Annotated in this window: 43 protein-coding genes and 2 pseudogenes; 26 read left to right on the top strand and 19 right to left on the bottom strand. The window is 56.7% G+C overall.

From position 1 onward, the window contains the following. Positions 1-491 precede the first annotated feature (491 nt). The 4 genes and pseudogenes from KGB03_RS31090 to KGB03_RS08420 form a co-directional block, all read left to right on the top strand. Positions 492-617: pseudogene (locus KGB03_RS31090) on the top strand (magnesium chelatase); the annotation flags it as partial. Between the two features lie 29 nt (positions 618-646). Beyond that, positions 647-3,118 carry an AAA family ATPase gene (locus KGB03_RS08430; RefSeq protein WP_223526798.1) on the top strand — a complete coding sequence of 824 codons (2,472 nt, stop codon included), beginning with the start codon at positions 647-649 and terminating at the stop codon, positions 3,116-3,118. A gap of 267 nt (positions 3,119-3,385) precedes the next feature. Beyond that, positions 3,386-4,138 (top strand): hypothetical protein, encoded by a 753-nt coding sequence (locus KGB03_RS08425; RefSeq protein WP_223526795.1) that lies wholly within the window; start codon positions 3,386-3,388, stop codon positions 4,136-4,138. A gap of 4 nt (positions 4,139-4,142) precedes the next feature. Further along, positions 4,143-5,669 carry a relaxase/mobilization nuclease domain-containing protein gene (locus KGB03_RS08420; protein WP_223526794.1) on the top strand — a complete coding sequence of 509 codons (1,527 nt, stop codon included), beginning with the start codon at positions 4,143-4,145 and terminating at the stop codon, positions 5,667-5,669. Positions 5,670-5,672: 3 nt separating this feature from the next. Here KGB03_RS08420 and KGB03_RS08415 read toward each other — a convergent pair whose 3' ends face one another. The 3 genes from KGB03_RS08415 to KGB03_RS08405 all read right to left on the bottom strand — a co-directional run bounded on the left by KGB03_RS08415 (position 5,673) and on the right by KGB03_RS08405 (position 9,952). Beyond that, positions 5,673-7,373: a replication endonuclease gene (locus tag KGB03_RS08415; RefSeq protein WP_223526792.1), complete on the bottom strand. Its 1,701-nt coding sequence runs from the start codon at positions 7,371-7,373 to the stop codon at positions 5,673-5,675. 260 nt (positions 7,374-7,633) lie between these two features. Then, entirely contained in the window at positions 7,634-8,023 is a 390-nt protein-coding gene (locus KGB03_RS08410; RefSeq protein ID WP_223526791.1) for a hypothetical protein, read from the bottom strand. Positions 8,024-8,269: 246 nt separating this feature from the next. Beyond that, on the bottom strand, positions 8,270-9,952 hold the full coding sequence (locus KGB03_RS08405) for a recombinase family protein (protein ID WP_223526790.1): 1,683 nt from the start codon (positions 9,950-9,952) through the stop codon (positions 8,270-8,272). Between the two features lie 48 nt (positions 9,953-10,000). On the opposite strand from KGB03_RS08405, the pseudogene KGB03_RS08400 reads away from it, so the two are divergent. Next, a pseudogene (locus tag KGB03_RS08400) lies at positions 10,001-11,377 on the top strand (YifB family Mg chelatase-like AAA ATPase); the annotation flags it as partial. 6 nt (positions 11,378-11,383) lie between these two features. Here the strand turns inward: KGB03_RS08400 and KGB03_RS08395 are convergent. Next, entirely contained in the window at positions 11,384-12,595 is a 1,212-nt protein-coding gene (locus tag KGB03_RS08395; RefSeq protein WP_218536616.1) for an aldose 1-epimerase family protein, read from the bottom strand. Positions 12,596-12,861: 266 nt separating this feature from the next. On the opposite strand from KGB03_RS08395, the gene KGB03_RS08390 reads away from it, so the two are divergent. Genes KGB03_RS08390 through KGB03_RS08340 form a run of 11 tightly spaced genes read left to right on the top strand, consistent with a single transcriptional unit; the run spans position 12,862 to position 29,315 of the window. Further along, positions 12,862-14,247 (top strand): SrfA family protein, encoded by a 1,386-nt coding sequence (locus KGB03_RS08390; RefSeq protein WP_218536615.1) that lies wholly within the window; start codon positions 12,862-12,864, stop codon positions 14,245-14,247. Between the two features lie 17 nt (positions 14,248-14,264). Further along, positions 14,265-17,330: a virulence factor SrfB gene (locus KGB03_RS08385; protein ID WP_223526789.1), complete on the top strand. Its 3,066-nt coding sequence runs from the start codon at positions 14,265-14,267 to the stop codon at positions 17,328-17,330. Next, positions 17,327-20,038, top strand: a complete 2,712-nt coding sequence (locus tag KGB03_RS08380) for a putative virulence factor (RefSeq protein WP_223526788.1) — start codon at positions 17,327-17,329, stop codon at positions 20,036-20,038. Before KGB03_RS08385 ends, KGB03_RS08380 begins: the two co-directional genes overlap by 4 nt. Before the next feature lie 3 nt (positions 20,039-20,041). Beyond that, positions 20,042-21,079 carry a hypothetical protein gene (locus tag KGB03_RS08375; RefSeq protein ID WP_218536612.1) on the top strand — a complete coding sequence of 346 codons (1,038 nt, stop codon included), beginning with the start codon at positions 20,042-20,044 and terminating at the stop codon, positions 21,077-21,079. Further along, entirely contained in the window at positions 21,079-23,070 is a 1,992-nt protein-coding gene (locus KGB03_RS08370) for a vWA domain-containing protein (RefSeq protein WP_223526819.1), read from the top strand. Before KGB03_RS08375 ends, KGB03_RS08370 begins: the two co-directional genes overlap by 1 nt. A gap of 10 nt (positions 23,071-23,080) precedes the next feature. Beyond that, positions 23,081-23,782 (top strand): ABC transporter ATP-binding protein, encoded by a 702-nt coding sequence (locus KGB03_RS08365; RefSeq protein WP_111448300.1) that lies wholly within the window; start codon positions 23,081-23,083, stop codon positions 23,780-23,782. Beyond that, positions 23,766-24,989: an ABC transporter permease gene (locus KGB03_RS08360; protein WP_111448299.1), complete on the top strand. Its 1,224-nt coding sequence runs from the start codon at positions 23,766-23,768 to the stop codon at positions 24,987-24,989. The genes KGB03_RS08365 and KGB03_RS08360 overlap by 17 nt, the downstream gene beginning before the upstream one ends. Continuing rightward, complete coding sequence (locus KGB03_RS08355) at positions 24,979-26,523, top strand: SUMF1/EgtB/PvdO family nonheme iron enzyme (protein ID WP_192408929.1); 1,545 nt, start codon at positions 24,979-24,981, stop codon at positions 26,521-26,523. Before KGB03_RS08360 ends, KGB03_RS08355 begins: the two co-directional genes overlap by 11 nt. 47 nt (positions 26,524-26,570) lie before the next feature. Continuing rightward, the gene (locus KGB03_RS08350) at positions 26,571-27,305 is read left to right on the top strand and encodes a hypothetical protein (protein ID WP_218536611.1); all 735 of its coding nucleotides are present in this window, start codon (positions 26,571-26,573) and stop codon (positions 27,303-27,305) included. 4 nt (positions 27,306-27,309) lie between these two features. After that, the gene (locus KGB03_RS08345) at positions 27,310-27,816 is read left to right on the top strand and encodes a hypothetical protein (RefSeq protein ID WP_218536610.1); all 507 of its coding nucleotides are present in this window, start codon (positions 27,310-27,312) and stop codon (positions 27,814-27,816) included. A 56-nt stretch (positions 27,817-27,872) separates the two neighbouring features. After that, entirely contained in the window at positions 27,873-29,315 is a 1,443-nt protein-coding gene (locus KGB03_RS08340) for a vWA domain-containing protein (protein ID WP_223526787.1), read from the top strand. A 156-nt stretch (positions 29,316-29,471) separates the two neighbouring features. On the opposite strand, the gene KGB03_RS08335 is transcribed toward KGB03_RS08340, so the two are convergent. Together KGB03_RS08335 and KGB03_RS08330 are read right to left on the bottom strand one after the other, a co-directional pair. Then, entirely contained in the window at positions 29,472-31,448 is a 1,977-nt protein-coding gene (locus KGB03_RS08335) for a methyl-accepting chemotaxis protein (RefSeq protein ID WP_223526785.1), read from the bottom strand. 183 nt (positions 31,449-31,631) lie between these two features. After that, on the bottom strand, positions 31,632-32,552 hold the full coding sequence (locus KGB03_RS08330) for a LysR substrate-binding domain-containing protein (RefSeq protein ID WP_223526784.1): 921 nt from the start codon (positions 32,550-32,552) through the stop codon (positions 31,632-31,634). 158 nt (positions 32,553-32,710) lie between these two features. Here KGB03_RS08330 and KGB03_RS08325 point away from each other — a divergent pair, with 158 nt between their 5' ends. Further along, a complete protein-coding gene (locus KGB03_RS08325) occupies positions 32,711-34,108 on the top strand; it encodes a NorM family multidrug efflux MATE transporter (RefSeq protein WP_223526782.1) in 1,398 nt (465 codons plus the stop codon). A 143-nt stretch (positions 34,109-34,251) separates the two neighbouring features. On the opposite strand, the gene KGB03_RS08320 is transcribed toward KGB03_RS08325, so the two are convergent. Beyond that, on the bottom strand, positions 34,252-35,925 hold the full coding sequence (locus KGB03_RS08320; RefSeq protein ID WP_218536605.1) for a putative bifunctional diguanylate cyclase/phosphodiesterase: 1,674 nt from the start codon (positions 35,923-35,925) through the stop codon (positions 34,252-34,254). A 262-nt stretch (positions 35,926-36,187) separates the two neighbouring features. Here KGB03_RS08320 and rep point away from each other — a divergent pair, with 262 nt between their 5' ends. Further along, positions 36,188-38,197, top strand: coding sequence for a DNA helicase Rep (rep, locus tag KGB03_RS08315; RefSeq protein WP_008150203.1), 2,010 nt, complete (start codon positions 36,188-36,190; stop codon positions 38,195-38,197). 56 nt (positions 38,198-38,253) lie between these two features. After that, positions 38,254-38,826 carry a xanthine phosphoribosyltransferase gene (locus KGB03_RS08310; RefSeq protein WP_008150200.1) on the top strand — a complete coding sequence of 191 codons (573 nt, stop codon included), beginning with the start codon at positions 38,254-38,256 and terminating at the stop codon, positions 38,824-38,826. A gap of 41 nt (positions 38,827-38,867) precedes the next feature. Here KGB03_RS08310 and KGB03_RS08305 read toward each other — a convergent pair whose 3' ends face one another. From KGB03_RS08305 to dadA, 6 genes are all read right to left on the bottom strand, one after another. Beyond that, positions 38,868-40,790, bottom strand: coding sequence for an acetyl-CoA hydrolase/transferase C-terminal domain-containing protein (locus tag KGB03_RS08305; RefSeq protein WP_223526781.1), 1,923 nt, complete (start codon positions 40,788-40,790; stop codon positions 38,868-38,870). 134 nt (positions 40,791-40,924) lie between these two features. Beyond that, positions 40,925-41,341, bottom strand: coding sequence for a c-type cytochrome (locus KGB03_RS08300; RefSeq protein WP_033053381.1), 417 nt, complete (start codon positions 41,339-41,341; stop codon positions 40,925-40,927). A gap of 181 nt (positions 41,342-41,522) precedes the next feature. Then, a complete protein-coding gene (locus KGB03_RS08295; RefSeq protein ID WP_064680419.1) occupies positions 41,523-42,071 on the bottom strand; it encodes a cupin domain-containing protein in 549 nt (182 codons plus the stop codon). 125 nt (positions 42,072-42,196) lie between these two features. Beyond that, positions 42,197-43,270, bottom strand: coding sequence for an alanine racemase (gene alr, locus KGB03_RS08290; protein WP_223526780.1), 1,074 nt, complete (start codon positions 43,268-43,270; stop codon positions 42,197-42,199). 96 nt (positions 43,271-43,366) lie between these two features. Beyond that, complete coding sequence (locus tag KGB03_RS08285; RefSeq protein WP_076029299.1) at positions 43,367-43,720, bottom strand: RidA family protein; 354 nt, start codon at positions 43,718-43,720, stop codon at positions 43,367-43,369. Beyond that, positions 43,692-44,996 carry a D-amino acid dehydrogenase gene (gene dadA / locus KGB03_RS08280; protein ID WP_074880408.1) on the bottom strand — a complete coding sequence of 435 codons (1,305 nt, stop codon included), beginning with the start codon at positions 44,994-44,996 and terminating at the stop codon, positions 43,692-43,694. Before dadA ends, KGB03_RS08285 begins: the two co-directional genes overlap by 29 nt. A 157-nt stretch (positions 44,997-45,153) precedes the next feature. Here dadA and KGB03_RS08275 point away from each other — a divergent pair, with 157 nt between their 5' ends. Continuing rightward, positions 45,154-45,642 carry an Lrp/AsnC ligand binding domain-containing protein gene (locus KGB03_RS08275; protein WP_003206849.1) on the top strand — a complete coding sequence of 163 codons (489 nt, stop codon included), beginning with the start codon at positions 45,154-45,156 and terminating at the stop codon, positions 45,640-45,642. 121 nt (positions 45,643-45,763) lie between these two features. Here KGB03_RS08275 and KGB03_RS08270 read toward each other — a convergent pair whose 3' ends face one another. Then, on the bottom strand, positions 45,764-46,117 hold the full coding sequence (locus KGB03_RS08270) for a YkgJ family cysteine cluster protein (RefSeq protein ID WP_007947437.1): 354 nt from the start codon (positions 46,115-46,117) through the stop codon (positions 45,764-45,766). 147 nt (positions 46,118-46,264) lie between these two features. Here KGB03_RS08270 and KGB03_RS08265 point away from each other — a divergent pair, with 147 nt between their 5' ends. Further along, positions 46,265-47,578: an NAD(P)/FAD-dependent oxidoreductase gene (locus tag KGB03_RS08265; RefSeq protein ID WP_192408912.1), complete on the top strand. Its 1,314-nt coding sequence runs from the start codon at positions 46,265-46,267 to the stop codon at positions 47,576-47,578. A gap of 111 nt (positions 47,579-47,689) precedes the next feature. On the opposite strand, the gene KGB03_RS08260 is transcribed toward KGB03_RS08265, so the two are convergent. Next, positions 47,690-47,935, bottom strand: a complete 246-nt coding sequence (locus tag KGB03_RS08260) for a DUF1127 domain-containing protein (RefSeq protein ID WP_008150185.1) — start codon at positions 47,933-47,935, stop codon at positions 47,690-47,692. Positions 47,936-48,114: 179 nt separating this feature from the next. Between KGB03_RS08260 and KGB03_RS08255 the strand changes: the two genes are divergently transcribed. Both KGB03_RS08255 and KGB03_RS08250 read left to right on the top strand, forming a co-directional pair. Further along, on the top strand, positions 48,115-49,536 hold the full coding sequence (locus KGB03_RS08255) for a PLP-dependent aminotransferase family protein (protein WP_192408911.1): 1,422 nt from the start codon (positions 48,115-48,117) through the stop codon (positions 49,534-49,536). A gap of 56 nt (positions 49,537-49,592) precedes the next feature. After that, positions 49,593-51,191, top strand: coding sequence for a phospholipase D family protein (locus KGB03_RS08250; protein ID WP_223526779.1), 1,599 nt, complete (start codon positions 49,593-49,595; stop codon positions 51,189-51,191). A gap of 14 nt (positions 51,192-51,205) precedes the next feature. Here the strand turns inward: KGB03_RS08250 and KGB03_RS08245 are convergent, their stop codons facing one another. Both KGB03_RS08245 and KGB03_RS08240 read right to left on the bottom strand, forming a co-directional pair. Continuing rightward, positions 51,206-52,348 carry an MFS transporter gene (locus KGB03_RS08245; RefSeq protein WP_218536600.1) on the bottom strand — a complete coding sequence of 381 codons (1,143 nt, stop codon included), beginning with the start codon at positions 52,346-52,348 and terminating at the stop codon, positions 51,206-51,208. Between the two features lie 160 nt (positions 52,349-52,508). Beyond that, complete coding sequence (locus KGB03_RS08240; protein ID WP_046045050.1) at positions 52,509-54,002, bottom strand: aldehyde dehydrogenase; 1,494 nt, start codon at positions 54,000-54,002, stop codon at positions 52,509-52,511. Positions 54,003-54,239: 237 nt separating this feature from the next. On the opposite strand from KGB03_RS08240, the gene KGB03_RS08235 reads away from it, so the two are divergent. Together KGB03_RS08235 and KGB03_RS08230 are read left to right on the top strand one after the other, a co-directional pair. After that, complete coding sequence (locus KGB03_RS08235; protein WP_111448285.1) at positions 54,240-54,602, top strand: cupin domain-containing protein; 363 nt, start codon at positions 54,240-54,242, stop codon at positions 54,600-54,602. Between the two features lie 185 nt (positions 54,603-54,787). Continuing rightward, positions 54,788-55,072 carry a peptidase inhibitor gene (locus KGB03_RS08230; RefSeq protein ID WP_218536599.1) on the top strand — a complete coding sequence of 95 codons (285 nt, stop codon included), beginning with the start codon at positions 54,788-54,790 and terminating at the stop codon, positions 55,070-55,072. Between the two features lie 82 nt (positions 55,073-55,154). Here KGB03_RS08230 and rpmG read toward each other — a convergent pair whose 3' ends face one another. After that, positions 55,155-55,310, bottom strand: a complete 156-nt coding sequence (gene rpmG / locus KGB03_RS08225; RefSeq protein ID WP_008150173.1) for a 50S ribosomal protein L33 — start codon at positions 55,308-55,310, stop codon at positions 55,155-55,157. 11 nt (positions 55,311-55,321) lie between these two features. Further along, positions 55,322-55,555, bottom strand: coding sequence for a 50S ribosomal protein L28 (rpmB, locus tag KGB03_RS08220; RefSeq protein WP_007894701.1), 234 nt, complete (start codon positions 55,553-55,555; stop codon positions 55,322-55,324). A gap of 445 nt (positions 55,556-56,000) precedes the next feature. On the opposite strand from rpmB, the gene KGB03_RS08215 reads away from it, so the two are divergent. Beyond that, positions 56,001-57,587 carry an ABC transporter substrate-binding protein gene (locus KGB03_RS08215; RefSeq protein WP_223526778.1) on the top strand — a complete coding sequence of 529 codons (1,587 nt, stop codon included), beginning with the start codon at positions 56,001-56,003 and terminating at the stop codon, positions 57,585-57,587. Positions 57,588-57,671: the final 84 nt, after the last annotated feature.

Genomic DNA, 57,671 nt, shown 5'->3' with positions numbered 1-57,671 from the left:
CCCACCCACGCTCTTTCACCGACGTCCTTCATCTATCTCGGCACGGTCCTACAAAAAGCTGCTCTCCGGACTGATTTATCACTCCGCACCCGTTGCTTTACCCTTTTCGCTCTGATCTTTTCGATAGACGAGTTATGCATGAGCCCCAAAAAGCGAAAGGCGAAGCTGTTATAACTTGCTGAGTTTCACGCCGAAGCACGTCGCTTGGCTGGGAATTTATCGGCTAATCAACGACGCTTTATTGAAGTCGCCATCGCGCGCGGCAAAGAACTTGAACCAAGTGGTTGGTTGGCTGGTGGAAGAAACTAAATACCGTTTCTTAAAAAAAAACCGTCTGAATGGCGGTTTTTTTGTGCCTCGCAACGACCCGCTCCGTGTCCGCAACATCCAGTGAAAGTTTGCCTGCATAACCACGCCCCAAATCCATCGCCCCCGTCTACCCTTCAAAAACCCGCAGGAAGCGGCCCCCGTAAAAAGCTCAAGGAACGACCATGTCCCTCTCCATCGTCCACAGCCGCGCCCAGATTGGCGTGGATGCGCCCGCCGTTACCGTAGAAGTCCATCTGGCCAACGGTTTGCCGTCATTAACGATGGTTGGTTTGCCCGAAGCGGCGATTTACTAGCGACTTAACAGACAAAACAAAAAATGTTTGTTCTTCAATTAGCCCCCCGTGTGTGCCAGATTGTAGAGGGCAAGCAATCTGCCACCATCGACAAGCACAAGGAGCGGGCTGTGTTCACAAAAATCAATAAAATTAAGAATTTCGCTGTCTTCAAGGAGTTTGACTGGGACGTTTCAGTCAGGGATGAAGGTAGGACCATAGGTAAATTTAAAAAGCTGAACATTATCTATGGCCGAAATTATTCCGGGAAAACAAGTCTTTCAAGAATCGTTCGAAGCCTAGAATTAAAAAAGAAGCATGATAAATATCAAAATGCAGAGTACAGCTTCTCACATGAAGGGCCTGAACTACTAAACCAGCAAAATTTAGATACTTGCCAATACAGCGTCAGAGTGTACAACAAAGACTTTGTTGACGATAATCTTCGATGGCTTTCAAATCCTGACGGGAGTATAAAACCATTCGCTGTGTTAGGTGATGAAAACATTACGCTCGAAAAAGAAATTGAAGAAAAGGAGAGTCTGCTCGGAACAGAAGATACTATTGGTAGTCTGCGTAATCGACTAAAAATAGAGTCAGAAAATTTAGCGGCAGTTCAAGGCCGAGTGAAAACAGCACAAACTGGATTAGATAGCAAACTTCGTGACAAAGCCAACGGGCCTATAAAAACAAATCCGAACTATAGGCAATTCACGTATACGATTACTAACATCAAGGCTGATATTACCGCTCTGGATAAGAAGCCACAGCCAAACCTTACGCCCGAACAACAAGCTGAATTCATTACGTTATTGAATGACCAAGCAAAACCCGAAATAGTTTTTGGTGAAAAATTTACCGATAAAAGAAACACGTTCTTGGCGGAAGCTCGGCTCTTGCTTGAAAAGGAAGTTAAGCCAACACAAAGCATTCAGGACTTAATCAATGATGCTTTATTGCAAAAGTGGGTTCGTGAGGGAATTGAAAGCCATAAAAATGTTCGGTCAACCTGTGCCTTTTGTGGTAGTCCGATACCGGCAGACCTATGGGCAAAATTAGACGCGCACTTTAGTAAAGAGTCCGACAGCTTGCGGACTGACATCCAAGCGCTTTTAGATAGAGTCAATACAGAGCGAGAGCAGTTACCTAAATCGCTGCCGATAAAGCAGTTAGATTTTTATAGCACCTACCATGAAGAATTTTCAGCCCTAAATGAGCAGTTTTTAGAGGGCATTAAGCAATATGACGACAACTTACTATTAATTACTACTGTATTATCGTTGCGCCTTAACGATATTTTCCGCACATTCCCCACACCCTCGTTAATGCCGGAAGATTTAGACATAGGTGCAATTTATAGTTCTGTATCGGAGTTGGTAACAAAACACAACAAGAAAACGGAAACTCTAGACAATGACCAATCAACCGCAAGAACCATATTGCGTCTCGACGAAGTTTCAAAATTTGTAACCGATATATCCTATAAAAAAGAGCTTAACGCGATAGATGACCTTAATGGCGAGGTCACTTCAAAAGCCGAAACCAAAAGCAAGACAAGCACAGAAATACTTCAGCTTGAAAAAGATATTCAGGCATTAAAGAATAAACTCAAAGACGAAAGAAGAGGAGCGGAGCGCGTCAATCACTACCTCGAAAACCACTTTGGTCATACCGGATTAAAACTGTCAGCGTTAGATAATGAAGCGGTAACAGAAATAAACTTTAAAATATTCCGTGGTGATTTACCTGCGGAAAATCTCAGTGAAGGAGAGTGCAGTCTCGTCGCTTTCTGCTACTTTATTGCGAAATTAGAGGACGTTGAAACGCAGGGAAAAGAACTTATCGTATGGATTGATGACCCAATCTCAAGCTTGGACAGCAACCATATCTTCTTCGTCTATAGTCTCATAGAGCACGTACTTGCAAGCCCAATAAAGATACCGAATCAAAAAAACACCTATAAGTATAGTCAGCTTTTCATCTCGACTCATAATTTAGACTTCTTGAAGTACCTTAAAAAACTATCCAAACCGATGGATAATTCCCCCAAGCCCAAAATTGACTGTGAGTATTTTATACTTGAGCGCTCAAATGATGTAAGTCATTTGAAATTGATGCCCAAGTATCTGAAGCAGTACGTTACTGAATTTAACTATTTGTTCAGCCAGGTACATGCCTGTGCTAACTCGACAGCTATAGAAATCGGGCACGAATCATTTTATAACTTCGGGAACAATCTCAGAAAATTCCTTGAAGCTTATCTATTTTACAAGTTTCCGAATAACAAATCTAACGATGAAAAGTTAAAGGCTTTTTTTGGAGGAGACCAAATAGCCACAAGCTTGGCAAATAGAGTCAATAACGAGCTATCGCATTTGGAAGAAATATTCGATAGAAGTATGAGACCTCTTGATGTTCCCGAAATTACCAAACTGGCAAATTTCGTGCTTGACACAATGAAGCAAAAAGACCCTGACCAATATCAGGCGCTTCTTGACAGTACTAATCTTCAGTAACTACATCCCTGACAAAACAGAATTAAAATTCTGCTTTGTCAGGGAGTCTAATTTTAATCGAAATCAAAAGAAGCAAGCAGAATAAAAAACCATCACGACTATCGTCGTTCGGTTGTTTATGCTTGCCCCACTCATTCCCTATTGGTCATTACGGGGGCAAATCTACTCCCACAAGGGTCGTATCTAAAAGCAAAGCAAAACCAACATCTAACAAACCAGCAATGAAATATAAAATGCTATTATATACTCATAACCAATAAATTCATTATGAGTAAATATAAATTAAGCACGCGCCTAACCGAGATAAACTCAATCGTTATTGAGCAGTTGAGAAAAGAATACAATCAAATATCATCCACAAAATTCTCTCTATCAAATGCATTCAAGCAGCATTTTTTAAATGACCGCAGCTACGTCGTAATTTCAAAGAACACAAATGCTGTGGATTTTAGAAAATATAATCAGCTGATTGTAAATCTTCATACAAATTTAAACAGGATTGAAACCGAAGACCCAGCGTTAAAAAAGCTAATCAGCAACGCTATTAACAAGATAATGGAAGTCAGAGTAAATATAAAGCCGCTGCTTTTTGAGTCATTTGCAGTTCAAACCTCAAAAAAACCAGACGTCGAAGCAACGATAAATCACCCTTTATTTATTGACCAGCTTTCAAAACGAGAAAAGCAATATACGATTAGTTTTTCACAAGAAGAATTTTCGCTTTACCAAAGAAAGCTATTAACGCTTGATGAAAAAGATAAATCCTTTTCCAGTCAACTTTATAAGTTCTTGAGTGAGTTCTCCGTTTATCAAGCCATATTTTCAAACCCTAATGTTTCGTTTACTCATAATGATGGGTTAATTAAAATTTGCGATTATATCAACAGGTATGTTCTTGAAGGCTCAAAAAAAGAATCCCAACTAAAAGAGACGCTAGAATATTTCATGCCAAGAATTGATATGATTAATGACAAACTCATGGACGGTAGCAGTGACCTAATTGAAATGATACTGGGTTGAAAAAATGTTAATTAAAGAAGTTCCACGCATTCGGCCCAATACCAAAAATCTTGCCAAGTATGTTTTAAATAAAGCCACACGCATCGGTGGCAATATTCCAGTCAATATGGGCAATATTAATGAATCAGCGAAGTTTATCGAATCCGATTTTAATAGCCGGTTAACGGCAAAACAGAAAAGCAATGAAATGCATTATATAGTTTCGTTTGAGGAACAACACAAAGATATTTCAGACGACAAATTGCTACTCATCGGCAATGAATTAATTAAACGTCACTTCGGTGATAATCGTAATTTCTTGCTTGCTGTTCATAGAGACACAGCCAATCCTCACTTGCATTTGGTTATGGAAAATAGGGATTTCGATAACAAGCCATTTTACAAAAAAGATAATTATCGTGGTTTAGAAGACCTAGCCAAAAAACTCGAAAAGAAATATTCGCTCAAAAATGAGCAAATATCTGAAAGCCGGAACACATCCAACCCAACGAGGCTAAATTATGCTTCTAAACAGTACGAGAGTCGTACCGGGCAAGAGTCTGATGAGAAGAAATATAAGCGCGAACTGAAAGGTCTCCTTTCCAGCGCCCAGACGCCGCAGGCGTTGTTCAAGGCGATGATTGCCGATGGGTTTACTATTCGTGCCAATAAGAGCAAAACTGACCCTAGCAAGCTTTCAGGCTATTACATAAGCAAAGCTTCAACGTCGATAAAGCCAAGTTCCATCGGTTTTCAAATGAGCAAACTAATTGAAAAATACAAGGTCGATGAAAATGGGATTTCCGAATTAATCCTACGTTACGAGTCGCCATTACCGCACGATGAGTTAGGTGAAATCTCTTCGAGTCCAGGACCAGACCCGAAACCACTACCTAACCGCCGTGAAAGCCTTTATACAAAATTTCAGACTTCGGATGGAGTGAACTACACAAGCAAGAATGAGAAGTACAAAACCAGTTTTACAGTCAATGACAATAGTGTTTCTTTTACTAACCCTAACGAGATAAGCATTAAGGCGGGGATTCAAGCGTTGCTTGAACAAGGTAATAGAGGACCATTCTACCTAACCGGCTCGCAAGATTTTAAACGTAAAACGTGGCTGGTATCTGCAATGATGGGTTTAGAAGTTTCTAATTATCAACCTTCAAAATCTGACTTGTCTGCACTTTTCGAACGTGTCAAAGCCAATCAAGAAAAATACCCAAAAGCAAAAATCAAGCTTCTTGAACTTCATATAAATGCACTGAAAAAAGAAAACCTCGAGATCGATGATTTATTGAAAGCACCAGTTTCATTCTCTGATTTATTCCCAAGCCATTCAAAACCAGAAAATATTGAAGCTCTTGAAACTGAAAGACATGAAAAGCCTGAAAAGGAAATAACCGTAAAGTCTACTGATAAGAAAACAAAATCAAAGGCAGAAAAAATATTCGACAATCAAGAGACTGATAAAAAACTGTTAGAAAAATTAACCAGGCAAGGGGAAGTGGGACTTGACCCACTGCAACCATTAAAAGTACATAAGCCCTAAATTTTAGGGTTTGTCTTTGTAAATTATTGAACAATCTATCTTCGTCGCTAATTCTATATTAGACCCTACGACCCTCAACCCAACATTAGAAACAACCATTTCTTCAAAGTCGTATAGACGCTCAACAATTTTAAGCTCTGTAATCCATTCCAGCCGCTCTTTTGCGACCTTACAAAAATCTAAAAATTTTAACTCTTTTCTCAGGGATGCTAATTTTCTAAAAACGGGGTGTTTAAGTTCAAGCTTTATTTGCCACTCTTCCATTTTTACGAAGCGATTAAATTTTCGCCAAACTGATATTGCTCGTTCAACTCCGAAAAATCCATAGCGCCTTATCCCCCAAACCATACATCCAGCCTTTACTTTCAACGATTCGCTGTCAGGGTTCTGTATTGCTTTGATTAGATATTTCATAACATAAGAAGATGCTGATGCTCTTTTCTTACCGTGCTTTTGAGCTTGTTCAGCAGATATTATTTCGATAGTCGTAGACTTTTCTGAATGCTTGAAGATTCTATTTAAATGCAGTATTAAATTATCGACTTTTGTGGGGCAAACAAATAATAGTGCGTGCAAGTGCGGACACTGGTCTTTGTGTAATTCTTTCGTCCAAAGCCCAAAATCATTAAGCTCGTAACGATTGCGAGCCTTACTCAATTGGTCTATCTTTTTACTCAAATAATCTGACGCTTGGCGTGGAGTTGAACCATCCCACGTATTTTTTCCAAATTTTGGGTTTGCGTGAAATGAAGCTGGGCAAGTCGCAGTTAGAAATAAACATACATATTTTCTTTGCTCTGCAACAAGCTCCATATTTTTCACACAGGAGTATAGTTCTGCAACACGTCGTTCAGGAGTCATTACTACATCAGCCAATGGCTTTTGTGTTTTTTCATCATCGCCATATTGTATATAAGAGTTTTTGAGATAGTCAGCCTGACACTCATCGACATACTTGCGATATTCAAGAGCGACATTACTGCAATAGCTGTTATGCGAGCCAATAGCTTTATTGGAAAGTTGTATAAGCTCATTTTCTCTAATCCTGACTTTTCTTATTATTCTTTTGTGTTTTTGAAAACCGTTGAACCGTCTGCTTTCGTCGTTACGACACAAGTTCAAATCAAACTCATAAATAAAGTCCTCATCTTCATAATATTTGTCGAGCTTGTCTAATATAGTGCCGCTCGCCTTCAAGTCTCGAACTTTAACACCTTTGATTAACTCAATATTTAGTAGCTCTTGACGAGTGATTTTACACTTTGAAAGCTCAATAACCTGGCTAGTCTTTTTCGTGCTTTTTGTTATATGCAAAAATAGCTTGTTAATTACAAGGGCAAGACAAACTGCGTCTCTATCCCATTGCCTGAATGATGGTATACGCTCGGAGTATCGTAAATGATTTCTTTGATTTGCTGTGCTTAACTCTTGGGTGCTTACGAGCACTTCCATTTCATAGAAAGACGTACACACTTCTTGAAGGTTAGATACAAGTTTGCTACTTGCATGGACCGGCTTTGAATCCGACTGAAGTTTTTCTAAGGTTTTTTTGTAATCGAAACCACCTTGGTTGAAAGTGGATATTTTGTCAGTTAGCTTTTTAGCCTCAATATGGGCGTGCAATTTATTGAGGAAACTTTCTTTATTTTGTTCTTTTGATATTGCGCGCTGAAAATAAAATGGTATGCTGTTATTGTAAATCATTGTTAAGTTGTTTGTGTAGTAACTACATCTTAACATTTGCAAGAAAAACACAAGAGCTTCGGCTCTTTTTTTCTATCCTAAAATTAAACGATTGTTTGAATTAGGCATCCCCACCCTTTTGTTATATGGCTTTTACCTATTTTGTGAGAGTTGTTTTAGAATTATCCAAGAAGAGCAAAATCAAAAGCATTAGCCTAACGGCTCGGCTATACATTGCGTTAGGGTATCACCGTTCAAGAAGTACAGCCCCTCGACTAATTTTAGAAATAAGGATTTGTTGGTAGAGAGTAGCTTTTTACAGTAACACCCTTGCTAATATATTCAGGTTCCCTCCAAAAATCTTCGTCCTTTAACGTCCATAATGTTTTTGCTTCCTCACAGGTCCCGTTCTTAAAATTAAATGAGTGGCTTGTCTGTAGCAATGTACTACCACGCTCATCAAATGAGTCTTTATTTTTACAGTCGTTAGCAGCCTTTTGAAAAGCTCTTATAGACTCTTTTCTTTCTTTGTCAGTTAGCCTGTCTTTCGCTGATACTTTAGTTTCAATAACAGTACCTACTGGTACATTGCTTGCGTTTTCAAAGTAGCCGGCTTTTACCGCAATGCATAGTAAGGCCAACACTAACGAGAATTTAAAGAAATCTTCCATGTGGGATGTTTTTTATTATTGTTTAATTATAGCATTCAGAAGCCCGGTTTTTATCCAGGTTCACTTTATTACTCTTTTAATCTCCCGTACCCCACCCGGTGGAGCAGAAAAGCAAAAGCATTAAAAGCTGTTTGGCTAGCCCTGCTTGTTGATTAACCCGTACTGATTGACCCTACGGGTCAAGGTGGGTTACTCACGCCCAGATACTGCGCCCGCGCCTATGCGGCGTTTCCGGGCGAATCCTCGCTAATTAAAATCAGCCCGTGAACCCAACGGCAATGTAAAATCATTCTTCCACCCACCCACAAGTTTTTTTGTATAAAAGTAGTAATTACCACCGGCCAACATAGCGTGCTTTCTATCAAAGTAATAACTCACCCCAAAACCCTTCGCTTTATTGTTAATTACGACCTCACTCATTTTATGTTCGTCTTTAAAGTCTTGCCCCTCAAATGGCGCACTATCTTCAAAGCGTTTTAAAACTCTGATTTGTACTTGGCTTTCTTTCAAAAGCATATTGAACCTGATTCGCCCTTCTTCACTATCCAGCAACTCGTCAATGTCAGCCCTGCTAATGGCTTGCTCAACCTCGACATAAATATTGATTTTTGCTATTTCAATATCTACCAAGTCGCGTTTAGTATTCAACGCACTAATCTCGGCTTCAATTTTCCTAATACGCGTCAAAAGGATTTTCGGAATATCCCCGCCATTTAGTTCGATGCTTTCAACAATTTTCTCAATCGTGTTCTGTTTGTCTTCAATTTCAGCATTATAGGCGTTTCGACTTTCGACAAGACTTTGTACGTCACCAGATTTTCTAATGATTTTTTCTAGCCCATAATTTTTGTAATAAAGTAAAAACGGTTCCACGATATAATTATACGGGATGAAGATTTTACGACCTGCAGGACATGCACCCACCAAACTTTTCGCGCAAATCAAATACATATATTCTTTACCTTTTCGCTTGGTAAAGTTCTGATGGAGCGCAGTGGAGCAATGCTCACAAAAAATAACACCCTTAAAAATATTCCTAAACCCTTTGCTTTCTCTACCAATTTTTTCGTGGGTTTCGGTTCGAATGTTTAGTTTTGTTTGTAGATTAAAGAAACGTTCTTTTGAAATTACTGCGGGATAATAATTTTCCAGCTCTTCATAATCTACACTTTCCCCGCTTTCTGATTTTGTCTTGTAAATTTCAAGACACCCGTAAACAGATTTAGCGCGAGACAAATGCCGAACTGCTATCAAAGTCCATTTCTTGTCGGCAGGCGTTTTATTAATTTCATTAGCTGTTCTTGCACATCCATAAATTTCCAATAAGTCAAAAATCTTTCTGACTTCATCAGCCCTATTAGAATCAAGTTTTAATGTTTCAGTTTCATCGTCAAACCTAATCCAGTAAGGCAATCTTTTTGTCATCACCTTATTCGATAATTTTGCTTCGTTATGTTTTCTCGCCCACGCACCCAAAGACCTATTTCTTTTGATACGGCTTTCTTCATTGGCACGGCTCAACACAAAATTTATTTTGAATAAAATACTTGAATGGTCCTCTTGTCTGTAATCATAAATTTGATTATCAGAGAGAGTAACGATGATGATTTTTGCCGATAAAATATCAACAACCAGCTTCGTTGCATCAATGCCATTCATACGTGTGAGACGGTCGAAATTCTCGACCAGCAACACGTCATTGGCTTTGATAACACCAGTAGCAATCAGGTCTAAAAATTCTCGCAAAGCTCCTGTACGGGCGTTCTTGCCTCGAAAGCCTGATATGCCAAGATCGATAAATTCGCGGGTCAATTCAAGCTTGTGATTAGCAAGGTACTCACTGATGAGGGCCTCTTGCCTATCTATACCCGTTCCTTCCTTTTGGGTACGGCTAGAAATTCGCTTATAGCTGTATATGTGCGCAGTCACTTGATAGACCTTTCGGCATAGAACGGGTGTCTATTATATAGCTCCTAAAGCGCCGTGAAGGAAAGCAAGGACCGGGTGCGTAGCGCGATCATCAATTCAGGGCTGCAATTCCCGGCGCGGCGTATCACCTTGAATCTCGCTCCCGCTGACCTACCGAAGGATGGCGGACGATTCGATTTGGCGATTGCCCTGGGGATTCTGTCCGCCAGTGTCCAGGTGCCGACTTTGACGCTGGATGACATTGAATGCCTGGGAGAGTTGGCGCTGTCAGGCGCAGTACGTGCGGTGAGAGGCGTGTTGCCAGCTGCGCTGGCAGCACGCAAGGCCGGACGTTCGCTGATGGTACCGCGGGCGAATGCCGAGGAGGCGTGCCTGGCGTCGGGGTTGAAGGTGTTTGCCGTGGATCACCTGCTGGAAGCCGTTGCGCACTTCAACGGACATACGCCGGTGGAGCCCTACGTTTCCAACGGGTTGCTCTACGCCAGCAAGCCCTATCCGGACTTGAATGAAGTGCAGGGCCAACTTTCGGCCAAACGCGCATTGCTGATTGCGGCGGCTGGGGCTCATAACCTGTTATTTAGCGGACCGCCGGGGACCGGGAAAACACTGTTGGCGAGTCGGTTACCGGGGCTGCTTCCCCCGTTAGCCGAAAACGAGGCGCTGGAAGTCGCTGCCATACAATCCGTCACCAGTTGCGTGCCCTTGAGCCACTGGCCGCAAAGACCATTCCGCCAGCCCCACCACTCCGCCTCGGGCCCGGCGTTGGTGGGCGGTGGTTCAAAGCCGCAACCCGGTGAAATCACCCTCGCCCACCATGGCGTTCTGTTCCTTGATGAACTCCCGGAATTCGATCGCAAGGTGCTGGAAGTCTTAAGGGAGCCGCTGGAATCCGGTCACATCGTGATTTCCCGCGCCAAGGATCGCGTTAGGTTTCCGGCGCGCTTTCAATTGGTGGCCGCGATGAACCCGTGCCCCTGTGGATATCTTGGCGAACCCAGCGGCAAATGCAGTTGTACACCGGACATGGTCCAGCGTTACCGCAACAAGCTGTCGGGGCCGCTGCTGGATCGGATCGACCTACACCTGACCGTCGCGCGGGAAGCCACAGCGTTGAATCCTGCGCTCAAACCCGGTGATGACACCGCCTCTGCTGCGGTGCTGGTTGCCAACGCCCGGGAGCGGCAACATAAACGCCAAGGCTGCGCCAACGCATTCCTTGATTTGCCGGGTCTGCGCTGTCACTGCAAGTTATCCACAACCGACGAAACATGGCTGGAAACCGCCTGCGAGCGTTTGACCTTGTCACTCAGGTCAGCCCATCGCCTGCTCAAGGTCGCACGCACGCTGGCAGACCTTGAACAGGTCGATGGCATCACCCGCGAACATCTGGCTGAGGCATTGCAGTATCGGCCAAGCACAAACTGACCAGAATCACTCCTTGGTGAGATCAACCAACGGCGCCTGCCGAACTTCAGTCTCCCGCCCACCCTGAATATCACTCACCGTCTTCAACGCCTTATCCACAGCCCCTTTATCCGCCAGCAAGCTGTACCTGATCTGAAACTGCTTCTGCTCTTTAACCCCAATCATCGGCACCAAACCAATCGGCCGCTGATACCGACGGTTGTAGGAAAAGCTCGTCCCCGGTTCAAGACCCGTGACATAGCCCTGCCCTTGGGTATCCGTGTTTTTCCACAGGGAGAACACCGGCAACTGTTGAGTATTGAAACCCACCGAAACCCCAAGGCTGCCGGCCTTGTTATGCAGCACGGTCAACGTGTCACCCTTGGCATCGCCATAAGGCACCACGTTGTAAACCGTCTCGTCGTAATCCTTGGTCGGCGCGCGGTAAGTCTGCCAATCTGGCAAATCCCCTTTGGCTTTGTCATTGAACGGCGACACCTGTTTCACCGGTGCGGCAAAACGGGCGCCCTGTTCCAGGAATGGGGTGCTGAAGTTACTGTGATACAGCGCCTGATATTCCTTCGGATAATCACCGTTGTTGGTGAGGGTATCGTTGAGGGAGAACGCTGCGCTGCCAGGTTCGGTGACCAGCTCAGTCATCACCGAGAAGTCGACTTTCTTGAACGCCTGCTCTTTGAGCTCGCCGCGCAGGCTGATGGCGTAAGGCGCTTTTTCATCGATGTGCAACGTGACTTTGCTGGCCGGGATGTTGGCGGCACGGCCGTGGAGCGTCAGCAGTTCACCGTTGTCCATGCCGGGGTGACCGACCCACTCATAGCCGCAGCGGGTGACCAGTTCGTTAAAGCCCTCGAGCCAGCCCAGCCCGCCTCGACCGTTGAGTTCGATGAAGGATGGATTGACCACGTCCTTGACCGGCGAATCCCAACCCATGCGCACATTACCGACCGTCGCCTGCAGGACGTTCATGCCACGGGTCGGCACCACCGAGAGTTTCATCGTGCCGTTATCGATGTCGACGATGCTGACGCCCTCCTGCCGACCGCCGTGCAAGTTACGAAGGGTCACGGAGAAGGGTTTGTCGGTTTTTACACCGAGTTGCTGGCTGGTGACCTGCCAGTTTTGGGCAGCCTTGTCGCTGTCGAGCAGGACGTAATCCCAGGCCATGGCGTGGGAGGCGGACAGTGCGCCAAAGGCAACGACGAATTTGAGCGGAGTCATGGGGAAGCCTTTCTTGGAGTTGTGGGTTTTTTATAGCGCTGATGAAACGATTCAGCAAGCCTAAAAAACGTACACCCGAGCCTTCCCGAGCCAATTTAAATTGACCTCATGCAACCTCCGCACGCTTACGCTAGTCTCATACGGTTTTGAACCTCCGGCAGATTGACGGCGACATCATTGTGACATTAAGGTCGCCAGCTAATTGCAGGAGCAAGCGCAGACACTTTTGTCTGTCATTTTTGCGCAGCGGAACATACGGAGTTTGAATGCGCGGGGCACTATTACGCAGCGGTAAGAGCGGGTCATTCACTGCCCTGGGCGAAACAGGTCAACCGGTTTACCGGGCAGCCCTGCAATTGCGCGAAGCCATTCGCCGCAAGAACCCTGAAATGGTCGATCACCTGGCCATCCCTCAAAGCGATGAACTCGGCAACCAGATTGACTGGTACAGCGGCCTCGACGGCGATGTGATCCCGTGGAGCAGCGCGACTGAAGAAGAACGCGCCCCTGCACGCCGCCAACTCGAAGCGCTGAAGACCTCGCTCGACGAATTGAGCCAGCGTTTCCTGGGCAATGATCCAGCCGAACAGCAGCAAGGCGACAAAGCCGTGTTCGGCAAGCTGCTCAAGCGTGTGATTCATTTCCCCGATGAAAACTTCGTCTACCTGGTGCAAGGCAAGCCGGTGCTGACCTTTTGGGGCTTCGAGCATGCCGGTACCGGCAATCGCGATCCCCTGCACTGCCTCTATCAAGTTCCGCCCGCGTTTACGCTGCCCCCGGTGGTCGAAGCCGCGCCCGTGGTGGCGCCGCCCGTCGTGCCGGTGATTGCTCGTCCGTGGTGGCGGCGCTGGTGGTGGCTGTTGCTGCTGCCTTTGTTGCTGCTGCTTTTGTGGCTATTACTGGGCTTGCGCGGTTGCGTGCCGATTCCGCTGGTGGCGGTCGATCTGCTCCCCGAGGGCGTCGTGCCTGTTGAAAGGCAACGGGAAGAACCACAACTGACCGGCCATGCCACGACGCTCAATGGCGTTCCTGTGACGGGCACCGTTGTAGGCTCCACCACGGGAACCGGCACCGCTGTGACCGGAACCCAGGACGTGGAAGCGCCGGCGGTCGAGGGCAACGAAGCTGATGCAGCGCCGGCCGGCGTGACCCAAGACTCCGCCAAAGACCCGGCAGCAGACCCGACAGCCGAATCGCCAACCGCGCCACCGGAAAACAAAACTGCGCCGCCGGATATCACATCGCCCGAGGCCGAAAAATCCGCCGCCGCAAAACCCGGCCCGCCCCTGAGCATTCCGCCAGACGCCGCCGACGGTGCCGCCAAGTTCCTCGACGGTCAGTTCCGCGCCGGTGCCGGTATTCAGGATCGCCGAACCGGCAAACCCCTGCGTCTGGAATACCAGCTCAAGGACGGTAAAGGCGAAGTCATCGTACACCAGGCCGACGGCACGAAATGCAGCGGGCCGGTGAGCGCTACTATGAAAGGTGGCAGCCTGGCCATCGACAGTCAGGGCCAGGCGGTGTGTGGCGATGGCAGCACTTACGACATGCCCAAGGTCAACTGCCGCAAAGGGGCGACCACAGTCGCAGACTGCACCGGCGGTTACGGCAAAGAACAATTCCCCATGTCCATGCGGCACGTGGCCGAATAAAAACGGAATAACCCGAAATGTTGCCTGAAGTCACCCAATTCGAAGACACCGTCACGCTGGTCAGCGATACCGGCATCCAGTTCATGGATTTCGCGCTGCGTCTGGATCCTCGCAAGGAACCGGCGGGCGAGTTCGCGCCGATGATCAGCGGGCTGATCTGCCGCCTGTCGTACAACGAAGAGAAAGACTTCTTTTTCTACGAACCTGAACCGGAAAAGGTCGAGAAAGCCAAACCTGCGTTCAGCGTCGATATGAAAAGCAGCCTCGAGTTGCTGGACGGTATCTGGCTGCCGACCCCGTTTTTCCGCTTCATGCCGCCGCATCGCTTCGACGAAGGCCCGACCAACTGGTCGCGCATGCGTCTGGTGAAGCTGGCGACGCCCGACATCGACGGCAACACCCACCGCCTGACGATGGCGTTCGACAGCCGCGTGATGCCCAAGCGTGACGGCACCGCTTACCTGGCGCCCAACGAAGAAGACATCAGCTCCGGCGTGTCCTTCAAACTGGCGACGAAGGCCAGCGAAACCCGCTGGTTCCTGGCCCAGCCGTGGGTCAACGAGTGGCTGTTGGAAGTGTTCAACGAGGGCAATGCCCACCGCTCGCGCGCAGAGCTGGACACCGATATCCGCGCCAACTATCACCTGGCGCACTACCTCAATTTGCTTAGCCTGTTGAGCACACCGTCCGCCGCCCAACAGTCGACGGCCCGTGCGAAAGTTGAAATCCCTGAGCTGAAAGTAGTCGCCAACGACAGCAATGGCCTGGTCAAACCGATTCCGGTGGACCTGGTGCTGGACGTCGGCAACTCGCGCACCTGCGGCATCCTGATCGAGAACCACGGTCAGGCCGGCTCCGGGCTGAAGCAAAACTACGTGCTGGAACTGCGCGACCTGATCACCCCCGAACACACCTACAATCTGCCGTTCGAAAGCCGCGTGGAATTCGCCCAGGCGTACTTCGGCAAGGACCACTGTTCGGTCAAGAGCGGCCGGCACGATGCGTTCCAGTGGGCGACGATTGCCCGCGTCGGCAATGAGGCCAGCCGTCTGGCCAGCCGTCGTCGCGGTACCGAAGGTTCCACTGGTCTGTCCAGCCCGAAACGTTATCTGTGGGATGAAAACGCCTACGGCCACGGCTGGCGCTTCAACTGCTCGTACATCAAGACCGACAGCGAGCCGTACGCCACGGCCGCGCCGTTCTCGCACCTGATCAATGAAACCGGCGAGGCGCTTTACAGCCTCGAAGAAGACGATCGTCTGCCGGTGTTCATGCCGCGTTACTCGCGCAGCTCGCTGATGACCTTCATGCTCGCCGAAGTGCTGGCCCAGGCGCTGTCGCAAATCAACAGCCCGGCCCAGCGTTCCCGCCAGGGCCACACCCGCGTGCCGCGTCAGCTCAACAGCATCACCCTGACCGTGCCGCCGGGCATGCCGCAGGCCGAGCGCAGCATCCTCAACGAACGCATGCTGCAAGCCATCGGCCTGGTGTGGAAGAGCCTCGGCTGGCATGTCGGCGAAGAGGATCCACATCAGGATCAGGCCATCAGCCCGCGCACGCCGATCCCGAGTATCCGCGTGGAATGGGACGAAGCCTCTTGCGGCCAGTTGGTGTACCTGTACACCGAGGTCAACGAGAACTTCGCCGGTCACCCGGAAGAGTTTTTCGACACCATCGCCCGCCCCGACAAGACCGACCGCGAACGCATCACCCTGGCAACCATCGACATCGGCGGCGGCACCACGGACCTGGTGATTACTGACTATCGCCTCGACCGCGCCGGCAACACCGGCAGCGGCAGCAACGTGCACATCGTGCCCGAGCAGCGTTTTCGCGATGGTTTCAAAGTGGCCGGCGATGACATCCTGTTGGACGTGATTCAGGACTTCATCCTGCCAAGCTTCGAAAAAGCCTTGCAGAACGCCGGTGTGAAAGCCCCGGATTCGCTGATGTCACGCCTGTGTGGCGATGAATCTGTCAGCGCGCAAGACATGATCCTGCGCCAGCAATTGAACCTGCAGGTGTTCGCCCCGCTGGGCCTGGCGCTGCTCAAGGCGTACGAGCATTACGATCCGCAAGTGCCGCAAGAAGTCACCCCGCAAAGCTACCGTCAATTGATCGGTGACAACGCGATCAGCCAGACCGTGCTCGACTACGTCAACGCCGCCGTGCGTCGCGATGTCGGCGGTCAGAGCGGTTTCGACCTGTATGATGCGCCGATCAGTTTCGACCTGCAGAAGCTTCACGCCGCGTTCCTCAACGACCAGATCAACATCACCAAGATTCTCGGGGCGCTGTGTGAAGTGGTCGCGCATTACCCGTGTGATGTCTTGCTGCTGACCGGCCGCCCTTCGCGCCTGCCCGGCATCCAGGCGTTCATTCGCAAGGTGTTGCCGCTGCCACCGGGGCGCATTCTGGCGCTGCAAAACTACCGCACTGGCGGCTGGTACCCGTTCCACAAGAACGGCCGGATCGACGACCCGAAAAGCACCGCGTCGGTGGGCGCCATGCTCTGCCTGTTGTGCGCCAACCACAGCGTGCCGAACTTCTACTTCCGTGCTTCGGCGCTCAAGCCATATTCGACGGTCAAGCACATCGGCGTGATCGACCTGAACAACGTGATCAAGGATGCCGACGTGCTGTACCGCGACATCCAGTCCGAAGACTACAAAATCAAGCTGCCGGAAATCGGCGTTGGCGATGCCGCCGACACGCCACAACTGGAAATGCGCGGCGATCTGCGCCTCGGTTTCCGTCAGTTGGCCGCCGACCGCTGGGCCGCGTCGCCGCTGTATACCTTGCGGTTCACCAAGGCCGGTCGGGAGAAGTTTTCCCGCGCGATCGGTGAAAACGGTAGCGCGCCGCTGCTCAAGGTGCGGTTCGAGGTCAAGCCGGCGGACAAGTACACACGCAAGCAGGATCTGGTCAGCGACCGCCTCTCGGTTCGCGACATCGAATCCAACAGTAACAACGTCAACTTCAACCCGCGCAGCGACCTCGAGCTGGAACTCAACACCATGCTCGACGCCGGCCTGAGCGAGACCAAGTACTGGCTCGACAGTGGAAGTGTGAAACGCAAATGAATGATCTGACCCCCGATCAAACTCAGCTCTCTGCCAGTTGGGCCGCTGTTTATAACGGTGCCGGTCAGGCGCTGGACTGGATTGCCCAGACGCGCGGCAACGCGCCACGCCTGGACAGCGAAGCCGACAACCTGAACATCCGCCTGCACCGCGCCCGCAACCTGGCTCACAGCCTCGGTCGCGTGGCCTGCACGCCGATGACCATTGGTTTTTTCGGTTTGTCCCAGGCCGGCAAGTCCTACCTGATCTCGGCCCTTGCCGCCGGTCAGAACGGCAAGCTGGAAACTGATTTCGGTGGCCAGCGCCTGGACTTCATCAAGCACATCAACCCGGTGGGTGGCGGCAAGGAAGCCACCGGCCTGGTGACGCGCTTCAGCCGTCGGGCCACGGAGAGTCAGGACAATGACTTTCCGGTAGAACTCACGCTGTTCAAGGAAATCGAGCTGGCGAAGATTCTCGCCAACTCCTGGTTCAAGGATTTCGACCTTGAGCGCATTTCCTACGAGATCGACGAAGAACGCATCCAGCGCGTACTCAAACCGTTCGAAGGCCGCGAAACCGGGCCACTGCAAACGGGCGTCAACGCCGATGATCTGGTGTCGCTGTGGGATTACCTGCGCGACAACTTCCGCAACTCGGTGAAGAAACTTGAGCACCTGTACTGGCCCAAAGCACTGCAACTAGCGCCACGCCTGAATTTCCAGGAACGGGCCGAGCTGTTTTCGATCCTCTGGGGCGAGCAAAGCGAACTGACACGCGTGTATCAGCAACTGGCCGGCGCGCTGCACAAGCTGGGCCTGCCCGAGACCGTGTTCGCACCGTTGAAGGCCTTGGTGAGTTTCGAAAACGACACCTACAGCCAGCGCGACAGCATCATGAACGTCGACATTCTCGAACGCTTCGGCAGCCCACGGGACTTGCCGATCGACGTTCGACCACTGGTTGGCGATCGCCTGCAAAACAGTCAGGCAATTCCGGTTGCACAACTGGCGGCGTTGACGGCCGAAATGACCTTCCGCCTGATCGAAGCGCCGGTGGATGACATCGTCAATCAGGTCGACCTGCTGGATTTCCCCGGTTATCGCGGGCGCCAGAAACTGCACGAGATCGCCGACTCCAACGACCCGCATTCCGCCACCAAGGACAACTCCGTTTCGCAGCTGATCCTGCGTGGCAAGGTCGCCTACCTGTTCGAACGCTACACCGACAACCAGGAAATGAATGCGCTGGTGGTTTGCACCGGTTCGACCAAGCAGAGCGACGTCAACGACGTAGGCCCGGTGTTGACCCGCTGGATCGAAAAGACCCAGGGCGCCGACTCGGCCGCTCGCAGCAAGCGCGAAACCGGTCTGATCTGGGCGCTGACCATGCTCGACCTGCGCATCACCAACTCCCTGAGCCTGACGCCTGATCAGTACGACGAGAGCTGGAACGGCATGGTCAAGCTGACCATGCTGGAGCGCTTCGGCAGCCTGAACTGGATGAGCGACTGGGCCGGCACACCGTTCCAGAACACCTACCTGGTGCGTAAACCGCGCATGGACGCGGCATTCATCGAACAAGACGCGACGGGTGCCGAAACGGGCCTCAATGCCAGCTATCAGGACCGTGTCAGCGCGCTGGGTACCAGCTTCGCCAGCAACGACCTGGTGTGCAAACACATCCACGATCCTGCCAACGCCTGGAAAGAAATGCTGCGCAACGATGACGGTGGCATCAGCCACTTCAGCGGCAGTTTCAAGGGCGTGGCCAATATCGAATTCAAATTGCAGCGCATCCGCGAGCAATTGAGCGAATGCCTCGAAGGCCTGACCACTCACGGTCTGAGCACCTGGTACCACGCCGACGACGACGGTGCTGCCGCCGCCAAGAAAGCCCTGGCGCAAAAGATTCTGACCGGCCTGGGCCGTCGCCCGGCAGTGCTCGGCGAGCTGATCGATCAACTCGACATGCCGAGCGAAGAGGTGCGCGACCTGTACCTCAGTGGTGTGTACGAAACCGATGACGAGCCGGCCGCGAAGGACGAGCCAGTCGCCCCGACACCGAGCCAGAGCCTGTACGGCGACGACGCCGGTTTCGACTTCGATTTCGGTGACGACCTGAGCCACGACGCGCCGGTCAGCAGCAACACCGGCACCCCGGCGCCCGAACTGCAAAGCAACGAACACCGATTCGCCAAAGCGGCATTCAAGGCCTGGATCGCGCACCTGCGTGAACTGACCACCCGGCAAAGCCTGCTCAACCTGCTGGGGTTGGAAAAAGCATTGCTGGAAGCGGTGGTCGACGAATTGATCACCGCCGGCTATCGCCAGGACTTGCCGGGGCAACTGAGCCGTGCGGTCCTCAAACGCGCACAAAGCGGCGCACGGCGCGATCAACTGGTTGAGCGCCAGGTTCTGGAAGTGCAACGGGTACTGCGCGATTTCGTGTCCTGGTTCGGCTACCTCCAGAAACCGGTAAGCGAGCGTCCGAACAGCCGCGCCGGTGCCAAGGCGCCGCTGTTCTCGTACTACACCGACATCAGTCCGGGACAAGTGCCCGTGCTACCGGCGCAACCGGCGAATCAGGCGCAGCGGTATCTCGGCGACTGGCTCTCGGGCCTGGCCTACCTCACGCAGGACAATGCCGGCCATGGCGCCGGACGTGAAATCACCCCTGAACAGAATGAACGGCTGGGCCGAGTGCTCACAGCCTTCACAGCGAGATAAGCAATGCCAATTCGTGTCGACCTGCTCGCGTTAGAGCCCAATGTGCCTGGCCAGGCCCGCCTCACTGTGAAGAAATGGCAGGGTGGCGAGGAACAGCTGGAGTTCTCCATTCAGCGTAACCAGGACGGTTTTTACCTCCAGGACCACAAGGCCTGGAGCAACAATCCATTCTGGTTCAAGGTCTCGCGCTTCAACGTCACGGCCAGCGGCGAAGGCCTGGAAGCACAGGTCGGCCCGGACGTGGTCGACCCGCTGCTGGAAGGCGGCGCCAACTCGCAGTTCCAGATCGAACTGCGCGAACAGAACCAAGCCCACACTGACAGAGGCGTGGTTCGGCCAGGCGTTGGCGTTTTGCCGTCCACGGCTGGCGGCCAGACGCGCTCGACTTACGGCGGCGCCGAACTGACGGCGCCGAGTGCGCCGGCACCGGCACCGGAAATCCCCGAGATCCCGGAGCTGCCTGAGCTGACCCTGTCCACCGCCGAGCCAGAACTGGAATTGGAGTCGGTGCTCACCGAGCGCGCCTACACGCCGCCTCCCGCACCGGTGAAGAAAAGCAACAAAGGCCTGATCGGCCTGTTGGTTGTCGTGTTGTTGCTGCTGGCCGCGGGCGGTGGATTCTGGTTCTACAAACGCACTCCGGTGACAGCCCCGGTGGCCACAGCCGCTGCCGCCGCACCGGCCGGCGCCGACGCTCAAGCCTGCACCCTGGAGAGCATGAACAGCCTGCCCGAATTGACCTTCGTCCAGACCTGCATCAAGGCGGCGCCCGACAGTGCCAAGTTGCTGGAGATCATCAACCAGGCCAAGGCCGGCAAACACTGCGGTGTCGCCCAGCGCCTGTACGCCAACCGTGCCCAGGCCGGTGACGCGCTGATCGCCAATGCCTATGCCCGCGAATACGACCCTAAATACCTGAAGGCCAGCGAGTGCTTCCCGGTCGCGGACAACGCCACGGCGGCCTATTGGTACGAAACCATCCTCACCCAGGACCCGAACAACGCCGAAGCCAAGCAGCGTTTCGAGGAGTTGCAGAAGTGATGCGTTCGCCCGTGAGTCGATTCCTGTTGAGCGGTGCCGCATTGTTGGCGCTGTGTATCAGCCCGCTGTCCCAGGCCGATGACAAACCGCTGATCCAGGCCGGTAAAAAGACCTTGTTCCAACGCGTGCTGACCACCCCGGGCTGCAAGATCAGCCCGACAGCGGGCGGTGCCGCAGGTGACGCACAACCGGTCTTCAGCCGCTTTTATGTGTACGAGCGCGCCCAAGCGAACAACGCCGAATGGCTGAAAGTCGGCCCCGACAGCTACGGCAAAACCATTGGCTGGCTGCCGGCCGGCTGCACCACCGACTGGAAGATGCAGCTGACACTGGCCTTCACCAACCCGGCCAACCGCGACCGGTTGCTGTTCTTCAAGGACCGCGCCACCGTCGAAGGCATCCTCGATGCGCCGGACCCGGTCAGCAAAGTCGCGCCGCTGCGGGCCACGTTGAAAAAGGGCCAACAAGCACCGGGCGTCCTGGCTGAAGAACCTGAATACTTCGTCGACCTGCAAAAGCAGTTCTACCTGCTGCCGGTGCTCAGTGGCGAAGAAGTCATGACCGAAGGCGGTTTCCGCACGCGCCTGCTCAACGTCGCGTCGGTCAGCAAGCCGGATGACAAGAATGCCAAGGGCGGCGCTGCCAACAGCGCTGCCGGTAGCAAGGCAGCCGAAGACAAAAACGCCAACCAACTGAAGGAATTCAGTGCGGCGGTGGTGTTCGTCATCGACTCGACGATCTCGATGGACCCGTACATCGACCGCACCCGCGAGGCGATCCGCAAGGTTTATCAGCGGATCGAAGCGCAGAACCTCGGCAAGCAGGTCAAGTTCGGCATGGTCGCTTTCCGCTCCAACACCCAGGCGGTGCCGGGGCTGGAATACACCACCAAGATGTACGCCGACCCTACCAAAGTGAAAGACAGCGCCGACTTTTTCGCCAAGATCGCCGACCTCAAACAGGCCTCCGTGTCGAGCAGCAGCTTCGATGAAGACTCGTTTGCCGGCGTCATGGAGAGCATCGACAAGGTCGACTGGAGCCAGTTCGGCGCGCGCTACGTGGTGTTGATCACCGACGCGGGCGCCATCGAAGGTGACGACAAACTGTCCAAGACCGGTTTGAGCGCCGCGCAGGTGCGCATCGAAGCCGCCAATCCGGGCGTGGCGATTTACACCCTGCACTTGAAAACCCCGGCCGGGGCCAAGGACCACGCCAAGGCCGAGGCGCAGTACCAGAACCTGTCGACCTACCCGGGCACCAACACCTCGCTGTATTACCCGGTGAACGCTGGCGATATTCATGAGTTCGGGCGCAAGGTCGACGCACTGGCCGCCGCGATCACCTCTCAGGTGAAAGCCGCCTACATGGGCGAGGACGCCATCGGCAGTGCGGCGAATGCCAAGCAGGACCCGGCCGAGAAGAAAATGCTCGAAGACGCGGCGCTGATCGGCCACGCCATGCAACTCGCCTACCTCGGCGAGAAGACCAACAGCAAGGCCCCGCCGTTGTTCAAGGCGTGGATCAGCGACCGTGACCTGATCAAGCAGAACATCCCGACCACCGATGTGCGGGTGCTGCTGACCAAATCCCAGCTCAGCGACTTGAGCGACGTGATGAAGAAGATTCTCGATGCGGCCAACGAAGGCCTGATTTCACCGACGGAAATGTTCGATCGCCTGCGTTCGGTGGCGGCGACCATGGGCGCCGATCCCAATCAGCTCAAACAGAACAGCAACGCCAAACTGGCGGACATGGGAGTGCTCGGCGAGTACCTCGAAGACCTGCCCTATCAGAGCGAAGTGCTGAACCTGGATGAAGAGACCTGGAAGAGCTGGGACGGTCTGGCGCAAGAGAAATTCATCCGCACGCTGAACACCAAACTGCGGCATTACCAGCGTTACAACGCGGATGTCGACCGTTGGGTCGCTTTAGCCAAGGACAGTGATGCACGGGACAACGTGTATCCCGTGCCACTGGAAATGATGCCTTAACGAGACGCCGATGCTCGATATCAAGAACCTGCTGGTGCGCCGTGGTGAAGGCGCACAGGCTCATCATGTGCGACTGCCGCACTTGCAGGTCGGCGCCGGAGAAATCCTCGCCATCACCGGCGAGAGCGGCAGCGGCAAAAGCACGTTGCTCGAAGCCATCGGCCTGTTACTCGCGCCGGTGGAACTCGAGCGCTTTCGCCTGGGCGCGGCGCACGCTCAAGACATTGCCCAATTGCTCGCCACTGATGACCAGCCGGCGCTTGCAGCGGTGCGTTCACGGCACTTGGGGTTCATTTTGCAGAGCGGCGGCTTGCTGCCGTTCCTGAGCGTACGTGACAACATCAGCCTGCCGCGCCGTTTGCTCGGGATGTCGGTGAAGAGCGAGCACATCGACCACGCCGTTGACGTGCTGCGCCTGCAAGGGTTGCTGGATAAACAACCGCAGGCCTTGTCGATCGGCGAGCGCCAGCGCGTTGCCTGTGTGCGCGCCATTGCCCATGAGCCGCTGCTGCTGTTGGCCGACGAGCCGACCGCCGCGCTCGACCCTCACAGCGCCCGGCGTTTGTTCGAGTTGCTGCTGAGCCTGGTGTCGAGCATGGGTTTAAGCGCGCTCGTTGTATCCCATGACTGGGCCTTGCTGAAAGATTTCGGCTTGCCGCGGCTCGGCGCTATCAGCCGTCAGGGAGAAACACTGTTTGAACCGATGGACTGATCGCTTGCGCCTGCTGGGCTCCCTGGCGCTGCAAGACCTCTGGCACGACCGCAAGGTCTCGCTGTGCATCGCCGCGTCGCTGGTGGCGGTGATTGCGCCGTTGTTGCTGCTGTTCGGGCTCAAGCACGGGGTGGTCAGCCAGTTGCAGGATGAACTGCTGCGCGACCCGCGCAACCTTGAAGTGAAGATGCTCAGCAACGGCAACTACGACACAGCCTGGATCGAGCGTTTGCGCCTGCGCCCCGAAACCGGTTTTGCCCTCGGCCAGACGCGCTCGCTCAATACCCAGGCTGACCTGTGGATCGGCATGCAACGGTTTGTCGAAGGTGCGGAAATCATCGCCACGGAACCTGGCGATCCACAACTGGATCTGCCGTCGCTCAACCCGGTCGGCAATCAAGTGATCCTCAGCGCCCGCGCCGCGCAAAGTTTGCAGGCCAAGGCCGGCGACAGCGTGCAGCTGCGGGTGTTGCGTCGTCTGGAAGGTGTCAATGAACGCGGCGAGATGACCCTGACGGTGCTGGCTGTGCTCGACGGTGCGCGCTTCGGCCGCGCGGCCGGGTTTGTCGCCCCGCCGCTGCTGCTGGATCTGGAGCGCTTTCGCGACGGTTATCAGGTCAGTGCGTTCGGCGTTGTCACCGGCAAGCCTCTGGGCGATCTGCAACCGCTGTACGCCCGCGCCCGCGTGTATGCGCGCGACATCGATCAAGTCGCGCCGCTGGAGCACTGGCTCAACGAACAACACATCGAAACCTCGAGCCGACTGGCCGACATCGACAACGTCAAAGCCATCAACCATGTGCTGGGGCTGATTTTCGGCGTAATCGCCGTGGCGGCGCTGATTGGCTGCGTGGCGTCGATGGTCGGCGCGTTCCTGGCCAACATCGACCGCAAACGCAAAAGCCTCGCGGTCCTGCGTTTGCTGGGTTTCAAGCGCCGGGCCGTCGGCGGTTTCGTGGTCCTGCAAGCGCTGGTGCTGAGCCTGGCCGGCTACGTTGGCGGGCTGGGGTTTTATGCCGTAGGCAGTCATCTGTTCGACTACCTGCTCGGCAGCAGCCAGGCCACCGGCACCTTCGTTTGCCACATCACTGTCTGGCATGGCCTTGCCGCCCTGCTCCTGACTTTTTTGGTCGCTGCATTGGTGGCCGTGATCGGCGCCCTGCGAGCCATCAACATCCAACCTGCGGAGAGTCTGCGTGAGCTATAAACGTTTTGGCTTGCTGTTGCCCCTGAGCCTCGGCTATATGCTCGACGCCTCGGCGGCGGGCTGGGAAGAGAAATTTTATAACCCGATGCCGGACGCCGCCGACGTGGTGCTGCCGATGCCCTGCGAAGGCTCGATGGTCTTTCGCAAAGTGTTCATCCCCCTGGCCGGGCCGCTCGATGACTACCCGATCAACATTGGTCAGGACGGCGCGGAATATGGCTACGTCGAACAGACCCGACCGACGTTCATCGCCGGCAGTTTCACAGGCGCCAAGAACGACAAATCCCGTTACTACCTGATGGCCAAGTACGAGATGAGTCAGCTGCAATACGCCGCGTTGACCGACGCAACCTGCCCCACCGCCGCCACCAAAATGCGCGTGCCGCAAACGGCCGTGAGCTGGGTGCAAGCCATCGAAGCCGCCGACAAGTACAACCTGTGGTTGCGCAAAAACGCCGCCGACAAGTTGCCCAAGGAGGACGGCGCACAGGGCTTCCTGCGCCTGCCGACTGAAGTCGAGTGGGAGTTCGCCGCGCGCGGCGGGCTGGAAGTCGGTGCCGCGGAATTCCGTGATACGCACTACCCAATGCCGGAAGGCATCAACGCCTACGAATGGTTCGCCGGGGCGCAATCGTCCAACGGCAAAGTGCAGTTGTCCGGCCTGCAAAAGCCCAATCCTCTGGGCCTGCACGACATGCTCGGCAACGTCGACGAAATGATGTTCGAGCCGTTTCGCCTGAACAAACTTGATCGCCAGCACGGTCAGGCCGGCGGCTATGTGGTGCGTGGCGGCAACTACCTGACCGCCCAGGCTGACCTGCGCACGGCGTTGCGCAAGGAACAGCCGTACTACAACGCCGACGGTCAGGTGAAAAACAAAACCACCGGCCTGCGCCTGGTCATGGTCTCACCGACCCTCACCTCTCGCGAACGGGTCGCCAGCATTGAAAGCAGCTGGAAGAAACTCGGCACCGGCAGCAAGGAAACCGAATCCGCCGACAAAGGCACCGTTCAGTCTCTGAACAGCCTGGCCTCGGGCGTCGAAGACAAAGCGCTCAAGGAAAAACTCCAGGCCCTGGAAAACAAGTTGCGCGCCAGCAACCAGCAGCAGGAAGAAACCCGTGACCAGGCAATTCGCGCCAGCCTCAATCTGGGCGCATTCTTGTGCACCAAGATGCTAGACGACGGCCAGTACTTGGACTTCCTGCAAAAGAACTACAAGCTCAATTGCGAAAGCGCGGACAAAGACGCCAGTTGCGACATGCGCAAAGGCAAGCTCGACGAGCAGAAGGATCGCCTGCACAAGCTCAGCCGCTACTATGCCAGCAGCCTGGTGGAATCGGCGACCTTGTACGGCCAGCCATTGCTTGAAACGCAGGTCCCGGTGATGGAAGAAATCATCACCCGCAACAAACAGCTGCAAGACCTCAAACCTTACTTGCGCACCCACTGGGCCAATCAGAAGGCGTTCCTGCAAAAGCAGAAGATCGACACTGAAGCCTGGCTGAACAGCTGCAAAACCGTTACCCAATAACTCACCTTAATAACAACTCGTCAACACCGTCACCGAGGAATTTCACCATGTCGCGCAGCCTTTGGACTCGCTTCAAGCTACAGATCGCTTTCGTTGTCGCCGGCAGCCTGTTGCTGACCGGTTGCGCCAACACCGGTAGCTCCATGCTCGGCGACAGCGACGGCACCGACCCGCGCCTGACCCAGGGGCAGGATGCAGAGTTCTTCAGCAAGTCCGGCTATCAGGCCTGCGCCATGGGCGCCGGTGTCGGCATCCTCGCTTGCGCGCTGTCCAACAGCAACAACAAAGCCGTGTGCGCCGTCGCCGCCGGTATTACCGCGTGTGGCGTGGCCATGGGCGCGAACTACTACCTGGATCAGCGTCGCACCGAATACGCCGACACCACCACCCGCTTGGCTAAAATGAACAGCGACGTCGAACAAGACACCCAGAACGTGATCGCCCGTACCGCGACCGCTCAGCAAGTGATCAATGATGATCAGGCGAAAATCGCCCGGATCAAAAAGGACATCGCCAACAAGAAAGTCGACAAGATCCAGGCCCAGGAGCAAATCGCCGAGATCGATTCGAACATCGCGCGCCTGCGGAAAGACCTCGGCAACATGCGCATCAAAGTCACCGAGTACACCAAAGTGGCAGACGCCGAGCGTGCACAAGGCGCCACTGGCGCCGAGATCAAGCAGGTGGACATGAACATTAAGAAAATGAACCAGAAAGTCGCTGCCCTGCAGAAGGAAGTCGACGGTCTGTACAGCCAACGCTCCGCCATCACCCTGGGCTAAGCACATGACGTTACGACAACTGGCGGTCCTCACCGCCGTCCTGGCCTTGAGCGGTTGCGCGACCCAACCGGGCGAATGCGATGCGACCAATCGCGACAGCAGCATGCTGACCAAGATGAACTGCGACTACTCCGGTGGCTACAGCGATCAGGTCAAGCAGAAGGAACTGGCCCTGAGCGAGTCCCGTCAGCAAAACGCAATGTTCCGTAAGGTGTACGAGAACATTCAGGCCCAGCAACTGAGCACCAAAACCGACCTGGCCAGCCAGCAGAAAGCCCAGGCGGCGCTGAATCAGTCGCTGGGACAACTGCTGGCCTCGCTCAAGGCCCGGCATGGCAATGAAAGCCAGGTGAAAAAGCAGATCGCCGGTCTCGAGCAGCAGCTCAAGGCTTCGCAGGCAACGCCTGCCACCAAAGCCACTCCAGCGACGCTGAAGGCCAAGCAGGAAGAGCTGAAGGCGTTGCAGAAGAAGGTCAATCAGCTGCAATTCAGCCTCGGCTACGAAGAGTAACTTTTCACCCCGCAGGCCTCCCGTTGAAGGCCTGCACTTTTTCAGGAATCGTCGTCATGCAGCGGGTCATCAGGGATGCGCAAGCCACACCGGAGGGGATGAGTGCGCTGCAAGCTAAAGTCGCCCTCATCCAGAAACACTTTCCGCCGACCGTCGCCAGCCTGTTTGCCATCCCGCGGATGGGCAGCGGCGACGTGCTGGAATGGTGGACCGAACTGGGTGGCCAACCTACGCCCTACGCCGACCTCAACGAGGACGCGCAACGACGTTTGCTGGAAACCTATGAAGTGCGCCAGACGTCCCTCGGGCAACTGGCGGACGAACTGCAAAGACGCGGTCAACCGAAAGAAGCCGAAGACCTGCGCAGCCTGCTCGGCACACCGGAGCTGGACAAACTCTACAGCCTCAACGGTGAGCCATTGGTGGTGCGCTGGAACCAGCGCCCGCCCAAACCGATCGTACCGCCGGTTGTTCCGGTGGTGCCGGTTGTTCCGCCATCGCGCCGTGGCTGGTGGATCGCGGCGGCCTTGCTCGCGTTGTTGTTGCTGCTTCTGGCGCTGTGGCTCTGGTGGTTCTTGCACCGTGAGCCGGTTGTCGTGGTTCCGCCGGTTGCGCCGGTTGCGCCGGTAGCGCCGGTAGCGCCCGTGGTGGCGCCCGTCGAGAAACCGGTCGAGCCTGTTCCCGAGCCTGCCGTGGAACCGGAACCTGTTCCGGAACCAGAGCCCGTGCCCGAACCAGCACCCGTGCCGCCGCCGAAGCCGGTCCCACCACCAAAACCGGTCGTGGCCGCGCCGCCACCGCCGCCACCTCCAGCCCCGACGCTGGACAACTACGCGTGCCGTAAAAAAGCGCCTGATGCCGTGCCGCCGCAATTTGTGGTGGTACTCGACACCTCGGGTTCGATGGATTTGAACATCAAGTCGGTGAAATCCGATGAGGACTGGTTCTTCGGCAATGAGATGAACAAGTACCTGGACCCGAACCGCACCATGCAGATCTTCGCCAAGCCCAGCCGCATGGATGTCGCCAAGGACTCGCTGGCCGGCATGATCAATGGGCTGGACCCGAAGATCGACACGCGCCTGATCACCTTCGCCGGTTGCGAAAGAACACCGGACCAGGGCGTGTTCAAGTTTGGCGATCGTCAGCGATTGATCAACGGGATTCGCGGTCTGGTTCCCAACGATGGCACGCCACTGGCCGACAGCCTGGCCTACGCCGCCAGCAAGGTCGACGGGCGCAATAACGATGCAGTGATCGTGATGTTCGTCGACGGCGAGGACGGTTGCGATAAAGACGCTTGCGCGGTGTCCCGCCGAATCGCCAGGGAACAGCCGCGCCTGCGGGTCAACGTGGTGAAAATCGGTGCCGGTGGCCCGTCACGTTGCATCGCTGAAAACACCGGTGGCCGGGTTTACAACAGCACCAATGCGGCAGAGCTGGGTAGCCAGCTGAAACAGGCGACCAAGGAAGTGTCCAGCAATGCCAAGTGTAACTAGCTAGGGGACAGATCCTGAATTGAGGTGACTCCATTCGCGAGCAAGCCCGCTCCCACAGGGTTTTGTGTCGTTCACAAGAGAGCGGAACGACACATAACCTTGTGGGAGCGAGCCGGCTCCGGGCGGCGTTCCGACGATGGCTATATCAGCGGCACCTCAACGAAACCGGTCAACCTCATGCCGCAAATCCGCCGCCAGCTTCTCCAGCTCTTTGGCGGTGATCGCCAGATTGGACACCACTTCCCGCTGTTCACTGTTCGCCAGGGCAATGCTTTGCAGGTTACTGCTGAGCAACGTCGCAGTACTGCTCTGTTCCTGAGTCGCCGTGGTAATTGCGGCAAACTGCTCACCGGCCGAACGGCTCTGCTCGTCGATCCGCGCCAGGGCTGAAGCCACGTTGGCGTTACGCGACAACCCTTCCTGCATCAACACATTGCCCTGTTCCATGGTGCTGATGGCATTGCCGGTTTCCTGCTGGATGCTGCTGATCATCCCGGAGATCTCGTCAGTGGCCTGACGGGTACGCGACGCCAGGTTACGCACCTCATCGGCCACCACCGCAAAACCACGCCCCTGCTCACCGGCACGCGCGGCTTCGATGGCGGCGTTGAGCGCTAGCAAGTTGGTCTGCTCGGCAATCGAGGTAATCACACCGACGATGCCGCCGATTTCCTGGGAGCGCTGACCCAAGGTGTTGATCACCGTCGCCGTGCTGTTCAGCGCGCCAGCGATTTGTTCCAGGGACGAGGACGCTTCGTCCATCGACGTACGACCGATCTGGGTTTGCTGCGCGTTTTCTTGAGCCAGACGCTGAGTGCTGCCCATGTTGTCGGCAATGTTCAGGGAGGTGGCGCTGAACTCTTCCACGGCGCCGGCCATGCTGGTGATTTCGCCCGACTGCTGCTCCATCCCTTCATAGGCGCCACCGGACAGACCGGACAAGGCCTGGGCGCGGCTGTTGACCTCTTGCGAGGCCTTGCGGATGTGCTCGACCATGGTCGACAGCGCCTGGCTCATCTGGTTGAACGCACGGGCCAGCTGACCGATTTCGTCGTTGCTCGATACGTTCAGACGCACGCTCAAATCACCGGCACCCAAGGCTTCGGCCTGACGCACCAGATCACCCAAAGGGGCGAGTTTGCTGCGCAGCAACCAGACCGCCGCCCCCACAGCGATCAACATCGCCAGCAGACTGCCAATCGCCAATTGAATGCCGACACTCCAGGTCACGGCACGGATTTCGGTTTTCGGCATGCTCGCCACGACCGACCATGGGCCACCTTCAAACGGTACGGCAATGCTGTAGAAGTCTTCGGACTTATCGCTCCAGAACTCGCCCTTGCCCGGCGTTTTCGCCAGACTGACGATGGCCGGGACCGCTTGATCCAACGCTTGTACACCCGCGATCGGCACCAGCCATTTGCTCTGTTCATCCAGCAGCGCCAGGGAACCGGTCTGGCCGATACGGAAGCGCTTGAGGTTGGCGAACTGCGCGTTTTGCGCGTCGGTGTAGTCGAATCCTACGAACAGCACGGCAATCACCCTGCCGCTGATATCGCGTACGGGGGTGTATTGGGTCATGTAGGAGCGGTCGAAGAGCAAGGCGCGACCGACGTAACTCTGCCCCGCCATCAAGCGTGCATACGCCGGGTTCGCGTGATCGAGCAGCGTGCCGATGGCTCGGCTGCCGTCCTGTTTGCTCAGGGACGTGCTGACCCGAATGAAGTCTTCGCCGCTGCGCACAAACACCGTGGCAACACCGGCGGTCATTTGCTTGAACTCGTCCACTTCCTTGAAATTATTGTTCAGCACTTCGCTGCCCAGGTGCAGGCCCGGCGTCTGCGCGCCCGCTACTGCCACCGGTTCATCCGGGTGCACGCTCAAACCGGCGCTGAAGCGCTTCTCGAACAGACCACTCAGGCGTTGGGTGCTTTCACGCAACGTGCCGTGAAAGGTACTCAACTGATCGGCCAGCAACCGGGCTTCACTGGCCAGGTGCTCTTCGCGGGTGGCAAGGTTGGCGGAATCCAGCGAACGCAGGGCGAACACGGTACTGCCGCTGATGACAATCGCCAGTATCACGGCAAGCGCAAGACCAAGCTGTGAGGCGATCCGGGCACGAGGTTGAGACATGACAGCTCCTGGCCGAGCGACCGGATCTTCCTTGATCTGGCTGCACACTCAGCAAAATTCTAATAATGGGAATTGCGTCGAACCTGCACGAAGGTTCCACCTGCATTTTCGGCGGAAAATCGGAATACTTGAGTAATTAACCGGGGTATGGCTCAAGGCCGCCATTGCGACGGCTCTATCGATTCAGCCCAAGTGTTGAACGTCGGGCAATTCCATTGCTCGGGCTTCGCCTTGCAGGAAGTCGCTGAGCCTGCGCAAACGTTCACCTCCGGGGCGGGTTTTCGGCCAGACCAGGTAATATTTCTCACCGCTGGCGACGGCCGTCGGCCACGGCAGACTCAGACGTCCCTGAGCCACATCTTCCGCCACCATCAGCAGATCGCCCATGGACACGCCATAACCTCGGGCGGCGGCGATCATGCCCAGTTCCAGCGTGTCGAACACCTGCCCGCCCTTGAGCGACACCTGATCCGCCAGCCCCATGCGTTCCAGCCAACTGCGCCAGTCGCGACGGTCCGGTGTCGGGTGCAGCAGTTCGGCACTGGCCAGCCGTGCGACATCCCACGGTTGATCCTGCAGAAGATTCGGCGCGCCGACTGGAATCAGCTCTTCCGGGAACAGGAAACTCGTCTCCCAGCCCGGTGGGAAATTTCCGTTGCTGAGGATGACGGCGCAGTCGAATGGTTCATGGTTGAAGTCCACCGAGTCGACGTCCATCCAGGCGCTGGTCAATTGCACCTCGTTGCCCGGCTGCAGATGCCGAAAGCGGCTGAGCCGTGCCAGCAGCCAACGCATGGTCAGGGTCGACGGCGCTTTCATGCGCAGGATGTCATCTTCGGCGCGCAAGGTATTGCAGGCCCGCTCCAGGGCCGTGAAGCCTTCGCGAATGCCGGGCAGGATCAACCGCGCCGATTCGGTCAGTTGCAGATTGCGCCCACTGCGGTGAAACAGCCGACAGGCAAAATGCTCTTCGAGCGTACGAATGTGCCGACTGACCGCACTTTGGGTGATCGACAGTTCTTCGGCCGCACGGGTAAACGAGCTGTGCCGCGCCGCCGCTTCGAATGCGCGCAGGGCATACAAGGGAGGAAGACGACGGGACATTCGGAAAGCTCCTATAGCGGGATTCGGTCACCCTAGCAGAAACTTCCAGCATGAGTTTGAATCATGCCACCCATCCTTTTTATCCCTTTGTGCAAACCCCGTAGAGCGCCGAGAATCGACGCTTTCCTGTCCCTCTTCAATTATCGAGCGTGATGACCATGCAGCATCCAGCACGTACCGAACTCTGGGCCATCCTGCGGCTGGCGGGGCCGTTGATTGCCTCGCAGTTGGCGCACATGCTGATGGTCCTCACCGACACCTTGATGATGGCGCGCCTGAGTCCCGAAGCGCTGGCCGGTGGCGGTTTGGGCGCCGCGACTTACTCGTTCGTGTCGATCTTTTGCATTGGCGTGATCGCCGCGGTCGGCACCCTCGTGGCCATCCGTCAGGGTGCCGGCGACATCGTCGGCGCCGCCAGGCTGACCCAGGCCGGGTTATGGCTGGCGTGGTTGATGGCCTTGGTGGCCGGGCTGCTGCTGTGGAACCTCAAACCGGTGTTGCTGCTGTTCGGCCAGACCGAAACCAACGTCCACGCGGCCGGGCAGTTCCTGCTGATTCTGCCGTTCGCCCTGCCCGGCTACCTGAGCTTCATGTCCCTGCGCGGCTTCACCAGCGCCATCGGCCGGGCAACACCGGTGATGGTCATCAGCCTCGGCGGCACCGTGGCCAACTTCCTGCTCAATTACGCATTGATTACCGGCATGTTCGGTCTGCCAAAACTGGGGCTGATAGGCATCGGGCTGGTCACCGCTATTGTCGCCAACTGCATGGCGCTGGCGCTGGCCTGGCACATCCGTCGGCATCCGGCCTACGACGCTTATCCCTTGCGCCAAGGCCTGTCGCGGCCTAACCGTCAGTATCTGAAGGAACTGTGGCGCCTGGGCCTGCCGATTGGTGGCACCTACGCGGTAGAAGTCGGACTGTTTGCGTTCGCCGCGCTGTGCATGGGCACCATGGGCAGTACGCAACTGGGCGCACACCAGATCGCCCTGCAAATCGTCTCGGTGGCGTTCATGGTTCCGGCGGGGATTTCCTATGCGATCACCATGCGCATCGGGCAGCACTACGGTGCCGGGCAGCTGCTGAATGCACGGCTGGCGGGACGGGTCGGCATCGCTTTTGGCGCGGCGGCGATGCTTGCCTTCGCCATGGTCTTCTGGTTGCTGCCGAATCAGTTGATCGGTTTGTTCCTGGACCACAACGACCCGGCGTTTCGCGACGTCATCAACCTGGCTGTGAGCCTGTTGGCGGTCGCCGCGTGGTTCGAGCTGTTCGACGGCACGCAAACCATCGCCATGGGCTGCATTCGCGGGCTCAAGGATGCCAAGACCACGTTCCTCGTGGGTTTGGGTTGTTATTGGCTGATTGGCGCGCCAGCCGCCTGGTGGATGGCCTTCCATTTGAATTGGGGGCCGACAGGCGTCTGGTGGGGGTTGGCGCTGGGACTGGCGTGCGCGGCGGTGAGTCTGACGTGGGCGTTTGAGTGGAAGATGAAACGAATGATTCGGCAGGAGCCATCGTCAGGGGCGAGTTTCCAAATCGCTCAGCCAGACTGAGATCCCCCTGTGGAAACGAGGCTTTTGTGGCGAGGGAGCTTGCTCCCGCTGGGTCGCGAAGCGGCCCCAAAAGCATTGCGACTGCTTCGCAGCCGAGCGGGAGCAAGCTCCCTCGCCACAAAAGCATCCACAGTTGTTCGGGGTTAGTTCACGACTTCCAGGGCGGGCTGCTGGTTGCTACCGAAGGTCAAGTACTCAACCAGCTCCGCCAACGGCAACGGCTTGCTGATCAGATAGCCCTGCACCTGATCGCAGCCAAACCCGCGCAACAGAGTCAGTTGCTCCGGCGTTTCTACGCCTTCGGCGACCACTTCAAGATTGAGGTTGTGCGCCAGATTGATCATCGCGTGGACCAGTTTGCGATTCTCTTCACGCTGTTCCATGCCGCCGACAAAGCTCTTGTCAATCTTCAGCAAGGTAATCGGCAGGCTGTTGAGGTGCACGAACGAAGAGAAACCGGTGCCGAAGTCGTCCAGGGAAAAGCGCACACCCAGACGCCCCAAGGCATCCATGGTCTGCTTCACCAGATCGCTGCGGCGCATCACCGCGGTTTCAGTCAGTTCGAACTCCAGCCATTGCGCCTCGACACCGCGCTCTGCAATCAGCCGACTCAGTGTCGCGAGTAACTGGCTGTCCTGAAACTGCCGGAACGACAGGTTGATCGCCATGTGCAACGCCGGCAAACCCCGCTCGCGCAACGCTTGCATGTCGCGCAACGCGCGGGAAATCACCCAGTAACCCAGCGGCACAATCAAGCCGCTTTGCTCGGCCAGCGGCACGAATTCGCTCGGAGGCAGCAAGCCACGCTCGGCATGGCGCCAGCGCACCAAGGCTTCGAGGCCGACGATCTGCCCGTCCTCAAGGTTCAGGCGAGGCTGGTAATGCAGTTCCAGTTCATCCCGGCGCAACGCCCGGCGCAGCTCGCTTTCGAGATCGGCCATGCTGCGGGCATTGCGATTGATGCGTTCGTTGAAGATGTGAAAGGTGCAGCCCTGAGTACTTTTGGCTTGTTGCATGGCGATGTGTGCGTGCCACATCAATGGGTCCGCGCCGGCCTGCGCTCGTGCGTGAGCGATGCCCAGGCTGGAACCGATCAACAGGCTTTCGCCGTCGACCCAATAGGGTTCGGACAGGGCTTCGGTAATGCGTTCGGCCATCCATTCGGCGCGCTGAGGCGCGCGGCGGGTGTCGATCAGCAGGGCGAACTCATCACTGCCCAGTCGGGCCAGTTGATCGCTGGCCTCAAGCTGGCTTTTCAGCCGCGCGACCACTTGCAGGATCAACCGGTCACCGGCCTGGTGGCCAAGGGCATCGTTGGCGTGACGGAAGTTGTCGAGGTCGAGATGACCGAGGGCCAGGCCGCGGCCGTCGTTTTCCGCCAGGCGTGCCGCCAGCAAGGTCTGGAAACCCTGGCGGTTGGCGATGCCGGTCAGCGGGTCCTGCTCGGCCAGGCGCTGCAGGGTGTTTTCCAGCAGGCCACGTTCGCGCACATGCCGCAGGCAACGGCGCAACATGCCGGGATCGAGTACATCGCGCACCAGCCAGTCACTCACCCCATCGGGCGGTAACAGCGGCTCATGCTCGAGCAGCAATACCGTCGGCAGGCTGCAACGGCCAGGTAGAGGTTGAAGCGCTGGAATCGTCAACAACACCGCACCGCGGTTGTCATCGAACAGACTGCTGACCGACTCCCAGCTCGGCGCGCTGATCAGCACGGTCGAGCTCCCCATCGGAGCCAGGCACTCGCGCAACAACGCTGCCCACGCTGGCTCTTCGGCCAGTAGCAGCAAACGCAAGGGTTCGACAGGCGTAGACAAGCTAGCTCCCTAGACTCTGCAAAGATGTAGGCGGCGGGCATTATGCAGCGCCGGTAACCAATGACCAAATGACCCCGGTTATCAAACGCGGCTTTGTATCTTGAACATGAACAATAGACGCACATTCATCGCGCATCCTGCGTGAAAGTATCAAAACCGGCAAATATAGATAGCGTGCTGCGTCACAAGTCGGAGAGAGCAGCACAATTCGCTGAGCCTGTTAAAATGCCGGCCCATTTCGCAAACGACTCCCTGATTTCGTATGTCCCGACTCAATCCCCGGCAGCAAGAAGCCGTGAGCTACGTCGGCGGCCCTCTTTTGGTGCTCGCCGGTGCAGGCTCCGGCAAGACCAGCGTGATCACCCGCAAAATTGCGCATCTGATCCAGAACTGTGGCATCCGCGCCCAGTACATCGTCGCCATGACCTTTACCAACAAGGCCGCGCGCGAGATGAAGGAACGGGTCGGCACCCTGCTCAAGGGCGGCGAAGGCCGCGGCCTGACCGTCTGCACCTTCCACAATCTGGGCCTGAACATCATCCGCAAGGAACACGTGCGGCTGGGCTACAAGCCGGGTTTCTCGATCTTCGACGAGACCGACGTCAAAGCCTTGATGACCGACATCATGCAGAAGGAATACTCGGGCGACGACGGCGTCGACGAGATCAAGAACATGATCGGCTCGTGGAAAAACGACCTGATCCTGCCGCCCGAAGCCCTGGAAAACGCGCGCAACCCCAAGGAACAGACCGCCGCCATCGTCTACACCCACTATCAGCGCACGCTCAAGGCGTTCAACGCGGTGGACTTCGACGACCTGATCCTGCTGCCGGTGAAGCTGTTCCAGGAACACGCCGACATCCTCGAAAAATGGCAGAACAAAGTCCGCTACCTGCTGGTGGACGAATACCAGGACACCAACGCCAGCCAGTATTTGCTGGTGAAGTTGCTCATTGGCATACGCAATCAGTTCACCGTGGTGGGCGATGACGACCAGTCGATCTACGCCTGGCGCGGCGCGCGGCCGGAAAACCTGATGCTGCTCAAGGACGATTACCCGTCCCTGAAAGTGGTGATGCTGGAGCAAAACTACCGCTCCACCAGCCGCATCCTGCGGTGCGCCAACGTACTGATCTCGAACAACCCGCACGAATTCGAAAAGCAGCTGTGGAGCGAGATGGGTCACGGCGACGAGATCCGCGTGATCCGTTGCCGCAACGAAGACGCCGAAGCCGAGCGCGTGGCCGTGGAACTGCTGACCCTGCACTTGCGCACGGATCGGCCCTACAGCGATTTTGCGATCCTGTACCGCGGTAACTACCAGGCCAAGCTGATCGAGCTGAAGCTGCAACACCACCAGATTCCGTATCGCCTGTCCGGCGGCAACAGCTTTTTCGGACGTCAGGAAGTGAAAGACCTGATGGCCTACTTCCGCCTGATCGTGAACCCGGACGACGACAACGCCTTCCTGCGGGTGATCAACGTCCCACGCCGGGAGATCGGTTCGACCACGCTGGAAAAGCTGGGCAACTACGCCACCGAACGCAAAATCTCGATGTACGCCGCCACCGACGAAATCGGTCTGGGCGAACATCTGGACACGCGCTTCACCGATCGCCTGTCGCGCTTCAAGCGCTTCATGGACAAGGTCCGCGAGCAATGCGCCGGCGAAGACCCGATCTCGGCGCTGCGCAGCATGGTCATGGACATTGACTACGAGAACTGGCTGCGCACCAACAGTTCCAGTGACAAGGCCGCCGATTACCGCATGGGTAACGTCTGGTTCCTGATCGAGGCGTTGAAGAACACCCTCGAGAAAGACGAAGAAGGCGAGATGACAGTCGAAGACGCCATCGGCAAACTCGTCCTGCGCGACATGCTGGAACGTCAGCAGGAAGAGGAAGACGGCGCCGAAGGTGTGCAGATGATGACCCTGCACGCCTCCAAGGGTCTGGAATTCCCTTACGTGTTCATCATGGGCATGGAAGAGGAAATCCTTCCGCACCGTTCCAGCATCGAAGCCGACACCATCGAAGAAGAACGTCGCTTGGCCTACGTCGGAATTACCCGAGCGCGTCAGACGCTGGCCTTCACCTTCGCCGCCAAGCGTAAGCAATACGGCGAGATCATCGATTGCGCGCCGAGCCGCTTCCTCGATGAGTTGCCGCCGGACGACCTGGCCTGGGAAGGCACCGACGACACGCCCGTTGAAGTCAAAGCCGTTCGCGGGAATACCGCATTGGCGGATATACGCGCGATGTTAAAGCGCTAGAATCGACTACTTTTTAACCAGCCTTAGACGCATAGCCGTCCTTAGAGGAAAGCTTCATGGAAGCACTGCACAAGAAAATTCGCGAAGAAGGCATCGTGCTTTCCGACCAGGTCCTGAAAGTCGACGCCTTTCTGAACCACCAGATCGACCCGGCCCTGATGAAGCTGATCGGCGACGAATTCGCCTCGCTGTTCAAGGATTCGGGCATCACCAAGATCGTCACCATCGAAGCCTCGGGCATCGCGCCGGCGATCATGACCGGCCTGAACCTCGGTGTGCCGGTGATTTTTGCGCGCAAGCATCAGTCCCTGACCCTGACCGAAAACCTGCTGTCGGCGACCGTTTACTCCTTCACCAAGCAGACCGAAAGCACCGTGGCGATCTCCCCGCGCCACCTGACCAGCAGCGACCGCGTGCTGATCATCGATGACTTTTTGGCCAACGGTAAGGCGTCCCAAGCGCTGATCTCGATCATCAAACAGGCCGGCGCGACTGTGGCGGGTTTGGGGATCGTGATCGAGAAGTCGTTCCAGGGCGGCCGTGCGGAACTGGATGCGCAGGGTTATCGCGTTGAATCCCTGGCCCGCGTTCAGTCGCTGGCTGGCGGCGTCGTGACCTTCATCGAGTAACCCGCCACAACACGCTCCCACAGGGATCACCTGTTTAACGGTTATTGCGCGGTGGCTTTGAGGCCGGTGAGCAGTAGCCGTTGAAACAAATCCTCTTTCAGCCCTTCAGGGTTGGTCAGCTGCATTCGCTCCAGATGTTCGGGAAACGATGAAGGCTCCGGCGCATCCAGCGCTGCCTTGCCCAGTTCCAGAATTTCCGTGAGCTTGAACTTGCTCTTCAGCCAATTCAGCGCCCGCAACAGATCCTTCTCCTCAGCGGTGAAATCACAGCCCAACGGATACTCCGGGAACAACTGCGGATGCCGCGCCTGGATGGCCTGCAAGCGCTGCGGACTGTTGTCGGCGAAGCGAGGATCAATACGGAAATTCTTCGGTAACTTATCGACTGCCTGAGCCTGTTCTATCAACCCCGGCTGGAAACGTGAGTCGCTGATGTTCAGCAACGCCTCGATCACCGCCGCGTCGGTCTTGCCCCGCAGGTCGGCGATGCCGTACTCCGTGACCACAATGTCTCGCAGGTGTCGCGGGATCGTGCAATGGCCGTACTCCCAGACGATGTTCGAACTGACCTCGCCGCCCGATTCGCGCCAGCTACGCAGAAGCAATACCGAACGCGCCCCTTCCAGTGCATGTCCTTGCGCAACGAAGTTGTACTGCCCGCCGACACCGCTGAGTACTCGCCCGTCTTCGAGCTGATCGGCCACGCCGGCCCCCAGCAAGGTCATGGTGAACACGGTGTTGATGAAGCGCGCATCGAGGCGCTGCAAGCGTTTGAGTTCTTCCTGACCGTAGAGCTCATTGATGAAGCTGATGCGGGTCATGTTGAATTCGAGCCGCTTGCTCTGCGGCAACTCGCGCAGGCGCTCATAGAAACTGCGCGGCCCAAGGAAGAAACCGCCGTGCACCGAGATGCCATCAGTCTGCGCGGCTTCATCCAGCGTGCCGGCATTCGCCTGTTGCTGGGTTGGCACATCGGGGTAGACCTTGCGCCGCACGATCCCGGCGTCAGCCAGCACCAGCAAGCCGTTGACGAACATTTCGCTGCAACCGTAAAGGCCCTTGGCAAACGGTTCGACGCCGCCTTCGCGGTCTATGAGTTGCGCCCACTGACTGAGATTCACCTCCGCCAGCAACCCCTTGTAACCGTCATTGTCGGCCTGCCGCGCCAGCAACGCAGCGGTCAGGGCATCACCCATGGCGCCGATGCCGATCTGCAAGGTGCCGCCGTCGCGCACCAGCGTGCTGGCGTGCAGCCCGATGAAGTGATCCTGGAAACCCACCGGCATGTTCGGCGTGGAGAACAGCGTGGTGCTGTCCTTCTCGTCGATCAGCAGGTCGAACGTGTCGATAGCGATTTCGGCATCGCCGGGCATGTACGGCAAATCGTTGTGCACCTGGCCCACCAGCAGGATCGTCTCCCCTGCCGCTCGACGCTTGGCGATCATGGGGAACAGGTCGAGGGTGATGTCCGGGTTGCAGCTCAGGCTCAGGCGATCGGGGTGTTCGCTGTGGCTCGCCACCAATTGCGCCACCAGGTTCAACCCGGCGGCGTTGATGTCTCGCGCGGCATGGCTGTAATTGCTGCTGACGTAATCCTGCTGGGCCTGTGCGCTATGGAGCAGGCTGCCAGGCTGCATGAAGAACTGCTGGACATGGATGTTGGGCGGCAGGCTGTCGCGACGCAGGTCGGCCAGGAAATCCAGTTCCGGATAATCGCCGAAAACCCGCTCGATGAAGGGCTCGAGAAAGCGCTTTTGCAAACCGTCGCCCAAGGAAGGACGGCCCAGGCACAGCGCGGTGTAGATCGTCAGCTGCCGCTCGGGCAACTGCGTCATGCGTTGAAACAGCGCGTTGACGAAGTGGTTGGGTTTGCCCAGACCTAGGGGCAGCCCCATGTGGATATGCGCCGGCAACCGTGCCAAGACATCATCGACCGCTTGCTCGATAGAACACAGCTGCACCATCTGATCCTCCCTTACATTCCGTGAATTGGGGTTGGACCGAGCTTGCCGGGTCTTTGCTGCAATGAACAGTCTCGGGCGTAAATCGCAGGCACAAAAAAACCGCTCGAAAGCGGCTTTTTGATGAAGATGATGGCTTATTTCAGGCCGGACATCTTCTGGATCGCGCCTTTGAGTTCGGCGTCTGCGCAATCGGCGCAGGTGCCTTTTGGAGGCATTGCATTGAGGCCGGAGATGGCTTTCGCCAGCAGGCCGTCAACACCGCCTTCCTTCTTGGCGCGCTCGCCCCAAGCGGCAGCATCACCGATTTTCGGCGCGCCCAACAGGCCGGTGCCGTGGCAAGCGTTGCAATGTTTGGCAATCACTTCGTCAGGCGTTTTGGCACCACCGCCGCCACCCGCAGAAGCAGCAACTTCCATGCCCTTGCACTCTTTACCCTGAACGCAAACCTGGCCGACTGGCTCAAGGCGTTTAGCAATATCGTCGTTGGTCGCAGCTTGTGCGCTGACTGCCCAAAGGGCCAATACGGTTGCTGGTACGGCCAGCATTTTCATAATTAGATTCACGCGTTCACCCTCAATGGTGGCTAGTCACGCCCACGGCCACGGTTCGCAGGCGGGCGCAAGTATAACGGTAAGCCCGCCACACTGAAACAACCCTAAAGTCGAAGGGGTCTTATGCGTGGCGGAAAAACAACTCGGGCACCTGCGCAATGCTCGCCGGACGCCTCTTTTATTAGAAATTAGCTGGAGTCGCTGCGCTGATTAGTCGCGCTGGCGCATCGAACGGATTACGGAAACGGTGCGGTTTAGTACTTTCAAAGTAGTAGCTGTCGCCGGCTTCGAGCACAAAAGTTTCAAGCCCTACCACCAGTTCAAGTCGACCTTCGAGCAGAATCCCGGTTTCCTCGCCCTCATGGGTGAGCATCTCCTCACCGGTGTCGGCGCCTGGCGGGTAGATTTCATTGAGGAACGCGATGGCCCGGCTCGGATGAGCCCTGCCGACCAGTTTCATGGTCACTGCGCCATCGGAAATATCGATCAGCTCGTTGGCTTTGTAGACGATCTGAGTCGGCTTTTCCTGCAGGATCTCTTCGGAAAAGAACTCGACCATGGACATGGGAATCCCGCCCAGTACTTTCCTCAGCGAACTGATCGAGGGGCTGACGCTGTTCTTCTCGATCATCGAAATGGTGCTGTTGGTGACACCCGCACGCTTGGCGAGTTCACGCTGGGAAAGTCCTTTGAGCTTACGGATGGATTGCAGTCGTTCACCGACGTCCAAGCTTGCGCCTCCAGGGATTCAGGTTGTTGAAATATGAGCGTTATCATGGCGACAGCGTTCAGTATTTACAACACTTGGACCTGAATCCTGTTCGATGAAGCGACTTTCGGTCGGGGCGCTTTGACCTAAGCCCCGGAATAGAGCATTGGCACCCGGCGCAGGTTGCAGAAGATCTGGTAAGGAATCGTGCCCGCGGCCGCGGCTACGTCACTGGCGAGAATGTTTTTGCCCCACAACTCGACGGTCGAACCGAGGCCGGCTTGCGGCACATCGGTCAGGTCGATGCAGAGCATGTCCATCGACACCCGGCCAATCAACTGGCTGCGCTGCCCGGCGACCAATACTGGCGTACCGGTCGGTGCCTGACGTGGGTAGCCATCGGCGTAACCCATGGCCACCACGCCCACACGCATCGGTTTCTGGGTGATGAATTTGGCGCCGTAACCGATCGGCTCGCCGGCCGGCAGTTCACGCACGCAAATCACTTTCGATTCGAGGGTCATCACCGGTTGCAGGCGGGACGCCACGGCATTGGCCTCTTCAAACGGAGTCGCGCCGTAGAGCATGATGCCCGGGCGAACCCAATCACTTGGAATCTGCGGCCAACCGAGTACTGCCGGCGAATTGCGCAGGCTGATCTCCGCCGACAAGCCCTGACGCGCCGCTTCGAACACCGCGACCTGCTCGACACTGGCCTGACTGTGCAACTCATCGGCCCGGGCGAAGTGGCTCATCAGAACAATCTTCGCCACCTTGCCGCTGGCCAGCAGCCGTTGATAGCCCGCCTGATAATCCTTTGGATGCAAGCCCACCCGATGCATGCCCGAATCGAGTTTGAGCCAGACCGTGATCGGTTTGCTCAGTGCAGCGTTCTCGATGGCTTCGAGCTGCCACAGCGAATGCACCACGCACCAGAAGTCATGCTCGACGATCAGCGACAGCTCATCGGCTTCGAAAAAACCTTCCAGCAACAACACCGGCGCACGAATGCCCGCGGCTCGCAGCTCCAGGGCCTCTTCAATACAGGCTACGGCGAAACCGTCTGCCTCGGCTTCCAGCGCCTGGGCGCAACGCACCGCGCCATGGCCGTAGGCATCGGCCTTGATCACCGCGAGGGCCTTGGCCCCCGTGACTTCACGGGCGATTTGGTAGTTGTGACGCAGGGCTTGAAGGTCGATCAGGGCACGGGCTGGACGCATGGCGGCAGACTTCTAGGCGGTCATGGGAAGAAAAACCGGCGCTGGCTGACGGCGTGAACCGCCAGTAGCACCGGGAGAGGGATCTTTCTGACGGGTTTATGGCAGAGCGGCGACAACCGACAGCTCAACCAGGATTTGCGGTTCGCACAACTTCGATTCAACGGTGGCACGGGCCGGGGCGACGCCTTTTGGCAGCCACTTGTCCCAGACTGCGTTCATGCCTTCAAAGTGTGCGTCAATGTCTTTCAAGTAAATCGTTACCGACAGCAGACGGCTCTTGTCGGTCCCGGCCAGATCCAGCAAACGCTCGATGTTGGCAAGCGTTTCACGGGTCTGCTGTTCAATCCCGGCGTTCATATCGTCGCCGACCTGCCCTGCCAGATACACGGTACCGCTGTGGACTACGATCTGGCTCATGCGCTCATTGGTGAGCTGGCGCTGGATTGACATGTTTTGCAGACTCCTGAAGTTTTTTTCCATAACGGGAAATATCGAGGCCTTCGGCGCTGATCTGCGGCGTTTTCTTCGCCATCAGATCGGCCAGCAAGCGACCGGAACCGCACGCCATGGTCCAACCAAGCGTGCCGTGACCCGTGTTCAAAAACAGATTGCTGAACGGCGTAGCACCCACGATCGGCGTGCCGTCCGGGGTGGTCGGACGCAGACCGGTCCAGAAACTCGCCTGGGCCAGATCGCCGCCCTGAGGATAGAGGTCGTTGACGATCATCTCCAGGGTTTCGCGCCGACGCGGGTTCAGCGACAGGTCAAAACCGGCTATTTCAGCCATGCCACCGACGCGGATGCGGTTGTCGAAACGGGTGATCGCGACCTTGTAGGTCTCGTCGAGAATAGTCGAAGTCGGGGCCATCGCCGGGTTGGTGATCGGTACGGTCAAGGAATAACCCTTGAGCGGATACACCGGAGCCTTGATCCCCAGCGGCTTGAGCAGTTGCGGCGAGTAGCTGCCCAGGGCCAGCACGTAGCGATCAGCGGTTTCCAGCTTGCCGTCGATCCATACGCCGTTGATGCGGTCGCCGGCGTAGTCGAGACGCTGAATGTCCTGGTCGAAGCGGAATTCCACACCCAGTTTGGTCGCCATTTCGACCAGGCGGGTGGTGAACATCTGGCAATCGCCGGTCTGGTCGTTCGGCAGGCGCAGGGCACCGGCGAGGATGTCGGTGACGCTGGCCAGGGCCGGTTCGACGCGGGCAATGCCGGCACGGTCGAGCAGTTCGAATGGCACGCCGGACTCTTTCAGCACGGCGATGTCTTTCCAGGCGCCGTCGAGTTGAGCCTGGGTGCGGAACAGTTGGGTAGTACCGAGGCTGCGGCCTTCGTAGGCGATACCGGTTTCGGCACGCAATTCGTCGAGGCAGTCACGGCTGTACTCGGACAGGCGGACCATGCGCTCTTTGTTCACCGCATAACGGCTGGCGGTGCAGTTGCGCAGCATCTGCGCCATCCACAGGTATTGGTCGATGTCGGCGGTGGCCTTGATCGCCAGCGGTGCGTGGCGCTGCAACAGCCACTTGATGGCCTTGAGCGGCACGCCCGGCGCGGCCCATGGCGAGGCATAACCCGGCGAAACCTGCCCGGCGTTGGCGAAACTGGTCTCCATGGCAGCGGCCGGCTGACGGTCCACGACCACCACTTCAAATCCGGCACGCGCCAGATAGTAAGCACTGGTGGTACCGATGACGCCGCTACCCAAGACCATAACGCGCATTTTCATATCCCTCATCGCGGCTTGCCGCTGACGTTCGTAGTTGTCGAGCATTGATGTGCGCAGTGTAAAAAAGATTAGGCAGTGCTTTTCACTATATAAGTGCCTATATTTGGCGAGAATTCTCGGCAAAAACGCTTTTCACGGAGGCGCATCCCCTATGCGTACCAACACTCAGACCAAACGTGAGCTGGACAAGATCGACCGCAACATCCTGCGGATCCTACAAGCGGACGGACGCATCTCCTTCACCGAGCTGGGGGAAAAGGTCGGGCTCTCGACCACGCCGTGTACCGAGCGGGTCCGGCGACTGGAGCGCGAAGGAATCATCATGGGCTACAACGCCCGGCTCAATCCGCAGCACCTCAAGGGCAGTCTTCTGGTGTTCGTCGAGATCAGCCTCGACTACAAATCCGGCGATACTTTCGAAGAGTTCCGACGCGCGGTCCTGAAACTTCCCCACGTGCTGGAGTGCCATTTGGTGTCAGGGGATTTCGACTATCTGGTGAAGGCGCGGATTTCCGAGATGGCCTCGTATCGCAAGTTGCTGGGCGACATCCTGCTCAAGCTGCCGCATGTGCGCGAATCCAAGAGCTACATCGTGATGGAAGAGGTGAAAGAGAGCTTGAACCTGCCGATTCCGGATTGAAGTATGCGGTGTCTGTTCGGCCGCCTTCGCGAGCAAGCCCGCTCCCACACTGGATCTGTGCCGTACACAAAACCACTGTGGGAGCGGGCTTGCTCGCGAAGGCAGGCAACTCGGTCATTCCTTAGACCAGCACCTGCCGCGTCGAAGCCATGTACTCATGAATCTGCTTTTCAACCCGCGGATGAATCAGCTCCACCGGCCCCCGCCCATTCGGGCACGGCAAGGTCTTGGTGGTGCCGAACAGTCGACAGATAAGTGGCCGCTCGTCATACACGGTGCAGCCGTTGGGCCCCAGGTGAACGCAATTGAGCTCATCCATCGCAGCGTCCTGCTCGGCCCGGGTCTTGCGCGGCAGGCGGGACATTTCTTCCGGCGAGGTGGTTACCGGCCCACAGCAGTCATGGCAGCCGGGCACGCACTCGAACGAGGGAATTTGCTGCCGTAGCGTGCGAATTTTCTGACTGTTGCAGCTCATCGAAGCGTTGACCAAAAGCGGAATAGAGCGGGATTCTGACGCAAAAGCCCCGATCCAGACAGCACCAACCGACCAGTGTTGCCGGTATCCGAAGGTCCGGCTTATGCTCCGTCAAATTTTCTAAACACAAGAATCAGGAACACGCACATGAATGCCCGTGCTCAGCAGCCTGCCCCGAACCACCAGCACCCTGCTTCTTACTACGCCGCCAGCAGCTTGCCGCAGCCCGATCATCCGGTGCTCACAGGCGACCTGGTGGCTGACGTGTGCGTGGTCGGTGGCGGGTTCTCCGGGTTGAACACGGCGCTCGAACTGGCCGAACGCGGTTTCAGTGTGATCCTGCTTGAAGCCCACAAAATCGGTTGGGGCGCCAGCGGACGCAATGGCGGACAGTTGATTCGTGGCGTCGGCCATGGCCTCGATCAATTCGCCAACGTGGTCGGTGCGGACGGCGTGCGTCAGATGAAACTCATGGGCCTGGAAGCGGTGGAAATCGTCCGACAGCGCGTCGAGCGTTTTCAGATCCCTTGCGACCTCACGTGGGGCTATTGCGACCTGGCCAACAAGCCCCGGGACCTCGAAGGTTTTGCCGAAGATGCCGAAGAGTTGCGCAGTCTCGGTTACCGTTACGAAACCCGTCTGCTACAAGCCAGTGAAATGCATTCCGTAGTGGGTTCCGACCGTTACGTCGGCGGTTTGATCGACATGGGCTCAGGGCACCTGCATCCGCTGAACCTGGCATTGGGCGAAGCGGCCGCCGCCCAGCAGTTGGGGGTGAAGCTGTTCGAACAATCGGCAGTCACCCGCATCGATTATGGCCCCGAGGTCAAGGTCTACACCGCCCAAGGTTCGGTCCGCGCCAAGACGCTGGTGCTGGGCTGCAACGCCTACCTCAATGAACTCAATCCCGAACTCGGCGGCAAGGTGCTGCCCGCCGGCAGCTACATCATCGCCACCGAACCCTTGAGTGAAGCGCTGGCACACTCGCTACTGCCGCAGAACATGGCGGTCTGCGATCAACGGGTGGCACTGGATTACTATCGGCTCTCGGCGGACCGCCGCTTGCTGTTCGGCGGCGCCTGCCATTATTCAGGTCGCGACCCGAAGGACATCGCCGCCTACATGCAGCCGAAGATGCTGGAGGTTTTCCCGCAACTGGCCGGGGTCAAGATCGACTATCAATGGGGCGGGATGATCGGCATCGGCGCCAACCGTCTGCCGCAGATCGGGCGACTCAAGGATCAGCCGAATGTGTATTACGCCCAGGCTTATTCCGGTCATGGCGTGAACGCCACGCATCTGGCGGGGAAGTTGTTGGCTGAAGCTATCAGTGGCCAGCAAGGTGGAGGGTTCGATCTGTTTGCCAAGGTGCCGCATATCACCTTTCCTGGCGGCAAGCATTTGCGCTCGCCGTTGTTGGCGCTGGGGATGTTGTGGCATCGGCTTAAAGAGTTGGTCTGATACATTTTCTGTGCCTGTACTGGCCTCATCGCGAGCAGGCTCGCTCCCACAATGGATTTGTGAACGCCACAGATCACCTGTGGGAGCGAGCCTGCTCGCGATGGGGTCGACTCAAATCCGCCAAAACGGTTTAAGCCCCTCCTCCCGCGCCTGCTCCCGACTCAACCCGACGTCCTTAAGCTGCTCGGGCGTGAGCTCCAGCAATGCCTTGCGCGTGTGCAGACGATGCCAGAACAGACCCCAGCGACTCAGGCCGGACGGTGCGTTGCGCATGACCGCCTCGCGTGCACCGTTGTTTTGCCCTGCCGCCAGTTCCTGACTGTGTAACGTCAGCCGCACATCGCTCAAGCCGTTCATTTTGATTGCTCCTGTTTACTTGGGTAGCCAGAGCTTTCATGATGCGTCGACGGCAAAAAGCATTACAGATTCAACGAGACTGTATTAATTCCATACAGATTTTGCATTTCAGCGTCTGAATCCCCTATTTTCGCCCCATCTGTACTGGTCAACCGAATCACCCACACCGAGACTGCGCCATGACCCTTTACGTCAACCTCGCCGAACTGCTCGGCACGCGTATCGAACAGGGCTTCTATCGCCCCGGCGACCGGCTGCCGTCGGTGCGGGCGTTAAGTGTTGAACACGGCGTCAGCCTGAGTACGGTGCAGCAGGCGTATCGCGTGCTGGAAGACAGCGGCCTGGCGACACCCAAACCCAAGTCGGGCTACTTCGTACCGGTGGGTCGTGAACTGCCGGAGCTTCCGGCCATTGGCCGCCCGGCGCAACGGCCGGTGGACATTTCCCAGTGGGATCAAGTGCTGGAACTGATCCGCGCGGTGCCACGCAAGGATGTGGTGCAACTGGGTCGCGGCATGCCGGACATCACCACGCCGACCATGAAACCGCTGCTGCGCAACCTGGCGCGAATCAGCCGACGGCAGGACATGCCCGGTCTGTATTACGACAATATCTACGGCACCCTCGAACTGCGCGAACAGATTGCCCGCCTGCTGCTCGATTCCGGCTGCCAATTGACTGCTCACGACCTGGTGATCACCACTGGTTGTCACGAAGCGCTGTCCGCCAGCATCCGCTCCATCTGCGAGCCGGGCGACATTGTCGCCGTAGACTCGCCCAGCTTTCACGGCGCCATGCAGACGCTCAAGGGCCTGGGCATGAAAGCCCTGGAAATCCCCACCGACCCGCTCACCGGGATCAGCCTCGATGCGTTGGAACTGGCGTTGGAGCAATGGCCGATCAAGGCCATACAGTTGACCCCCAACTGCAACAACCCGCTGGGCTACATCATGCCGGAGTCGCGCAAACGCGCGTTGTTGACACTCGCACAGCGTTTCGACGTGGCGATCATCGAGGACGATGTGTATGGCGAACTGGCCTACACCTACCCGCGTCCGCGCACGATCAAATCCTTCGACGAAGACGGCCGCGTTCTGCTGTGCAGTTCCTTTTCCAAGACCCTGGCACCGGGGCTGCGTATCGGTTGGGTGGCGCCGGGACGGTATCTGGAACGGGTGCTGCACATGAAATACATCAGCACCGGCTCTACCGCGCCGCAACCGCAGATCGCGATTGCCGAATTTCTCAAGGCTGGGCATTTCGAACCGCATTTGCGGCGGATGCGCACCCAATACCAACGTAATCGCGACGTGATGATCGATTGGGTCAGCCGCTATTTCCCAGCCGGTACCCGCGCCAGTCGCCCCCAAGGCAGCTTCATGCTCTGGGTCGAGCTGCCGGAGGGCTTCGACACCCTGAAACTGAATCGTGCGCTGCACGATCAAGGCGTACAGATTGCCGTCGGCAGCATCTTTTCCGCCTCGGGCAAATACCGCAATTGCCTGCGGATGAACTACGCTGCCAAAACAACCCCGCAGATCGAAGAAGCCGTGCGCAAGGTCGGTGCGACAGCCATCAAACTGCTGGCGGAAATCGACTGACCTTTCTTCGGGAAGCGGCGTCCATATGCTAACCGTCACTCCCCGGAATACGCTCCGTGAGAATCAGACAGCCCCTGCTTGCTCTTCTGTTACTCGCCTCGCTCCTTGGTGGCTGTACGACACTCAATGTCCCTCGCGAACCGAGTCAGGCCCTGCCGGCCGCCGATTCTGCGTTCGGCCGTTCGATCCAGGCACAGGCCGCCCCCCATGAGGGTCAATCGGGCTTTCGCTTGCTCTCCGATAGCTCAGAGGCCTTCACTGCCCGCGCCGAGCTGATTCGCAAAGCCCAAAGCAGCCTCGACCTGCAGTACTACATCGTCCACGACGGCATCAGCACACGAATACTGGTGAGCGAACTGCTCAACGCCGCCGACCGCGGCGTGCGGGTGCGGATTTTGCTCGACGACACCACCAGCGATGGCCTGGACCAGATCATCGCGACCCTTGCCGCACATCCAAAAATTCAGATCCGGGTGTTCAACCCGCTGCACTTGGGCCGCAGCACCGTCGTTACGCGAACCATGGGCCGACTCTTCAACCTGTCGCAGCAACACCGACGCATGCACAACAAACTGTGGGTCGCAGACAACAGCGCAGCGATCGTGGGCGGGCGCAACCTGGGGGACGAGTATTTCGATGCCGAGCCTAACCTCAATTTCACCGACATCGACATGCTCAGTGTCGGCCCGGTTGCAGAGCAGCTGGGGCATAGCTTCGACCAGTACTGGAACAGCGCCCTGAGCAAGCCGATCGAGCAGTTTCTCTCGACCAGGCCGACAGCCAAGGATCTGAGAAACACCCGGACCCGACTGGACGAATCCCTGGAGGAAACGCGCAAACAGAACCACGCGCTTTATCAGCAGTTAATGGCCTATACCACTCACCCGCGCCTGGATGTCTGGCGCCGAGAGTTGATCTGGGCCTGGAACCAGGCGTTGTGGGACGCACCAAGCAAGGTGCTGGCCGACGGCGAACCGGACCCACACCTGATACTGACCACCCAGTTGGCGCCCGAACTCAATGGGGTCAGCAAAGAGCTGATCATGGTCTCGCCCTACATCGTGCCCGCCCAACCGGGCCTGGTGTACCTGACCGGTCGCGCTGATGCCGGCGTGTCGGTGAGTTTGCTGACCAATTCACTGGAAGCCACCGATGTACCGGCCACGCATGGTGGTTACGCGCCTTATCGCAAAGCCTTGCTGGAGCACGGTGTGCAATTGTTCGAATTACGCCGCCAGCCCGGCGACAGCGGCGACAGCGGTGGCAGCGGTGGCAGCGGCAGAGGACCGAGCCTGTTCCACAGTGGGAGCAACACCTCCCGTGGTTCCGAATCCAGCCTGCACAGCAAGGCAATGGTTTTCGACCGACAGAAAGCCTTCATCGGCTCGTTCAATTTCGACCCGCGCTCGGTACTGTGGAACACCGAAGTCGGGGTACTGGTGGACAACCCGCAGCTCGCCGGACGGGTGCGCGAACTGGCACTGGAGGGTATGGCGCCGCCCCTCAGCTATCACGCCCGGCTGGAAAAGGGTCAGATCGTCTGGGTCACTGAAGATGATGGCAAACAGCACACACTGACCAAAGAACCCGGAAGTTGGTGGCAGCATTTCAATTCATGGCTCAGCAGCATGGTCGGCCTGGAGCGGATGTTGTAACAGCTGCTACAGAACTATACCGGCTGCACCGCACCAAACGCGCCTTGCCGTGACAGCAGAATCACCAACCCCAGCGCACCCGCCGCCATCAGCAGCGGCAACGCATGCCCGCTGATCCACTGACTGCCGGCGCCGGCCGCCAGCGGTCCGACCAGGCAACCGATACCCCACAGCTGCGCGATATGCGCATTGGCGCGCACCAGCGCATCGTCGCGATAGCGCTCGCCGATCAGGATCAGTGACAAGGTGAACAAACCGCCGGCACTGGCACCGAACAACACCCACAACGGCCAGATCAGCAACGTGTCGATCAACAACGGGATGGCCAGGCTCGATATCAGCAGAACCGCCGCACACCCGGTGAACAGCGTGCGCCGCGACAAGCGATCGGCCAGTGCGCCAATCGGCAACTGCAGCAAGGCATCACCCACCACCACCGTACTGACCATCGCCAACGCAATTTCCGTCGTAAAGCCCTGACGCAGGCAATACACCGGCAACAACGTCAGGATCATCGCTTCGAACGCGGCGAACAGCGACACCGCCCAGGCAATCGCCGGCAGGCCACGGCAGAAACCCAGCAAGTCGCTGAAGGTCACGCTGCAGGCTTCACTGGTCGGCGCGCCGCTGCGGCCCAGCAACAGGAACGGTGCCGCCATCAACAAACCGACGCCGACCCAGAATCCGTAATCGTGCTCAGTGCCCAGTACGCCAAGCAGCAACGGCCCGGCCAGCTGACTCAGCGCGTAGCTGCTGCCATACAACGCCACCAATCGCCCGCGCCACTCTTCCACCACAAGCTGGTTGATCCAGCTTTCGCCGAGGATGAACACAAGGGTCAGGATCACGCCGATCATCAAACGCAACGCCAGCCAAATCGGATAGCTCGGCAACAACGCCAGCAAACCGATGGACAACGCCCCGGCCCACAGGCACAAACGCATCAGATTGGCCGTGCCCAGACGCGCGGCCAGATGGCTGGAGACCTTCGCACCCAACAGCACGCCTATGGCGGGCATCGCCGCCATCACGCCAATGGCGAACGAGCCATAGCCCCAGCCTTCCAGACGAAACGACACCAGCGGCATGCTGACGCCCAAGGCCAGGCCGACACTCAAGACAGACGCCAACACGGCGAAATAAGTCGCCCAACGCATTTCCCACGCTCCTGTGGATATTATTTTTCAGACACCGCACAAAACAAATGTGGGAGCGGGCTTGCTCGCGAAGAGGCCATCACATCCAACATCATCGTTGGCTGTCACGGCGCCTTCGCGAGCAAGCCCGCTCCCACAGGGGATCGTCGTTGTGTGGTACTTACAACTTGATCCAGGTCGCCTTCAGCTCGGTGTACTTGTCGAATGCATGCAGCGACTTGTCACGACCGTTGCCGGACTGTTTGAAGCCACCGAACGGCGCCGTCATGTCGCCGCCGTCATACTGGTTGACCCACACGCTACCAGCGCGCAGTGCCTTGGCGGTCAGGTGGGCCTTGGAAATATCCTGGGTCCACACCGCTGCGGCCAAGCCGTAAGGGGTGTCGTTGGCAATCGCAATGGCTTCTTCGGCGGTATCGAACGTGATCACCGACAGCACTGGGCCAAAGATTTCTTCCTGCGCGATTTTCATCGCGTTGCTGACGCCGTCGAAAATCGTCGGCTCAACGTAAGTGCCACCGGTTTCCTGAAGGATGCGCTTGCCGCCCGCCACCAGTTTGGCGCCGTCGGTGTGGCCGGATTCGATGTAGGACAGCACGGTGTTCATCTGCTGGGTATCCACCAGCGCACCGACGTTGGTTGCCGGGTCCAGCGGGTTGCCCGGTTTCCAGGTTTTCAGTGCCTCGATCACCAGCGGCAGGAATTTGTCCTTGATCGAACGCTCCACCAGCAGGCGCGAGCCGGCAGTGCAGACTTCGCCCTGGTTGAAGGCGATGGCACCGGCAGCCGATTCAGCGGCAGCTTGCAGGTCCGGCGCATCGGCGAACACGATGTTCGGGCTCTTGCCGCCGGCTTCGAGCCAGACGCGTTTCATGTTCGATTCGCCGGAGTAGATCAGCAGTTGCTTGGCGATTTTGGTCGAACCGGTGAACACCAGGGTGTCCACGTCGTTATGCAGGGCCAGGGCCTTGCCGACGGTGTGACCGTAGCCTGGCAATACGTTCAGCACGCCTTTCGGGATACCAGCCTCGACGGCCAGCGCAGCGATGCGGATGGCGGTCAGCGGGGATTTTTCGGACGGCTTGAGGATCACCGAGTTACCGGTGGACAGCGCCGGGCCGAGTTTCCAGCAGGCCATCATCAGCGGGAAGTTCCACGGCACGATCGCGCCGACGACGCCGACGGGTTCGCGGGTCACCAGACCCAGCTGGTCATGGGGAGTGGCGGCCACTTCGTCGTAGATCTTGTCGATGGCTTCACCGCTCCAGCTCAGGGCTTGCGCCGCGCCTGGAACGTCGATGTACAGGGAGTCGCTGATCGGCTTGCCCATGTCCAGGGTTTCAAGCAGGGCCAGCTCTTCGGCGTGCTGTTTCAGCAGGCCGGCGAAACGGATCATGGTGGCTTTACGCTTGGTCGGCGCCAGGCGGGACCAGACGCCGGAATTGAAAGTAGCGCGGGCATTTTCAACAGCGCGCTGGGCGTCGGCGGCGTCACAGCTGGCAATCTTGCCCAGCAGACGGCCATCGACCGGGCTGATGCACTCGAAGGTCTCGGCGGAGACGGCATCGGTGTATTCACCATTGATGTAGGCGCGGCCTTCGATCTTCAGATCGCGAGCCCGTTGTTCCCAATCGGCACGAGTCAGGGTGGTCATACGAGTGTCCTCCTCTTATTGAATACGAACGCTCCACGGTCTTCGCGGGCGCTGTCAGGAATTCTGCCCAGCCAGCCTGATTTGTCGGCCCAAGGCAACTGCCACCCTAAACCAGTGGCCGGGGTTGTTTCAATATATTTGACACAAGGTCGGCAAACGGCCTTGCGGTGTTCATTTTAATAAACATAGACTTTGGACTTTCCAGCCATCGCGTCGCAATCACGGGGGATAACAACAATGAGCATCCAGGACATCGTCGACTTCAGCCAGGCCACCACCCAGCCCGAACGCTATCGGCCAGACCAGGCAAAAGTCCTCAAGGGTGACCCCGAGCAAGCAGTGTACAACCACTACAACAGCCCTTGTGGTCAGTTGAACGCCGGCGTGTGGGAAGGTGCGATTGGTCAGTGGCTGGTGAATTTTACCGAGCATGAATACTGCGAAATCGTCCAGGGCGTGTCCGTGCTACGCGACAACGACGGCAACAGCAAGACCGTTCGGGCAGGCGATCGTTTCGTCATCCCGGCCGGGTTCCGGGGTACCTGGGAAGTGCTGGAGACCTGCCGCAAGATCTATGTGGCGTTTGAACAAAAGACCTGAGCAGTTTGTTAAGGCATCAAAATGGCCCATATCGCGAGATATGGGCCTTTTTTTTGCTTAGCTGCACTGCCAGATGCCAGGTGAAGTACTTAATTACCGCACTCAATCGCTGACCTTGCCGAATGCTGTTCTCGCTCCCGAATAAAGGAGCCTCACCGTCATCATTCACAAGGAAGCGAATAAACATGAAAAATTTTCTTAACACTGGCCTGCTGGCAGGTCTTTTCCTGGCAGTCACCCTGACGTCGGCACATGCGAACGAACCGGAACAGCCAGCGCAGCGATGCGATGCACGGAGGGTTACGTACCTGATTGGCGAATACCTGTCCCGGTCCGTTCGAGATGAGGCATTCAGGGAGTCACGGGCGACCAGCATTAAAGTCAACTCCCGCGACCTGGACCCTGACAACAATCGCCTGCAAATCAGGACCGATATAAACCTGGAGATTATTGCCATGTACTGCGGCTGATCACTCGCAAGGACGACTTGTGGGCAACAAAAAAGGCCCGTATCTCGCGATACGGGCCTTTTTCGTAAGAGGGAAAAATCAATTACTTGATTTTGCCTTCTTTGTACATCACGTGCTTGCGAACGCGCGGATCGAACATGCGCTTTTCGAGCTTGTCCGGAGTAGTACGCTTGTTCTTGTCGGTAGTGTAGAAGTGACCAGTACCGGCGCTAGAAATCATTCGAATCAATTCACGCATGATTAGCTCCCTTAGATCTTGCCAGCTTTGCGAATTTCGGCCAGCACGACAGTAATGCCACGCTTGTCGATGATACGCATGCCTTTGGCAGATACGCGCAGACGCACGAAACGTTTCTCTTCTTCAACCCAGAAGCGGTGATGCTGCAGGTTCGGCAGGAAACGACGACGGGTTTTGTTGTTTGCGTGGGAAATGTTATTCCCAGTCACCGGACCCTTACCGGTAACTTGACATACTCTCGACATGCCTCAGCCCTCTAAAACCACATGCCCAACCCGGCATGGGTTGGCCGCTTAATCTCTCAGTCATTTGGCGCCAGGCGCCGCGTTTCTTTAGAGGTCTTACCGGCTACACCTACAGTGAAGGAACCGGGCCCCTAGAAAAGAGCGCTGCTTTATACCAGAAAGACTGGAGAGCAACAACATTCCGTGTGCGCGGACTTGATAAATCCCCCATTTTTCGCGCGCCGAGCGCCTTGGATAAAGGCTGTCGTCGATTAAGACCGCTCGTCGCAGAGAATCGGCCAACCGACCGATTCCGGGTTTTCCTCGGCCCGCATCACCGAAAACAAGCGCACATAGTCCACTTAAAATGAAAAAGGGGATAGTCATTTGCAAAAGAGCCCACTAGGGTAAGCCTTTTCCAGACTGCACTTGCAGATGGGCCTTCGATCTGTAAAGGAATCCGACCATGCGCCTCGCTGCCCTACCGCTGCTGCTCGCCCCTCTTCTGCTGAGCCCGCTGGCTCATGCCGCCGCTCTGAGCGTTTGCACTGAGGCAAGCCCGGAAGGGTTCGACGTGGTGCAATACAACTCGCTGACCACCACCAACGCCTCGGCCGACGTGCTGATGAACCGTCTGGTGGACTTCGATACCGCCAGCGGCAAAGTGGTCGCCAGCCTCGCGGACAGCTGGGAAGTCACGCCCGACGGCCTGACCTACGTGTTCAAACTGCATCCGCAGGTGAAATTCCACCGCACTGAATACTTCAGCCCGACCCGCGACCTGACCGCCGAAGACGTGAAATTCAGTTTCGACCGCATGCTCGACCCGGCGAACCCGTGGCACAAGGTCGCCCAGAGCGGCTTCCCGCACGCCCAGTCGATGCAGTTGCCGGCATTGATCAAGAAGATCGACGCACTGGACCCGCTGACCATACGGTTCACCCTCGACCACCCGGACTCGACCTTCCTCGCGACCCTGAGCATGGGCTTCGCCTCGATCTATTCGGCTGAATATGCCGACAACCTGATGAAGGCCGGCACCCCGGAGAAGCTCAATAGCCAGCCAATCGGCAGCGGGCCGTTCATCTTCACGCGCTTCCAGAAAGATGCCTCGATCCGCTACAAGGCCAACCCGGATTACTTCCGCGGCAAGCCTTCGGTGGATCCGCTGATTTTCGCCATCACCCCTGACGCCAACGTGCGCCTGCAGAAATTGCGCCGCAACGAGTGCCAAATCGCCCTGTCGCCCAAGCCTCTGGACGTACAGGCCGCGCTGAAAGAACCGACCCTGAAAGTGGAAAAGACTGACGCCTTCATGACCGCATTCGTCGGCATCAACAGCCAGCATCCGCCACTGGACAAGCCTGAAGTGCGCCAGGCGATCAACCTCGCGTTCGACAAGGCCAACTACGTCAAAGCTGTGTTCGAAGACACCGCCGAGGCCGCCAACGGCCCGTACCCGCCTAACACCTGGAGCTACGCCAAAGGCCTGCCGGGTTATCCGCATGACGTCGAAAAAGCCAAAGCACTCATGGCGAAGGCCGGGCTCAAGGACGGTTTCCAGACCACCATCTGGACCCGACCTTCTGGCAGTCTGCTTAACCCAAACCCGAGCCTCAGCGCTCAAATGCTGCAATCGGACCTCGCGGAAATCGGCATTCAGGCCGAGATTCGGGTGATCGAATGGGGTGAGCTGATTCGCCGCGCCAAGGCCGGTGAACACGACCTGTTATTCATGGGCTGGGCCGGCGACAACGGCGACCCGGACAACTTCCTCACGCCGCAGTTTTCCTGCGCTGCGGTCAAATCCGGCACCAACTTCGCACGCTACTGCAACCAGGACCTGGACAAACTGATCAGCGCCGGCAAGACCACCGGCGAGCAAGGTGTGCGTACCAAACTCTACGAACAGGCCCAGGCACAGATCCAGCAGCAGGCACTGTGGCTGCCGCTGGCCCACCCGACCGCCTTCGCGCTGACGCGCAAGGACGTTGAGGGTTATCAGGTCAGCCCTTTTGGTCGTCAGGATTACTCGAAGGTCAACCTCAAGTAATCCGCCCCGCCACAACCCCCTGTAGGAGCCGAGCTTGCTCGCGATGGCGTTCCTTCACTCACTGAACAGGGTGACTGATACGAC

It is taken from the genome of Pseudomonas sp. BF-B-26 (assembly GCF_019956495.1).
Lineage (GTDB): Bacteria > Pseudomonadota > Gammaproteobacteria > Pseudomonadales > Pseudomonadaceae > Aquipseudomonas.
The sequence above is the reverse complement of the archived record's forward strand: the minus strand, read 5'-3'. Positions and strand labels throughout refer to the sequence as shown.

Excerpts from the sequence above, each read along its gene's own strand:
- KGB03_RS08430 (WP_223526798.1), top strand. The coding sequence starts at position 647 with ATGTTTGTTCTTCAATTAGCCCCCCGTGTGTGCCAGATTGTAGAGGGC.
- KGB03_RS08425 (WP_223526795.1), top strand. The coding sequence starts at position 3,386 with ATGAGTAAATATAAATTAAGCACGCGCCTAACCGAGATAAACTCAATC.
- KGB03_RS08420 (WP_223526794.1), top strand. The coding sequence starts at position 4,143 with ATGTTAATTAAAGAAGTTCCACGCATTCGGCCCAATACCAAAAATCTT.
- KGB03_RS08415 (WP_223526792.1), bottom strand. The coding sequence starts at position 7,373 with ATGATTTACAATAACAGCATACCATTTTATTTTCAGCGCGCAATATCA.
- KGB03_RS08410 (WP_223526791.1), bottom strand. The coding sequence starts at position 8,023 with ATGGAAGATTTCTTTAAATTCTCGTTAGTGTTGGCCTTACTATGCATT.
- KGB03_RS08395 (WP_218536616.1), bottom strand. The coding sequence starts at position 12,595 with ATGACTCCGCTCAAATTCGTCGTTGCCTTTGGCGCACTGTCCGCCTCC.
- KGB03_RS08390 (WP_218536615.1), top strand. The coding sequence starts at position 12,862 with ATGCGCGGGGCACTATTACGCAGCGGTAAGAGCGGGTCATTCACTGCC.
- KGB03_RS08385 (WP_223526789.1), top strand. The coding sequence starts at position 14,265 with ATGTTGCCTGAAGTCACCCAATTCGAAGACACCGTCACGCTGGTCAGC.
- KGB03_RS08380 (WP_223526788.1), top strand. The coding sequence starts at position 17,327 with ATGAATGATCTGACCCCCGATCAAACTCAGCTCTCTGCCAGTTGGGCC.
- KGB03_RS08375 (WP_218536612.1), top strand. The coding sequence starts at position 20,042 with ATGCCAATTCGTGTCGACCTGCTCGCGTTAGAGCCCAATGTGCCTGGC.
- KGB03_RS08370 (WP_223526819.1), top strand. The coding sequence starts at position 21,079 with ATGCGTTCGCCCGTGAGTCGATTCCTGTTGAGCGGTGCCGCATTGTTG.
- KGB03_RS08365 (WP_111448300.1), top strand. The coding sequence starts at position 23,081 with ATGCTCGATATCAAGAACCTGCTGGTGCGCCGTGGTGAAGGCGCACAG.
- KGB03_RS08350 (WP_218536611.1), top strand. The coding sequence starts at position 26,571 with ATGTCGCGCAGCCTTTGGACTCGCTTCAAGCTACAGATCGCTTTCGTT.
- KGB03_RS08345 (WP_218536610.1), top strand. The coding sequence starts at position 27,310 with ATGACGTTACGACAACTGGCGGTCCTCACCGCCGTCCTGGCCTTGAGC.
- KGB03_RS08340 (WP_223526787.1), top strand. The coding sequence starts at position 27,873 with ATGCAGCGGGTCATCAGGGATGCGCAAGCCACACCGGAGGGGATGAGT.
- KGB03_RS08335 (WP_223526785.1), bottom strand. The coding sequence starts at position 31,448 with ATGTCTCAACCTCGTGCCCGGATCGCCTCACAGCTTGGTCTTGCGCTT.
- KGB03_RS08330 (WP_223526784.1), bottom strand. The coding sequence starts at position 32,552 with ATGTCCCGTCGTCTTCCTCCCTTGTATGCCCTGCGCGCATTCGAAGCG.
- KGB03_RS08325 (WP_223526782.1), top strand. The coding sequence starts at position 32,711 with ATGCAGCATCCAGCACGTACCGAACTCTGGGCCATCCTGCGGCTGGCG.
- rep (WP_008150203.1), top strand. The coding sequence starts at position 36,188 with ATGTCCCGACTCAATCCCCGGCAGCAAGAAGCCGTGAGCTACGTCGGC.
- KGB03_RS08310 (WP_008150200.1), top strand. The coding sequence starts at position 38,254 with ATGGAAGCACTGCACAAGAAAATTCGCGAAGAAGGCATCGTGCTTTCC.
- KGB03_RS08305 (WP_223526781.1), bottom strand. The coding sequence starts at position 40,790 with ATGGTGCAGCTGTGTTCTATCGAGCAAGCGGTCGATGATGTCTTGGCA.
- KGB03_RS08300 (WP_033053381.1), bottom strand. The coding sequence starts at position 41,341 with ATGAAAATGCTGGCCGTACCAGCAACCGTATTGGCCCTTTGGGCAGTC.
- alr (WP_223526780.1), bottom strand. The coding sequence starts at position 43,270 with ATGCGTCCAGCCCGTGCCCTGATCGACCTTCAAGCCCTGCGTCACAAC.
- KGB03_RS08285 (WP_076029299.1), bottom strand. The coding sequence starts at position 43,720 with ATGTCAATCCAGCGCCAGCTCACCAATGAGCGCATGAGCCAGATCGTA.
- dadA (WP_074880408.1), bottom strand. The coding sequence starts at position 44,996 with ATGCGCGTTATGGTCTTGGGTAGCGGCGTCATCGGTACCACCAGTGCT.
- KGB03_RS08275 (WP_003206849.1), top strand. The coding sequence starts at position 45,154 with ATGCGTACCAACACTCAGACCAAACGTGAGCTGGACAAGATCGACCGC.
- KGB03_RS08270 (WP_007947437.1), bottom strand. The coding sequence starts at position 46,117 with ATGAGCTGCAACAGTCAGAAAATTCGCACGCTACGGCAGCAAATTCCC.
- KGB03_RS08265 (WP_192408912.1), top strand. The coding sequence starts at position 46,265 with ATGAATGCCCGTGCTCAGCAGCCTGCCCCGAACCACCAGCACCCTGCT.
- KGB03_RS08260 (WP_008150185.1), bottom strand. The coding sequence starts at position 47,935 with ATGAACGGCTTGAGCGATGTGCGGCTGACGTTACACAGTCAGGAACTG.
- KGB03_RS08255 (WP_192408911.1), top strand. The coding sequence starts at position 48,115 with ATGACCCTTTACGTCAACCTCGCCGAACTGCTCGGCACGCGTATCGAA.
- KGB03_RS08245 (WP_218536600.1), bottom strand. The coding sequence starts at position 52,348 with ATGCGTTGGGCGACTTATTTCGCCGTGTTGGCGTCTGTCTTGAGTGTC.
- KGB03_RS08240 (WP_046045050.1), bottom strand. The coding sequence starts at position 54,002 with ATGACCACCCTGACTCGTGCCGATTGGGAACAACGGGCTCGCGATCTG.
- KGB03_RS08235 (WP_111448285.1), top strand. The coding sequence starts at position 54,240 with ATGAGCATCCAGGACATCGTCGACTTCAGCCAGGCCACCACCCAGCCC.
- KGB03_RS08230 (WP_218536599.1), top strand. The coding sequence starts at position 54,788 with ATGAAAAATTTTCTTAACACTGGCCTGCTGGCAGGTCTTTTCCTGGCA.
- rpmG (WP_008150173.1), bottom strand. The coding sequence starts at position 55,310 with ATGCGTGAATTGATTCGAATGATTTCTAGCGCCGGTACTGGTCACTTC.
- rpmB (WP_007894701.1), bottom strand. The coding sequence starts at position 55,555 with ATGTCGAGAGTATGTCAAGTTACCGGTAAGGGTCCGGTGACTGGGAAT.
- KGB03_RS08215 (WP_223526778.1), top strand. The coding sequence starts at position 56,001 with ATGCGCCTCGCTGCCCTACCGCTGCTGCTCGCCCCTCTTCTGCTGAGC.